This window comes from Bradyrhizobium sp. P3_C3 (assembly GCF_056402655.1).
Genome location: NZ_JBFUGY010000033.1, coordinates 1 through 56,871, shown reverse-complemented (window position 1 = coordinate 56,871; position 56,871 = coordinate 1). Strand labels below are relative to the sequence as shown.

Genomic DNA, 56,871 nt, shown 5'->3' with positions numbered 1-56,871 from the left:
ATGTTGATCCAGATGATCTTGCCGACCGCAATCCAGAAGGTCGGTTCGGCCATCTCGTTGCGAAACTGGGTGAAGAATGCCCCGATCGAAGCGGGATCGAAGACCTGCCAGAGCCAGTTCACAATACGTCCTTTCGCCCCGTCGATATTAACCTATCGGCTGATCAGCCGACGATCTCGTTGCCCGAGAAGAACTGCGCGATTTCGATCGCGGCGGTCTCCGGCGCATCCGAGCCGTGAGCGGAATTCTCGCCGATCGACTTTGCGTAGAGCTTGCGGATGGTGCCGTCGGCGGCCTTGGACGGATCGGTCGCACCCATCGCGTCGCGGTACTTGGCAATGGCGCCCTCGGCTTCCAGCACCTGGACCACCACGGGGCCCGAGGTCATGAACTCGACGAGCTCGCCGAAGAACGGGCGCGCCTTGTGCACGGCATAGAAGGTCTCGGCCTGTTCCTTGGTCATGCGGATGCGCTTCTGCGCGACGATGCGCAGGCCCGCCTTCTCGATCACGGCGTTGACCGCACCGGTCAGGTTACGCGCGGTCGCATCGGGCTTGATGATCGAGAAAGTGCGTTCGATGGCCATAATCTTGTCCTTGAGAAGAAAGCGGTGGTTCGGAGTTGCCGGGCTTATATCGGCGCCTTTGCCGGACGGCAAGCGACCGCCAAAACCGCCCCCGGACGCTTCGCCGCAGGCTGCCCCGCCGGATCTAGTCATGGATTACCGAGATTTCACCCAGATGAACCCAATCTGAAGGCTCCGTTCAGGGCTTGGTTCAGCTTCGCCGGCGTAAGGTCGGGCCTATCGAAACCGAAAGCCCGATCATCAGGCAGACCGTTTCGGCGGCCTTTCCATCGACGCGATAGCCCCGCGCCGGCAGTCTTTAGGAGATCACCATGTTGAGGAAACTTTCGCTTGCCGCTGTCGCCGCGGTTGCGCTGGGTGCCGCGCTGGCGCCGACCTCCGCCTCCGCTCACTGGCATGGCGGCTGGGGCTGGCACGGCGGCGGCGGTGGCTGGCATCACGGCTGGGGTGGACCGCGCTTCTATGCCGGCGGCCCCGTCTCCTACGGTTATGGCGGCTGCTACGTGCGCCGGCTGGTCCCGACCCCCTGGGGACCCCGCTGGCGGCTGATCAACCGCTGCTACTGAGCCCGACAGCACCTTCCTGAGGTACCTAGGCCCCCCAGGTACCTTCCAAGCGAAGCCCCGGCGTTCCCCTGCGCCGGGGCTTTGTATTTGGGCGGCCTTTGCCCGGCTTCATGCAATTTTTACTAGAGGGCCGGGCAATCTCCGCGAGCGGCGAAACCATTTGGGGGGCCAAGGACTTGGTACCGTGTCATCACTTTGAGAACACGGAACCCCACAATGGCTGGCCTTTTTGCCAATGACAGCGAACAGATCGACCGGCGCACCAGCCGCTCGATTTGCGATGCGGTGGGCGAACGGCTTCAGCAGAGCCTGCGCCCCGAACCACGGCTCCCTACGCACCTCGAACAGCTCCTCGACGAGTTGAAGCAGCGCGACCGCGATTCGCACTGACGTGAGGCTCACGCAAAAACGGGTTGCGTTCGACGCGCCTTGCGGTGACAAGGCCGCATGCTTGCTATCACCGACCTCTCCATCCGCCTTGCCGGACGCCTTCTGATTGACCAGAGTTCCGTGCAGATCACGCCCGGCGCGCGCGTCGGCATGGTCGGGCGCAACGGCACCGGCAAGTCGACCCTGTTCAAGGTGATCCGCGGCGAGCTGGCGGCCGAGCACGGCACGGTCACCCTGCCGCCACGCTGGCGCGTCGGCAGCCTCGCGCAGGAGGCCCCGAACGGCCCCGAAAGCCTGATCTCCGTCGTGCTCAAGGCCGACCTCGAACGCGACGCGCTGCTTCACGAAGCGGAGAGCGCGACCGACCCGCACCGGATCGCCGAGATCCAGACCCGCCTCGTCGACATCGACGCCCATTCGGCGCCGAGCCGCGCGGCCGCGATCCTGTCCGGCCTCGGCTTCTCCGCCACCGACCAGCTTCGCCCCTGCGCCGAATTCTCCGGCGGCTGGCGCATGCGCGTCGCGCTCGCCGCCACGCTGTTCGCCGCCCCTGACCTCCTGCTGCTCGACGAGCCCACCAACTATCTCGACCTCGAAGGCACGCTGTGGCTCGAGGATCACCTTGCGCATTATCCGCGCACGGTGATCGTGATCAGCCATGACCGCGACCTGCTGGAAAGCTCGGTCGACCAGATCCTGCATCTGGAGCGCGGCAAGCTCACTCTCTACAAAGGCACCTATTCCTCCTTCGAGGAGCAACGGGCCATGCGCGAGCTGCTCGATGCCAAGGCGGTCAAGCGCCAGGAAGCCGAACGCGCGCGGCTGCAGGCCTTCGTCGACCGCTTCAAGGCGAAAGCCTCGAAAGCCCGCCAGGCGCAATCTCGTGTAAAAATGCTGGAGCGGCTGAAGCCGATCACGGCGCTGGTCACCCAGGACGTGCGCGAAATCAGCTTTCCCGCGCCGGAGAAAATCCTGTCGCCGCCGATCATCGCCGCCGACAACGTCGTGGTCGGCTACGATCCGAACACGCCCGTGCTTAACCGCGTCACCTTGCGCGTCGACAATGACGACCGCATCGCGCTCCTTGGTTCCAACGGCAACGGCAAGTCGACGCTGGTGAAACTGCTCGCGGGCCGCCTCGCACCGTTCTCGGGCAAGGTGACGCGTGCCGACAAGCTCTCGATTGCCTATTTCGCCCAGCACCAGCTCGACGAATTGAACGAGGATGCCTCGACCTACGACCACGTCCGCAAGCTTATGGGTGAAGCGCCCGAGGCCAAGGTGCGCGCACGCGCCGGCGCCATCGGATTCTCCGGCAAGGCGGCCGATACCAAGGTCGGGAAATTGTCTGGCGGCGAGAAGGCGCGCTTGCTGCTGGGGCTGGCGACCTTCTTCGGCCCCAACATGATCATTCTGGACGAGCCGACCAACCATCTCGACATCGACAGCCGCGCTGCGCTTGCGGAGGCGATCAACGAATTCCCCGGCGCCGTCATCATGGTTTCGCACGACCGCTATCTGATTGAGTCCTGCGCCGACCAACTCTGGATCGTCGCCGACCGGACCGTGACCAATTACGACGGCGACCTCGACGAGTACCGCCGCCTGGTGCTGTCGGTGCGCAACGGCGAGCCCGCCCCGCGCGAGCGTAGCGCCGCGAGCGAGAAGCCGCAGCGCCCGAGATCGGACAATCGCGGCTCGCTGAAGAAGCGCATCGCGGAAGCCGAGAGCGAGATCGCCCGCGTCAGCGAGATCATCACCAAGATCGACACCGCGCTCGCCCTGCCCGACATCTTCACCCGGGATCCCAAGCAGGCCGCGCAGCTGTCGAAGGCACGCGCCAACGCCGCCGACGCGCTGGCGCGTGCGGAGGAACAGTGGCTGGAGGCGAGCACGCAGTTCGACGAAGCGGCGGGCTAGACTCAAAATCTGAAAAACAACCCCATGCACAGTAGCGGGGCTGGTGCGGCCGGAGCGTCGGTGAGACCACTCAAGCCGTTGAAACGCCTGGCTTAATCAGCAGACATCAGCGCTCCCGCATGATCTCGTGCCGGTAGCGCTGCAATGGCGATAACAGGTAGCTCAAAATGGTGCGCGAGCCGGTCCTGATCTCCACCGTCACGGCCATTCCCGGTGACAGGCTGACGAGGCGATCGTCCACCTGCATTTGCGTACGATCGAGCGAGATGCGTGCGCTGTAGCTCAGCTCCTGCCCGTTAGGCTCGCTGCTGTCGCGCGGCGTCCCGAGCGCGCGGTCGCTTCCCGGCGGACGGTCGCGGATGATGGCGTCCTGCGAGACGCTCAGCACCCGTCCCTCCAGCAGGCCGTAGCGGGTGAAGTTGAAGGTGTCGATCTTGACGGCGGCATCCTGCCCGGCCTCGACGAAGCCGATGTCGCGGTTGGAGATCATCGCCTCGACCTCGAGCCGCGTATCCGATGGCACGATCACCAGCAGCGATTGCGCGGGCGTGACCACGCCGCCCACGGTGTGGACCGCAAGCTGCTGCACGACGCCGTCGACCGGCGAGGTCAGCTGCTGCAGCCGGGTCCGCTGCTGCGCCTTGATCAGATCGCGCGCGACGCCATTGGCTTTCTGCTCGCTCTTGGCGAGTTCGTCGGACAGGCTCTTGCGATACTCAGCCACGGCCTGGGTGCGGGTCTCCCGGATCGCGGCGACGGCCGCCTCGGCTTCCTTCAGATGGCTGCTCTGGACGCGAAGCTCCTCCTGCTGCTCGATCAGAAGCTGAAGGGTCTCGTAATAGGTCAGCTTCGAGCCGATTTCCTTCTCCATCAGAATCTTGCGGATATCGACGCGCTGCTGGGTGACGGGGAGCAACGCATCCAGCTTGTGGATCGTCGCCGCAATGGTCTGATGCTCGGCCTCCTTCTGCGCCTGCTGGCGCGCAAGCGACGCCAATTTGGCGCGATGCTCGCTGACCTGATTGGCAAGAAGCTGCCGCTGTGTCGCGACCAGCGAGGGATCGGCATCCGCAGGCGGGACGAGATCGGTGGAGGCATCTTCGCCGCTTGCCAATGCGGCGCGGAGACGCGCCATATTGAGCCGTTCGGCCATGAGATCGTCATGCAGGTGATCGCGCTCCGCGGCATTCACGGTCGGATCGAGCTCGATCAGCACGTCGCCCGATTTGACCGCCTGCCCGTCCTGCACGTGGATGGCGCGCACCACCCCGGTCTCGAACGGCTGGACCACCTTGCTTCGCCCGCTCGACACCACCTTCCCGGTTGCGGACGCCACGATGTCGATCGTGCCCCATGCCGACCACGCGAGTGCCGCGCAGACAAGGAGCATCAGGGCGATCGCGATGGCCCGGCCGATCGGTGACGGTGGCGCCTCGGCAATCTCCAGGGCCGCGGGCAGGAAGGCGATCTCTTCAGTGCGCCGCGCCTTCGCTTTCCGGAAGGGAACGACGGTCTGCTCCGGCCGCGGGGCCGGCACCGCGCTAGCCGACCTCATAGATCCCTCCCTGGAGACGATGCAGGGCCGCGTATCGGCCACCGGTCTTGATCAACGCGTCATGCGTGCCGTCCTCGACCAGACGGCCGCGCTCCAGCGTGAAAATGCGATCGGCGCCGCGAACGGTGGACAGCCGATGCGCGATGATCAGGACGGTGCGGCCCCTCGCGATCTCCTTCATGTTCTCATGGATGATCCGCTCGCTTTCATAATCGAGCGCGCTGGTCGCTTCATCGAAGATCAGGATGCGGGGATTGGTCACCAACGCGCGGGCGATCGCGATGCGCTGGCGCTGCCCGCCCGAGAGCGTCGAGCCGCGCTCGCCGACGACAGTGTCGTAGCCTTCGGGAAGCTCCAGAATGAAATCATGCGCGCCCGCAAGTTTTGCTGCGTCCATGATGCGGTCCATCGGCAGGGTCGGATCGGCCAGCGCGATGTTGTCGCGCACCGAGCGGTTGAACAGCATGTTGTCCTGGAGCACCACGCCGATCTGGCGGCGGAGCCAGGCCGGATCGGTCATCACCAGATCCATTCCGTCGATCAGCACGCGGCCGCCTTGCGGAACGTAGAGCCGCTGCACCAGCTTGGCGAACGTGCTCTTGCCCGAGCCCGACGATCCGACGATGCCGACGGTTTGCCCGGCCGGAACATCGAACGAGACGTCATGCAGGATTTCCGGCCCATCGAGCCGGTAGCGGAACGACACGTGCTCGAACCGGATATTGCCCCGGATCGGCGGCAGCCCCGCACGCGCGGCCGAATAAGCCGGCTCAGCCGCGCTGTTGAGGATGTCGCCAAGCCGCGCGATCGAGAGCCGCGCCTGATGAAAATCCTGCCAGACCTGGGCCAGCCGCAGCACGGGCGCCGAAACGCGCCCCGCAAAAATGTTGAAGGCCACGAGCTCGCCGACGGTCAATGCGTCGCCGATCGCGAGGCGCGCGCCGACATAGAGAATGGCGGCGGTCACGACCTTGCTGACGAACTGCACGAGCTGGCTTGCGGTGTTGCCAAGGCTGGTGACACCAAAACTCGCCGAGACATAGCCGGCGAGCTGTTCTTCCCAGCGGCGCTGCATCTGCGGCTCGACCGCCATCGCCTTCAGCGTCTCGATGCCGCTGACACTCTCGACCAGAAAAGCCTGGTTCTCGGCGCCGCGGCGGAATTTCTCGTCCAGCCTGCGCCGAAACAGCGGCGTCGCCACCGCCGAGATCGCGATGTAGAACGGGAACGATGCCAGCACGATGCAGCTCATCAGCGGCGAATAGGCGAACATCACCGCCAGGAATACCGAGGTGAAGAACAGGTCGATGAGCAGCGTCAGCGACGAGCTGGTGATGAAATTGCGGATGTTCTCGAGCTCGCGAACCCGCGCCACGGAATCGCCGACGCGCCGCGCCTGAAACCAGGCCATCGGCAATGCCAGAAGGTGGTGGAACAGCCGCGCCCCCAGCTCCACGTCGATGCGGTTGGTCGTATGCGCAAACAGATAATTGCGCAGGATACCCAGCACCGTGTCGAACAGCGAGACGACGACGAGACCGATGACGAGCACGTCGAGCGTGGACAGCGAGCGATGCACCAGCACCTTGTCGATCACGACCTGGAAGAACAGCGGCGAGACCAGCGCGAAGAGCTGGAGGAAGAACGAGGCGGCCAGCACCTCGCCGAACAGCCGCCGGTATTTGCCGATCGCAGCGATGAACCAGGTGATATCGAAATGGCGCCCGAGGTCGGAGAGCCCGGCGCGCCGGGCCATCAGGATCAGTCCGCCGTCCCAGATCGCGCACAGCTCGTCGCGCTCCATCAGCACCGGGCGCTGGGCCTGCGGCGATTGCACCAGCACCTTGTCGGCGGAGGCTTTCGCGATGACCATGAAGCTGCCGTCGCGCAGTATCGCGATCGCCGGCAGCGGGCTCCCCGAAAGACGACTCCACTGCGTTCGATAGGTTCGTGCCTTGAGGCCGAGAGACTTGGCGCAGCGGATGATCTCCGCTGCGCCAAAGATAGCCGTTCCGGTCCGGTGCCTGAGCTGGTCGCGGTCGGCCGCAACACCTTGCAAATGCAGCAGGGTGAGCAGCGCGTCCAACCCCGTATCGGTCGAGACCGCGTTCGTGGTCATGGGCGTTCTCCGGGCCGGAGTTAAGCGTCAGGCGTGCTGCGGCGGTGCGAGGGTCTGGCTCTGTGCCGCGTGCGGATCGGGCAATGGCATCTCGCCGTGACCGTCACCCGCCGGAACGAGGTTTGCCGCCATGGCCTGGTTGAGCAGCATCGCGGCCGCCATCGCCCCGCCCCCGTTGATGACGACGTTGTTGCCGGGGCCACCGTCGAGGACGTCCTGTCCGCCACCACCGATCAGCACGTCGTCACCCGCACCGCCCGCGAGCGTGTCGTTGCCGGGGCTGCCGATCAGGACGTCATCGCCATTGCCGCCATTGGCGACGAGCTGGATGCCGCCGTGCAGACCGGAGGCCGTGATGACGTCGTCGCCATCGAGGCCGTTGATCACGATCCTGTCGCCCGCGCCGGCATCGGTGATGTTGATGTCCTGGCCGAGCCCCGACACCGTGATGATGCCGTCGTGCTCGGTCACCGTGATGACGTCGCTGCCGCTGGTTCCGTTGATCGTGACCGTATCCGCGGCGCCGTCATTGGCGCCGAGGTCGAGGTTGACCTGATTCACGCCGGTCCCGGAGAGGTCGCCGACCGTGATGTTGTCGGCACCACCGAGGGCGTTGAAGTTGATATGCTCGACGCCGTTGAGGTCCATCGCGATGGCGGCAACATCGCGGGTGAACAGCACCCGGCCGCCATTGGCCGAGATGTTGATGTTCTCGTTGATGTTGGCGCCGTTGAACAGCAGCGTATCGGTGCCCTTGCCGCCTTCGACCATGTCGCTGCCATCGCCGGGATTCCAGACGAAGGTATCATCGCCGGCGCCGAGATTGGCAACGTCGTTGCCACGGCCGCCGTTCACGATGTCATTGCCGGCACTGCCGGTGATGGTGTCGTTGCCGTCACCGCCGTTGATGTTGAGGCTGAACGGCTGCCCCGCCTTGATGGACGAGGCATTGATGACGTCGTTACCGCCTCCGCCGTTGACGGTCAGGACGTCACCGGCATCGGCGTGAGCGATGGTCACCTGCGCCGCAAGGCCGTTGACAACGATCGATCCGCCAGCGGTCGTGACCGAGATGTTGTCATCGCCTGCGGTGCCGTTCACGGTCACACGATCTGCCGCACCGTCACCACTCTGGCCGCCGGGGCCGGCACTGAGGTCGATCGCCACCTGCGTGACGCCGGTGCCGGAGAGATCGTTGACGGTGATGTTGTCGGCGCCGCCGGCGGCAGCGATCTGCACATGCTCGACGCCGTCGAGATCCATCGTGATGGCGCCGACGTCGCGGGTGAGAAGCGCGCGGCCGCCATTCGCCGAGATCGACATGTTCTCGGCGACGTTGGAGCCGTTGAACACCAGCGTATCCGTTCCCGCGCCACCTTCGACGGTGTCGCTACCGTCACCGGGATTCCACGTGAAGAGGTCGTCGCCTGCGCCGAGAAGCGCGACGTCGTTGCCGCGGCCACCGGTGACCTTATCGTTTCCGTCGCCGCCGATCAGGGTGTCGGCGCCCTGACTGCCGATGATGGTATCGTTGCCCGCGCCGCCGTCGATGGTCAGCCCAATCGCCGCAGCAAGTAGCGATGCATCGATGACGTCGTTGCCGCCGAGCGCCTGGATCACCAGCCGGTCGTTGGCAGCTTCCGCATTCGCGATCGTCACGACTTCAGGCAGGCCCGTTACCGTCACGGTCGTCCCGTCGGACGTGACCTCGATGTGCTGGCCAGCGTTGGTGCCGTTGACGGTCACCGTGTCGGCCGCGCCGTCGCCTTGCGTGCCGCCGGGAACGGCTCCGAGATCGACCAGCACCTGCTTGACGCCGGTCCCGGAGAGATCGCCGACGGTGATGTTGTCGGCGCCGCCGCGTGCATCGAATTCGATCTGCTCGATGCTATTGAGGTCCATCGTGATGTTGGCGACGTCGCGGGTGAAGCGCACCCTGCCGCCATTAGCCGAGATGTCGATGGTCTCGTTGATGTTGGCTCCGTTGAACAGCAGCTTGTCGTTGCCCGATCCGCCTTCGACCGTGTCGCTGCCGTCGCCGGGATTCCAGATGAAGGTGTCGTCGCCCGTCCCCAATTGCGCGACGTCGTTGCCGCGTCCGCCATTGACGATGTCGTCGCCGCTGCCGCCGATCAGGAGGTCGTTGCCGTCGCCGCCGGTGATCCTGTCGTTGCCGGCGCCGCCGTCGAGCGTCAGCGAGATCAGGCTGGCGAGTCCATTGCTTGCGGTGATGACGTCGTCGCCGCCGCCGGCGTGCAGCACGAGATTCTCCGTCGTGCCGATGTCGAGCGAAAATGGCGCCGCGCCCGTCCCATCGAATCGCACGCGCGTGCCGTTCGCCGTGATCGTGAACGTCTCCGGGTCATTGCTTCCGTTGACCTGCGCGGTGTCGTTGCCGTCACCGCCCTCGAACAGGTTGGTGCCGCCCCCCGGATTCCAGATCATGAGGTCATTGCCCGCTTCGCCGAACAACTGGTTGTCGCCGCTGCCGCCGTCCAGCGTGTCGTTCCCCGCGCCGCCGAACAGCAGATCGTTACCGCCGCCGCCCTTGATCGTGTCGTCGCCGGCCTGCCCAAACAGCAAATCGGCACCCGAGCCGCCCGTGATCCTGTCATTGCCGTCGCCGCCGAAAATGTGCACCGCGGGCATCGGGCCGTTGGATTCGTTAACGGTGATCGTGTCGTCGCCGCCCTGACCGAAGATGTCGATCTCATTGGTGTTGGCCACAGTGGGATCGCCACCGATCGTCTTCACCTGCCCGTTATTGATGAGAATGCGGCCCGACTTGTCGCGGCTGATCACGACGCCGTTATTGGCGCTGTCGCCGAAAATGGTGAGCTGGCCCGTAACCGGGGAGAAAACAGAGGTAGTAGACATTCAAATATTCCTTCGATCGATCTAGCCCCTCCCCTCGATGCGTAGCAGTGGTGCGGATGTCTTACTTGAAGCACTGCTTTAGACGCGCGTGATTATTCTGGAGATTTCCTCCAGTTTTCCTCCGGGCTGGTTTCGACAGCGGATGCAAACGCTCTCACATCACGAATTGCCGATCACGTATAACGGCAGCGTGACTTTCGAAGGCGCGCGCGAATCCCACCAACGCATTGATGCGCGCGCAGAAGCCACAGCTCGAAGCGACGACGCATTCGTTTTGATGAGATGGCGAATTCGATCGGTGCTCTCGTGCGCCGGACACAGCGCAGCACGATAGTGGTGCGCTGCTGAGCCGGGGCTCATGATCGAGAGAGACTGGATCGAGAGAGACTTGATCGAGAGAGACCTGGTCCCGGCTCCGCGCAGCAGCCCATAGCGCGTCGAAGACGCGCGTGGACGCGCTGATGGCGCTGCAGCGCGTCCGGGACGCGAGAGTTCGGCTTACGCCGACTTCTTCTTCGGCTTCGGCTTGGTCGCCTTCGGCATGACAGGCGCTTCCGGCGTGCCCTCGATCGAGGACAGACGGCCGGACGTGAAGGTGTAGATGCCTGCGCGCGGACCGGTGCTCCAGGTGACCACGGCAACGCGCCGACCGGCGGCGTCACTGGAGAGATTGACGGTCGAGGGCGCCCCGATGCCGCGCACCACATCGCATTCGGTGTGACCGAGCGCGACCGTGCCGCCCATGGGCGCCGGCGCCGTCGTCGAAGCATTGGCGTCAGCCGGCCCGGGGGGCGGCGTCATGCCGGGACAGGCGCCGTCGGCGCTGACCAGATCCTCGGCCGTCACGGGCTTGTCGGGGGTCAACGGCGGCGATTCGATTGAGATGCTCTTGATGAACAGGCGGCTCGGCGTGTTGAACCACTGGGCATCCTTGGACAACAGGTCGGTCCCCGAGCAGCCCGCGAGCAGCGGTGCTACGGCAGCCAACGCAACTATGAGCGAGCTGGGAAGCTTTTGATGTCGCACGATAAACTAAATTCCCCGCATGAAGGACCGGCCCTAAGCGATTGTCCCAACATCACTTTGCGGCACGAAGGTGACAAAAGCCAGCATCGCCCGAAAAGTGCAAATTATCATTAATTGCGAACGACCGCTAATTCCGGCGCTGCCAACGGCCCCGTTCGTCGGCCTGCCAATAGGTGACATCAAATCCCCGCGCCTTGCAATCCGTCCAGGCGCTCCGGGCAAACGCCAGCGCGTCCGGATCGTCGCCGTTGAACAGCAGCACCATGCGCTCATAGCCCTGCGCGTCCTGCGGCAGCGCGGCGTTGTCGACCAGGAAGCGGACATTGGCGCCGTTGGGATTGTCCTCCTCGATCGCCAGCACGATCGGCTGATCGGCGGCATCGTTCACGCGCCATGTCGCGTGCGGCAGGAAGGAATCGTCGCGGTAGGTCCATAAATGCGCGTCGAGCGCATCGGCGCGCTCCGGCGAGGTCGACTGCACCACGACGCGCCAGCCGCGCTCGAGCGACTTCTCGAGAAGCGGCGGCAACACGTTCTCCACCGTCATGTTTTGCAGATGGTAGAAAAGGACTTCGGTCATCTCAGATCATTTGCGCTCGTAGTGGTCGGCGACCAGACGGTCGAGCAAACGGACACCGTAGCCGCTTCCCCAGCTCTGGTTGATGTCGGTCTTCGGCGCCCCCATCGCGGTACCAGCGATGTCGAGATGCGCCCAGGGCGTGCCGTCGACGAAGCGCTGGAGGAACTGCGCCGCAGTGATCGAGCCGCCATGGCGGCCGCCGGTGTTCTTCATGTCGGCGAACTGGGAATCGATCAGCTTGTCGTATTCGGGGCCGAGCGGCATGCGCCAGACCTTCTCCCCGCTCTCGATGCCGGCCGCGAGCAGACGGTCGGCGAGCTCGTCATTGTTGGAGAACATGCCGGCATGCTCGGTGCCGAGCGCGACCATGATCGCGCCGGTCAGCGTCGCCAGATCCACCATGAATTTCGGCTTGGTCTTTTTCGCGACGTACCAGAGCACGTCGGCCAGCACGAGGCGGCCTTCGGCGTCGGTGTTGATGATCTCGATGGTCTGGCCCGACATCGAAGTGACGATGTCACCCGGCCGCTGCGCATTGCCGTCGGGCATGTTCTCGACGAGACCGATGGCGCCGACCACGTTGGCCTTGGCCTTGCGCGCGGCGAGCGCGTGCATCAGGCCGACGACGCAGGCGGCACCGCCCATGTCGCCCTTCATGTCCTCCATGCTGCCGGCCGGCTTGATCGAAATGCCGCCGGTGTCGAAGCAGACGCCCTTGCCGACAAAGGCGACCGGTGCCTCGCCCTTCTTGCCGCCGTCCCAGCGCATGATCACGGTCCGGCTCGGCCGTGACGAACCCTGGCCGACGCCGAGCAGCGCGCCCATGCCGAGCTTGTCCATCGCCCTGACGTCGAGCACCTCGACCTTGACGCCGAGCTTGCGGAGCAGGCCCGCGCGGCGCGCGAACTCCTCGGGAAAAAGCACGTTCGGCGGCTCGTTGACGAGATCGCGCGCGATGATCACGCCGTCGACGACATGGCCGGCCGAGGCAAACGCCTTCTTCGCCGCGGTGGCATCGCCGACCGCAAGCGAGACGTCGGCGCGCAAGCCGCCCTCCTCGCCGTCTTTCTTTTTCGTCTTGTAGCGATCGAACTTGTAGGCGCGCAGCCGCAGGCCCGAGGCGATCGCAACCGCCTGCTCGCTGGTCATGGCGCCATCAGGAAGTTCCGCGATGATGGTCATGGCAGCGGCCGCGGCCGAAAGCTTGCTCGCCGCCACGCCGCCGAATTTGAGGAAGTCGTTCGCCTTCAGGCTCGCCGCCTTGCCGGCGCCGATCACGACCAGGCGGGTGGCCTTCAGCCCCTCCGGTGCCAGGACGTCCAGCGCGGCGCCGCTTTTGCCTTTGAAGCCGGCGGCGGAGGCCGCCCGCTTGACCAGCTCAGTGGCCCCGCCGAGCGCCTTGGCCGTCGCCGGGCCGAGCTTCAGAGTGTCGTCGCAGAACACGATCAGGATGCCACGGGCGGCAGCAGACAACGGGACAAAGCCGACCTTGATGGCATCGGACATGGGTAACTCCTTCAAAACATCGGGCTTTTCGTCGCTGGGCGGACCCGGCCACGGGCCGGAGCTGAACGACGATTCACTGGGCTTTCCCCACTATGGGCCACTGGCGCGGTGGCTGCCAAGCACCCCCGTGGCCGCCGGGCCACAACGAGGGAAATATTAACCATATATTGACGGCGCCACGGGGCAGCCATTTTGTTGATGGATCAAAGGGATGGTAGTGAGAGAGTAAGCCGGTGGTAGAGGTGGTTGGCCGACCTTGGGGATCCCCTGATCGGGGATTGGTTGGGCAGCCGGACTTCCGGCCTGCATTGGGGCGCTGGTGGGGATTCGTGCGGTAGCGCATGGGGTCAATCGATAGGTATATCTTCCGCACGACGCTGGCGTCGTTTGCGCTGGTCCTGGTCAGCCTCACCGGCGTGATCTGGATTACGCAGGCGTTGCGCGGCATCGACCTGATGACGAGCCAGGGTCAGACCATCCTGACCTTCCTCGGCATCACCAGCCTCGTCGTGCCGGCACTGGTCCTGATCATCTCGCCGATCGCGCTGATGATCGCGATCTCGCACACGCTGAACAAGCTCGCGACCGATTCCGAGATCATCGTGATGAATGCCGCCGGCTTCTCGCCGTTCCGGCTGTTCTATCCGTTCTTCTACGCCACCTGTGTCGTGGCGCTGCTGGTCGCCTTCATCGCGGCCTATCTCGCCCCCGACGGCATGCGGCGGATCAAGCAGTGGGACGCCGAGATCACCGCCGACGTGCTCACCAACATCCTCCAGCCCGGCCGCTTCGCCCAGCTCGACAAGAACCTGACGATCCGGATCCGCGAACGCCAGCCCGGCGGCATCCTCGCCGGGATCTTCATCGACGATCGCCGCGATCCCAACGAGCGCGTCTCGATCGTCGCCGAGCATGGCGAGGTCGTGAAGAACGACAACGGCTCGTTCCTGGTGCTCAAGGACGGCAATCTCCAGCGCTTCGAGGCCGGCAAGCGCGATCCCGCGCTGGTGGCGTTCGGCCGCTACGGCTTCGACATGTCGAAATTCTCGGGCCAGGGTCACGACGTCACCCTCGGCATCCGCGAGCGCTATCTCTGGGAGCTGTTCTCGCCGTCCGAGGACGATCCGGTCTACAAGCAGATTCCCGGACAGTTCCGCTCGGCTCTGCACGACAGCCTGCTGGCGCCGATCTATCCCTTCGCCTTTGCCGTGCTGACCTTCGCCTTCCTCGGCGCGCCGCGCACCACGCGCCAGAGCCGCAACTTCTCGATCGGCGGCTCGGTGATCGCCGTGTTCGGCCTGCGCATGGCAGGATTCGCCTGCTCGGTCATGGCGGTAAAGTCGCCTGGCCCGGTGCTGTTCCAATACGCGATGGTCCTGGGCGCCATCGGCGTCGGGCTGTGGTTGATCATCGGCGGCATCGTGGTCGAGCCGCCGCCCCGCCTCATGGAGGCCATCAACAGGTCGAACGCGCGCATCGCGCGGCTGTTCGGACGGCCGGCCGCCGCATGAGCATGCTCACCAACACCCTCGGGCGCTATTTCGCCGGACGCTTCGTCGTCGCGGCGCTCGGCGTGTTCGCGGGCATCTTCCTGCTGCTGGTGCTGGTCGACTACATCGAGATGGTGCGCAAGACCTCAGGGCTCGCATCCGCCTCCGCGATCATGGTGGCCGAGACCTCGCTGTTCCGGGTCCCGCAATTGCTCGAGAAGCTGACGCCGTTCTGCATGCTGATCGGCGCCATGACCTGCTATCTCGCCCTCTCCCGCCGGCTCGAGCTCGTGGTCGCGCGCGCCGCCGGAATCTCCGCGTGGCAATTCATCTCGCCGGCTCTCGGCAGCGCGCTCCTGATCGGGGTGATCGCCACCGTCGCCTACAATCCGATGTCGGCGAACCTGCGCGAGCTGTCCAAGCGCATGGAAGCCGAGCTGTTCGGCTCGGCCCCCGGCGGCGGCATCCAGGACGCCTCCGGCTTCTGGCTCAACCAGGTCACCAATGACGGCCAGGTCATCATCAACGCGGCGCGCAGCGAGCAGCAGGGCGTCCGGCTGACCGGCCTGACCCTGTTCCGATTCGATACGGACTGGCATTTCAAGGAGCGGATCGAGGCGCGCGAGGCGGCGCTGGAGTCCGGTCACTGGCTGTTCAAATCGGTGCGCCGCTTCTCGCTGGATTCGCCGCCGATCGACCAGGCGACGTTGGAGATTCCGACGACGCTGACCGAAGCCCAGATCCGCAACAGCTTTTCCACACCCGAGACTGTGTCCTTTTGGCAACTACCGAGCTACATCCGCTCCTCGGAGAGCTCGGGCTTCGCGACAGCCGGCTATCGACTCCAGTATCACAAGCTCCTGGCACAGCCGTTTTTGCTGGCCGCCATGGTGATGCTGGCGGCTTCCGTGTCGTTGCGTTTCTTCCGGATGGGCGGCGTGCAGAAGATGGTTTTGAGTGGCGTGGGCGCAGGCTTTCTGCTCTACGTTTTGTCGAAAGTGACTGAAGACTTGAGCAAGGCTGAGTTGATGCATCCGATCGCTGCGGCGTGGTTGCCCGCGGTGGTGGGCGGCCTCACCGGCTTTTTGGCCTTGTTGTATCAGGAGGACGGTTAGTGACTGCCGTCCATCGAGGGCTCGTGTCTCGTTTGACGCAGCGTACTCTGGTGCGCGCGAACGGATACGGCTTGTCCATTCGCAGGCTCCTGCTGGCTGTCGCCGCCGTGGCGTCGCTCGGCGGGCTGATGGACGTTGCGGCCGTGACGCCGGCCTCCGCTCAGAGCTTCACCTACAATCCGCTGCCGCCGCGTGCGAAGCCGCCGAAGGTCGCCAACGACAACCAGATGCTGGTTCAGGCGACCGAGGTCGACTACGACTACAACAATTCGCGCGTCTCCGCGGTCGGTAACGTCCAGCTGTTCTACAACGGCACCAGCGTCGAGGCCGACAAGGTCATCTACGACCAGAAGACCAAGCGGCTGCATGCCGAAGGCAACGTCCGCATGACGGATGCCGACGGCAAGATCACCTATGCCGAGATCCTGGATCTCTCCGACGACTACCGCGACGGTTTCGTCGATTCGCTGCGCGTGGACACCGCCGACCAGACCCGCATGGCGGCGAGCCGCGCCGACCGCTCCAGCGGCAACTACACGGTGTTCGAGAACGGCGTCTACACGGCCTGCGCGCCGTGTAAGGACGATCCGAAGAAGCCGCCGCTGTGGCAGGTCAAGGGTGCGCGCATCATCCACGACCAGCAGGAGAAGATGCTGTATTTCGAGACGGCACAGCTCGAATTCTTCGGCGTGCCGATCGCCTACATGCCCTATTTCTCGACGCCCGACCCGACCGTGAAGCGCAAGACCGGCTTCCTGATGCCGGGCTTCACGTCGAACACGCCGTTCGGCTACGGCGTCGAAGTTCCGTTCTACTGGGCGATCGCGCCCGATATGGACATGACCTTCAGCCCGCGCATCACCTCCAGGCAGGGCGTGCTGTTCCAGGCCGAGTACCGCCAGCGCCTGATGGACGGCGCCTACCAGATCCGAGTCTACGGCATCGACCAACTCGACCCCGGCGCACTCGCCGGCCAGCCCGGCGACCGCCAGTTCCGCGGCGCCGTCGACACCAAGGGTCAGTTCGCGCTGAACGACAAGTGGGTCTGGGGCTGGGACGGCGTCGTCATGTCCGACTACTACTTCTTCTCGGACTACCGCTTGTCGCAATACCGCGATCCGCTGGGCTCGTTCCTGTATCTGCCGACCGACGCATTGTCGCAGCTCTATCTGACCGGCGTCGGCAATCGCAGCTTCTTCGATGCGCGCACGATGTACTGGCTGAGCTACTCGGGCAACCAGAGCCAGGTGCCGATCGTCTATCCCGTGATCGACTATTCGAACGTGCTCAACTATCCGGTGTTCGGCGGCGAGTTCAGCTACAAGACCAACTTCACGAACCTGTCGCGTGACACGGCGGTGTTCGATCCGATCACCACGCTCGCCAATACCGCCAGCCTGTGCACGACGACGTCGGCCGATCCGCTCGCGCGCACGCCGTCGCAGTGCCTGCTGCGCGGCGTCCCCGGCACCTACACCCGCCTCACGGCGGAAGCGCAGTGGCGCAAGTCCTACACCGACCCGTTCGGCGAGATCTGGACGCCGTTCGCCAGCCTCCGCGCCGACGCGATCAACGCCTCGATCTCCAACCAGCCGGGCGTGTCGAACTACCTGCCGGTCGGCGACACCCAGGCGTTCCGCCTGATGCCGACCGTCGGCCTCGAATACCGCTATCCCTTCATCAACGTTCAGCCCTGGGGCTCGACCACCATCGAGCCGATCGCGCAGGTCATCATCCGGCCGAACGAGCCCTATGCCGGCAAGTTCCCGAACGAGGACGCCCAGAGCATGGTGTTCGACACCTCGAACCTGTTCAGCGTCGACAAGTTCTCCGGTTACGACCGCGTCGAGGGCGGCGGCCGCGCCAATGTCGGCGTGCAGTCCACCACGCAGTTCGACAAGGGCGGCGCCGTCAAGGTGCTGTTCGGCCAGTCCTACCAGCTGTTCGGCCTGAACTCCTACACGGTCCAGGACACCATCAACACCGGCCTTGATTCCGGCCTTGACAAGCCGCGCTCGGATTACGTGGCGAGCGCCAGCTACTCACCCAACAGCACCTACACGTTCAGCGTCCGCTCCCGCATGGACGAGCAGACCTGGAACGTGCAGCGCTTCGAGGCGGAAGGCCGCGCCAACTTCAATCGCTGGTCGGTCAGCATGATGTACGGCAATTACGCCGAGCAGCCGGAGCTCGGCTATCTGACGCGGCGCGAGGGCATCCTGACCTCGGGCTCGATCAAGGTCGCGGCCAATTGGGTGGTGACCGGCTCGGCGCGCTGGGACCTTGAGGCCAACAAGATCAACCAGTATGTGCTCGGAGCGGGCTATGTCGACGATTGCTTCGTGCTCGGCGTGAACTATGTAACTTCGTATAGTTACTCTGCGGGCACGGCGCCGCCCGTGCTGAACCACGCGTTCATGTTCCAGATCGGCCTGCGCACGCTGGCGACCTCGACGGGGTCCAGCTCGTCCGCCGGCTACCAATGAACCGTCTGAAATGACGGCCGGGCTCTCCCGAGAGCGAGCTCATCCCGGCTGACATGCGAGCGATAATCATGACGACCCAATTGCCTGTTTTTCGCCTCCTCCTCGCCATCGGTGCCGGGCTGATCCTCACCGGCCTGCCCGCGCCGTCGCGCGCGCAGAACATCGTCGTGATGGTCAACGGCGACCCGATCACCGATTTCGACATCGAGCAGCGCTCCAAGCTCGACCAGCTGACGACCCAGAAGACCCCGAGCCGGCAGGAGGTCATCAACGAGCTGATCGACGACAAGGTGAAGCTCAAGGAAGGCAAGAAATACGGCGTCGACCCCGGCATCTCCGACATCAACCAGTCCTACGAGGGCATGGCGCAGCGCATGCGCATCACGCCGGATCAGCTCACCAAGTCGCTCGAGGTCAAGGGCGTCCGCCCCGAGACGCTGAAGGGCCGCATGAAGGCCGAGATGGTCTGGACCAGCCTCGTACGCGGCCGCTTCAAGGAGAAGCTGATGGTCGGCGAGCGCGACGTCGCGCAGGCCGTGCAGGCCCAGACCGGCGACAAGCTCCAGATCGAGGGCACCGAGTACAAGATGCAGCCGATCGTGCTGATCGTGCCGCGCGGCTCGTCCCCGGCGTTCCTGGAGACGCGGCAGAAGGAAGCCGAGACCTATCGCTCGCGTGTCGGAAGCTGCGAGGAAGCCAATTCGCTGTTCCGCTCAACGCCGAACGCCACCATCCGCGACACCGTCACCAAGACCACCGCGGAACTGCCCGAGGCGCTTCGCAAGGTGCTCGACGACACCCAGATCGGCCACCTGACCGCGCCGGAGGTCACCAAGGCGGGCATCGAGATGGTCGTGCTGTGCTCGCGCAAGCCGACCATGATCGACACGCCGAAAAAGCGCGAGGTCCGCGAGAAGATGTATTCGGAGAAATACGAGAAGACCCAGAAGGCCTATCTCGATGATCTCCGGAAAGCGGCGATGATCGAATATCGCAACCGCTGATGGCCAACTTCGCCTTAGAACCTTCCATCAAGCCTTCGAAGCCCCTCGCCCTGACCCTGGGAGAGCCCGCCGGCATCGGCCCCGACATCACGATCGCAGCCTGGCTCAGACGCCGCGAACTGAACCTGCCCGCCTTCTATCTGCTCGGCGACGAGGCCTTCGTCGCCCGCCGCGCCAAGGCCCTCGGCGCCGATATCCGGATTGCCTCGGTAAGAGCCGGCGAGGCCGCAGCCGCGTTCACCGAGGCCCTGCCCGTGGTCGCAACGGGCGAGAGTGCAACAGCCGAGCCCGGCAAGCCCGACGAAGCGAGCGCGCCGGCCGCGCTCGCTTCGATCCGGCAGGCGGTCGCCGACGTCCGTGAAGGCCGCGCCGGCGCCGTCGTCACCAATCCGATCGCCAAGAGCGTGCTCTACCGCTCAGGCTTCCGCCATCCCGGCCACACCGAATACCTCGCCGAGCTCGCCGCAGAGAACGGCCGCGTGCCGCAGCCGGTGATGATGCTGTGGTCGCCGCGGCTCGCCGTGGTGCCCGTGACCATCCACGTCTCCTTGCGCGATGCGCTGGCCCAGCTCACCAGCGAGCTCATTGTCTCGACCGTGCGCATCGTCGCGACCGAGCTGAAATCCCGCTTCGGCATCGAAAGGCCGCGCATCGCGATCTCCGGCCTCAACCCGCATGCCGGAGAGGACGGCTCGCTCGGCCACGAGGAGCAGACCGTGATTGCACCAGCGCTTAAGGCGTTGCGTAGCGACGGCATCGAGGCGAAGGGACCGCTCCCTGCCGACACCATGTTCCACGAGGCCGCACGCAGCACCTATGACTGCGCCGTCTGCATGTACCACGACCAGGCGCTGATCCCGATCAAGACGGTCGCCTTCGACGACGCGGTCAATGTCACCCTCGGCCTGCCCTTCATCCGCACCTCGCCCGATCACGGCACCGCGTTCGACATTGCCGGCACGGCCAAGGCCAATCCAGCAAGCCTGATCGCGGCGCTCAAGCTCGCAAGCCGCATGGCGGCTGCGCAAAGCTGATGAGCGCGATCGACGACCTCCCGCCGCTTCGCGAGGTCATTCGCCAGCACGCACTGTCGGCACGCAAATCGCTGGGGCAGAACTTCCTGCTCGACCTCAATCTCACCGCGCGCATCGCGCGTGCGGCCGCGCCGCTCGAGGACTCCACCATCGTCGAGATCGGTCCCGGCCCGGGCGGGTTGACGCGCGCGTTGCTCGCGCTCGGCGCCAAACGCGTCATCGCCATCGAGCATGACGAGCGCGCGATCCCTGCCTTGCAGGATATTTCCGCGCGCTACCCTGATAGGCTCGAGATCGTGCATGGCGATGCCATGACCTTCGACCCGCGTCCGCTGCTCAATGGCGAAAGAGCAAAGATCGTCGCGAACCTGCCTTACAACATCGCGACCCAGCTGCTGATCGGCTGGCTCACGACCGACCCCTGGCCGCCCTGGTACGACATGATGGTCCTGATGTTCCAGCGCGAGGTCGGCGAGCGCATCGTGGCACGCGAGGACGAGGAGGCCTATGGCCGCCTCGGCGTGCTCGCCAACTGGCGCTGCGAGACGAAGATCCTGTTCGACATTTCGCCCTCCGCCTTCGTGCCGCCGCCGAAGGTCACCTCCTCCGTCGTGCGGCTGGTGCCGCGCGCAGAGCCTCTGCCTTGCGATCGCAAGCTGCTCGAACAGGTCGCAGCCGCCGCTTTCGGGCAGCGCCGAAAAATGCTGCGGCAAAGCCTGAAATCGCTTCAAGCGGATCCCGCTCGCCTTGCCGCCGCCGCAGGTGTCGATGCGACGCGCCGTGCCGAGACCATTCCGATATCAGGCTTTGTTGCCATGGCACGTGAATTGGCGGATATACGAAAGCAAGCTGGATAACAGGAATTTCGGAGGAAGGAATATGGCGTTGATGCGTCGGCAGTCCCTGGTCAAGTTCGATGCGCCCTTGTGCGAGACCATCGTCGACACGCCGAAGCCGAAAGGCCGCGAGGTGCTGGTGCGCATCGAGCGCTGCGGCCTCTGCCATTCCGACCTGCACATCCAGGACGGCTATGCCGATCTCGGCGGCGGCAAGAAGCTCGACACCACGCGCGGCATGACGCTGCCGTTTACGCTCGGCCACGAGATCGCGGGCGTGGTCGACGAAGTCGGCTCGGACGTGCCGGCGAACCTTGTCGGAGCCAAGAAGGCGGTGTTCCCGTGGATCGGCTGCGGCCAGTGCCGCGACTGCGCCAATGGCGACGAGAACCTTTGCGCGAAGCAGCGCTTCCTCGGCGTCTCCATCGACGGCGGCTTCGCCACCCACGTGCTGGTGCCCGACGCAAAGTACCTGCTCGACTACGATCCCCTGCCCGTCAACCAGGCCGCGACCCTGATGTGCTCCGGCGTGACCGCCTACGGCGCGCTCAAGCGCCTGGTCGACCGCCCGCGCCAGCGCAATCTGCTGCTGATCGGCCTCGGCGGCGTCGGCATGATGGGCCTGTCGTTCGCGCAGGCGATGTTCAAGCAGCCGATCACGGTGGCCGATCTCTCGCCGGCCGCACGCGAGACCGCGCTGAAGAACGGCGCAGCCGTCGCCTACGATCCGTCCGAGCCCGACGTGATCAAGCGCATCCTGAAGGAAACCGAGGGCGGCTTCGACGAGGTGGTCGATTTCGCCGGCAATGAGAAGTCGATGGCCTTTGCCGTGGCGGTCGCCGCGCGCGGCGGCAAGGTCGTCGTCTCCGGCCTGATGGGCGGCCAGTTCACCCTGCCGATGGTGCAATGGGTCTACAAGCGCCTGACCGTCGAGGGCTTCATGGTCGGCACGCTCGCGGAAGCCCAGGAGCTGATGGCGCTCGCCCGCGCCGGCAAGATCAAGCCGACGCCGATGCGCGAGGAGCCGATGGGCGACGTCCAGAAATGGATCGACGAGTTGCGCGCCGGCAAGGTCGTCGGCCGCATCGTGCTGAAGAACTGATGCGCAGGAAAATCCAGGCAGGCTTAGCGGCGAGATGAGATCTCGCCGCCGCGTTTTCCTCCGCCGAATTAACCCGGAATTGACGCAAGCCCCCGGTTCCAAATAGGGGAACCGGCACATCGCGAACTAAAGTCCTCGCCAGCTTCGGCGTCGAGCACGTCTATTACAACGGCAACAAGCTCGCCGATTTCGCCGATCCGAATGGCTTGAAGAAGCTCGGTATCGAGAAGGTCCCACCGATGGTCACGCGCGGCGTGCTGCTCGACATGGCCGCCTATTTCAAAACCGACATCGTGAAGGAAGGCACCGCCTTCAACGTCAAGGAGATCGAGGAAGCCGCCAAGCAGCAGAACGTCGAGATCCGCCAGGGCGATGTCGTCATCTTCCACACCGGCTGGCTCAGTCTGATCGGCAAGGACGACAAGCGTTATTCGGCCGGCGAGCCCGGTCTCGGCGTCGAAGGCGCGAAGTACCTGACCGGCAAGGGCGTGGTCGCCATCGGTGCCGACACCTGGGCGCTCGAGGTGCTGCCGTTCGAGTCCAAGAACGTGTTCGAGGTGCACCAGATCCTGCTCGCGATGAATGGGACCTACATTCTCGAGAACATGGACACCGCCGCGCTCGCTCGCGACAAGGGCTACGAATTCCTGTTCGTGCTCGGACAGCCGCGCTGGACCGGCGGCGTGCAGGCGATGATCAACCCGATCGCGATCCGCTGATCGGCGACGTACTCAGCGGGCGAGGATCGGCCTGCCGCCCGGCAGGCGCCCTCGCCCGACCTGTCCGTCATCGCGGCCTCAGATGCCATCGCCGCAATGCAACGAAGGCCCAGATGGCTTCGACGAGACCAAACGGCCAGGCGCCTTGCAGGAAGCCGTAAGCCGAGCCGAGCGCGCAGGACACCGCGAACAGCAGCACGAACCAATGGCTGCGATCCTCCAGGGCATAGCAGACCAGCATCGCCGTCACGGCAAACAGGCCGAATAGTGTCAGTGCATCCATGTTCCGGGTTCACTCCGCAGCGCGACGCGTGATAAGCGCTAGTCCCATGCCGGCTCTTATCCTGCCCCTGATCGATGCTGCAACCCACTGGCCCGAACGCGGCGGGTTGGTCGGCCTTGACCTCGGCACCAAGACCATTGGCGTTGCCGTGTCCAATCCGGACCGGCGGTTAGCGACCGGCGTCGAGACCATCCAGCGCAAGGCGTTCAAGCAGGATGCCGCCCGGCTGCTCGCGATCGCGGCCGAGCGCAAGGCGGTCGGCTTCGTGCTCGGCCTGCCCATCAACATGGACGGCAGCGAGGGCCCGCGGGCGCAATCGACCCGCGCCTTCGCCCGCAACCTTGCCGGGCTGACCACACTCCCCATCGGCCTCTGGGACGAGCGTCTGTCGACCGCCGCCGTCGAGCGCGAACTGATCGGCATGGATGTCAGCCGCGCCAAGCGCGCCGAAGTGATCGACGAGCACGCCGCGATCTTCATCCTGCAAGGCGCGCTCGACCGCCTCGCCAATCTTCGCGCGGCATCGGGCTGATCCATGGCCGTCGTGATCGCGGCGCTGCTGCCGGTCTTCATCCTCATCGTGCTCGGCGTGGTGCTCAGGCGCACCCTGATGCGGCTCGACACGCAATGGCATGGGCTGGAGCGGCTGACTTATTTCGTGCTGTTCCCGATGCTGCTGATCCAGACGCTGGTGAAGGCCGACCTCTCCAGGGTGCCGGTCGCCGGCGTCGGCGGCGCGCTGCTGCTGTCGGTGCTGGCGATGTCGCTGCTCTGCCTCGCGCTCCGCCCAGCGCTCGCGCGGTTCGACATCGACGGTCCCGCCTTCACCTCGATCTTCCAGGGCGCGACGCGCTGGCAGACCTATGTGGCGCTCTCAGTGTCCGCCAACATGTTCGGCGATGTCGGGCTGGCGCTGGCCTCCGTGGCGATGGTCGCGATCATTCCGCTGGTCAACGTGTTCAGCGTCGCCGTGCTCGCGCACTATGCTTCACCCGAGAAGCAGTCCGCCCGCGCCATCGTCATGACGGTGGTCCGCAATCCCCTGATCTGGGCCTGCGTGGTCGGCCTCGTCATCAACGTCATTCATCTGCCGCTGCCAAGAATCTGGCACGAGGTCGCGGATGCCCTCGGCCGTTCCTCGCTCGCCATCGGCCTGCTCGTCACCGGCGCTGGTCTGCAGCTCAAGGGCCTGCTCCGCCCGAGCGTGAGCGCAACCATCGGCGTGGCGTTCAAGCTGGCGCTGATGCCCGTGCTGGCGCTGGCGCTCGCCGCCTGGTTCGGGCTCTCGGGCGACAGCCTGGCGATCGTCGCAATCTGCGCGGCGGTGCCGACCTCGCCCAGCGCCTATGTGCTGGCCCGCCAGATGGGCGGCGATGCGCCGCTGCTGGCGCAGATCATCACGCTGCAGACGATCTTGGCGGCGGTCACGATGCCGATCGCGATCGCGCTGGTGGCTTAGGCCTCGTGCGAGGCCTCAGCTCCCCAGCCACATCGTCAGCACCACCGCAGTCAGATTGTTCAGCGCATGCAGCACGATGGTGAGCCAGAGCGAGTTGGCGCGATAACGCATGTAGCCGAACCACAGGCCGATGGAGAAGACCTCGGCGAGGAAGTACATGTCGTACTGCAGGTGCACGACCGTCCACACCAGTGACGACAGGATGATCGCGCCGGGCACGCGCAGGAAGCTCGCCGACCAGCCGCGAAACAGGAAGCCGCGCGCCAAAACCTCTTCCGACATCGGCGCAGCGACACTGAACGCGAACAGCAGCATCACAGCCGCGCCCTTGTCGCGGCCCGATTTCAACAGATCGGTCATGAAGCCTGGCGTCGCCTCGCGGCCCAGGCTCCGCGACATCGTCTCCCAGGCGACAACGATCAGGACAAGCCCGATGGCGCCGAACAGCATTTGCTTCCAGGACGGCCAACGCAGCGCGAGGTAGTCGACGAACGAGGCCTTCTTGATGCGGATGGCGAGCCACACCGCGGCCAGCGTCGCCGGCAGGCCCATGGTCACCGACAGCGCGAGCGCCGCGGGCTCGCGACCGACGCGCTGTAGCGACATCAGGTCGAGGGGGTCGCCACGGTCCCAGACCAGATAGAGGATGGCACCGACCTGGCCGAGAAACATCGCGACGAAGATGAGCAGGCCCCACACCGCCGTGCCCCAGAATTTCCAGACGCGCGGCGCGGCTAGCGTCACGGTCATCGGCGGGAGATCGGGATTGAGGGAGTCCATTCAAGCGCTTTCGTTGGGACGGCACCGTCATTCCGGGGCCGTTCGCACGACGATCTACTTCGTTCGCGGCGGAATCGGGAAATCATAGGCCGCCCCGCCCGCCCCCGGCAGGGAAAAATGCCACCACTCCTTCGCATAGTTCACAAAGCCTTGCTTCGCCATCGCGGCCAACAGCCGCTTGCGCCAGGCACGCTGGTCCGGATTGATCGACGTTACAGCAGTATGCCCCTTCGCGTCCGTGCAGTCGTAGCCCGTGCCCATGTCGACGCTGCCCTCCGGCAATCGTGCCTCGACCGGCGCCGTGCAATCGGCATAGGTTTTCGACGGGTCGTATCTGGCGGAATTGTCAGCCTTGAGATCGACCAGCGTGAGATCGAGCGCCGCGCCCGTGGAATGCTGCGAGCGGCTCGCGATGTAGCCGAGGCGGAACAGCTCGCTCTTCGGGATCTTCGGATTGTAGCGCCGCTCGGCCGCCGTCTCGTAGCCGTTCTGCGACCACTTCACCATGTCGAGCGAGGCCCGCGCCGGCCGGTAGCAGTCGAACATCTTCAGCGACAGGCTTTGCGCCGCCAATTCCTGCTGGACCGCCTTCAGCCGCAGCCCCACCTCGCGCCTCACCACGCATTCGCCGGCGCCGTAGCCGGCGAGCGGACGGCCGACGAAATTGTTGGACGTGGCGTAGCGGATGTCCTGGATGATGCCGGGATCGATGTCGCGCAGATAGACGAAGCCGCCGGGGAGCGACTGGGCGTGGGCTTCGGCCGTTATCATCGTCAGCGCAATCACAATTCGGATTAACTTCACGTGATCCATCCCCATCGTCATGGCCGGGCTTGTCCCGGCCATCCACGTCCTTTGCCTCAAATGCGGTAGAAGATCGTGGATGCCCGGGACAAGCCCGGGCATGACGGAGATACTGGCGACAGGCCACGCCAGAGCGACGAACTTGACAGATCAGGGGATAACCCCCCGCCCCGGCATTGGCCCTTGCCCCCCCAGCCATCCCCGCCTATAGCTCTCGTTTTAATGACATCGAAATCGACCTTCGTCCTCGGCCACCGGCATTTGCTGGGCATCGAGGGCCTTTCCGCGGCCGACATCACCGGCCTCCTCGACCTGTCCGAAGAATATGTCGAGCTCAACCGCCAGGTTGACAAGAAGCGCACCGTCCTGCGTGGACGGACGCAGGTAAATCTGTTCTTCGAGGCCTCGACCCGGACCCAGTCCTCGTTCGAGCTCGCCGGCAAACGGCTGGGCGCCGACGTCATGAACATGTCGGTCTCCTCCTCGTCCATCAAGAAGGGCGAGACGCTGGTCGACACCGCGATGACGCTGAACGCCATGCATCCGGATATCCTGGTGGTGCGCCATCACGCCTCCGGCGCGGTGGAACTGCTGGCGCGCAAGGTCGACGGTTCCGTGATCAATGCCGGCGACGGCGCGCACGAGCATCCGACGCAGGCGCTGCTCGACGCGCTGACCATTCGCCGCAACAAGGGCCGGATCGAGGGCCTCGTGGTCGCGATCTGCGGCGACGTGCTGCATTCGCGTGTCGCCCGTTCCAACATCATCCTGCTCAACACCATGGGCGCCCGCGTCCGCGTCGTCGGCCCTTCCACGCTGCTGCCGCCCGGCATCGAGCGCATGGGGGTCGAGGTTGCGCGCGACATGCGCGAAGGGCTCAACGGCGCCGATATCGTCATGATGCTGCGGCTCCAGCGCGAGCGCATGAACGGCTCCTTCGTGCCGTCGACCTCCGAATATTTCAACTATTTCGGGCTGGACCAGAAAAAGCTCGCTTACGCCAAGCCGGATGCTCTCGTCATGCATCCCGGCCCGATGAACCGCGGCGTCGAGATCGACACAGCGGTCGCCGACGGCGCGCAATCGCTGATCCGCGAACAGGTCGAGATGGGCGTGGCGGTACGGATGGCCGTGCTCGAAGCGCTCGCCCGCAATTTGCCGAACGCGTGATGCTCATGCTGACTGACCGCCGTCCCATCCTGCTCGCCAACGCCCGCGTCGTCGATCCCAGCAGGGATTTCGACGGCCCCGGCGATGTCCTGATTGCCGACGGCATCATCCGCGAGACCCGTCGCGGGATCGGAGCGGCCGGCGTCCCCGAGGGCACCGACGTCGTCAACTGCGCCGGCAAGATCGTGGCCCCCGGCCTGGTCGACATGCGCGCCTTCGTCGGCGAGCCCGGCTTCAGCCACCGCGAGACCTTTGCCTCCGCGAGCCAGGCGGCCGCGACCGGCGGCATCACCACCATCATCTGCCAGCCCGACACGTCTCCGGTGATCGATAACTCGGCGACCGTCGACTTCGTGATGCGCCGCGCCCGCGACACCGCGATCGTCAACATCCAGCCGATGGCGGCGCTCACCAAGGGCATGCACGGCGAGGAGATGACCGAGTTCGGCCTGCTCAAGGCCGCCGGCGCGATCGCCTTCAGCGACAGCGACAAGAGCGTGATCAACGCGCAGGTGATGCGCCGCGCGCTGACCTACGCGCGCGATTTCGACGCGCTGATCGTGCATTACACCGAGGATCCCGATCTGGTCGGCGAAGGCGTGATGAACGAGGGCGAGTTCGCCTCGCGGCTCGGCCTGATGGGCATCCCGAACGCGGCGGAGGCCGTGATGCTCGAGCGCGACATGCGTCTCGTCGCGCTCACCGGCGGGCGCTATCACGCGGCCTCGCTGACCTGTATCGACTCGCTCGACGTCCTGAAGCGCGCCCGCGACGCCGGCCTCGCCGTGACCGCCTCCGTCTCGATCAATCATCTTGCGCTGAACGAGAACGATATCGGCCCCTACCGGTCGTTCCTGAAGCTGTCGCCGCCGCTGCGGACCGAGGACGACCGCCGCGCGCTGGTCGCCGCGGTCGCCTCCGGCCTCGTCGACGTCATCATGTCCGACCACAATCCGCAGGACGTCGAGGTCAAGCGCCTGCCGTTCGCGGAAGCCGCACCCGGCGCCATTGGGCTCGAGACCATGCTGCCGGCGGGCCTTCGCCTCGTGCACAACGAGGAACTCGACCTGAAGACGCTGATCCGGGCCATGTCGACGCGGCCGGCCGAGATCCTGGGCCTGCCGGGTGGAACCCTGCGCACGGGCAGCCCGGCCGATGTCATCGTGATCGATCCCGATGTGCCCTGGATCGTCGATCCCGCCGACCTCAAATCGCCCTGCAAGAACACGCCGTTCGACGAGGCCCGCTTTACAGGCCGCGTGGTGCGCACCATTGTCGGCGGACGGACGGTGTACGAGCATGTCTGACGGGCAAATTCATGCGTGGCGTCGCGGTTCAGCATGGAGATGCGGCCATGGGGCTTGAAGCCTTCCTGCCGGTGGCCTTTGTCATCGGCTACCTGCTCGGCTCGATTCCGTTCGGGCTGGTCCTGACCAGGCTCGCCGGCACGCAGGATATTCGCTCGATCGGCTCCGGCAGCATCGGCGCCACCAACGTGCTGCGCACGGGACGCAAGAGCCTTGCCGCGGGCACCCTGCTGCTTGACGCGCTCAAGGGCACGGTCGCGGTGGTGATCGCCGGCTACATCGCGGGACCCAATGCCGCCATGGTGGCCGGGCTCGGCGCCTTCCTCGGCCATCTCTTCCCGGTCTGGCTGAAGTTCAAAGGCGGCAAGGGCGTCGCCGTCTATATCGGCATCCTGCTCGGCCTGTTCTGGCCCGGCGCGATCGTGTTCTGCCTGCTTTGGCTCGCCACCGCCTTCACCACCCGCTACTCCTCGCTGTCCGCGCTGGTGGCGGCGTTCATCACCCCGATTTTCCTGTGGTGGTTCGGGCACCTCGCGCTCGCATCGCTGTTCGCCGCGCTGACGCTGCTCTTGTTCTACGCGCATCGCGAGAACATCAAGCGACTGCAATCCGGCAAGGAAAGCCGGATCGGCGAGAAGGCCTAGAGCGTTTTCGAGCGAAGTGGCTACCGGTTCGCGTCAAGAAAACGCGTCAAAACAAAATCCAAGGCCGGAAAAAGTACGGATATCGCCGCACCGCCTCCGCATTATGTGCCAATTCCTGTTCGCAACTCGGAAGCTGCTCGCGGCCGGAGTGGCGAACGAGTTCCACGCCTGTCATCCTGACAGCGGAAATGGCGTTACGCGGTAGCTCAGAATGAGCGAGAAGGTTGTCGGCACGCATGACGGGTCCGGTTCGCACGGTGCTTCCAGCACCGCAGCAAGCCGGCTGCTCTCGATGACCAATATCTGGTCCGATGCGCCATCGCCGCTGCCCGCGCCCGAGCCTGCTCCCGTACCCCCGCCAGTGACCCGGCCTGCGCCCGTCGCGCAAGCCGCCGCGCCAGTCGAGATCGTGACCATTGCAGCGCCGGTCGCGGCCGTGCAGCCGCGCTCCAGCCAATGGCCGCCGCAAAGAGTGTCGCTGGCCCTTCAGGGCGGCGGCACTTTTGCGGCCTTCACCTGGGGCGTGCTGGAGCGGTTGCTGGAACACCCGACCATCCAGATCGACACCATCAGCGGCGCCAGTGCCGGCGCCATCAATGCGCTGCTGCTCGCCTCCGGCCTCGCCGAAGGCGGACGCGAAGGCGCCCATTCGCGGTTGAACCGGTTCTGGGCCCGCCTGATGCACGAGGCCTCGTTCCGCTCCTTGATGCTGGTCGGCGGATTCTCGCCGGCGGGAAGCTCGGTCGCATTCGGTCCGACGTTGCGCTCCGGCCAGTTCGATCCGTTCGATCTCGATCCGCTGCGGCTGGCGCTATCGCGCGACATCGATTTTGCCGCCTTGCGCGACGCGGCCTGCCCAAAACTGCTGATCGCCGCGACGCGAATCCGCGATGGGCAGCAGCAGATCTTCCGCAACGATTGCATTACCGCCGACGTCGCGCTGGCCTCGACCTGCCCGCCTTTGGTTCACTGCGCCGTCGAGATCGACGGCGAGGCCTATTGGGATGGCGGCATTGGCGGCAATCCGCCGCTGGTGGGCCTGGCGCAGGAATCGACAGCCTCCGATCTGCTGCTCGTCCAGGTCACGCCCACGCGCGACAGCTACGTGCCGATCACGCTCGCCGCGATCGACCGCAGGCTCGACCAGATCGCAGCCAACGCCGCCCTCAACGCCGAGATCGCGGCACTCGAATGGGCGCGAGCCACGGCTGCACCTTCGCTGCGGCTCTCCAGGATCGCGGCCGAAGACTCCGTTGAGGGCCTGGCGCAGCGCTCATCCACCGATCTCGGCCGCGGCTTCATTCGCACGCTGCACCGGAGTGGCCGCGAGGCCGCCGAGCGTTGGCTCGGACAAGGCGCTGCAGGCGCCGAGGCCGAACGCGCGCTGCCCGCCGCTGAGCCTGCGCTAGCCTGATTTCGCCAGCGCGTCCTCCAGGAACCATGCCGCCGCAAGCGCGCCCGGATCGTTGCCGAAGCGCGCGATCACCTGCACGCCGATCGGCAGGCCGCCCACTTTCATCACCGGCACGTTGACGCACGGGTTGCCCATCAGCGTCCAGAGCCGGTTGTAACGGGGCGAGCCGGTCGAGGCGAGCTCCTTGGCCGGCGCGGTGCCCGGCGCCGAATAGGTCAGCAGCACGTCAAACCCCTCGAACAGTTCGCCGAGCTCGCGGCGGCCACGGCGGGCGATCCGACGCGCGTCGTCATACTGCTTCGGCGTCAAGCCGACGGTGTCATCGAGGCTGGCACGCAGCATCGGCGCGATCTCGTCGTGATGCTCCGAAAACTCCCAGGCCAGCGCGCGATGCGCCTCGAAATCCTGGATGATCGGGTGGATGCGCCAGGCTTCCTGCACCGACTCCGGCAGATCGATGGTCTTGACACTGGCGCCGGCCTTCTCGGCCGCCTTGATCGCAGCCTGCAAGCCCTCTTCCGCCGCCGGCTCCACGGCCTCGGCAAACTCCTGCCTCACCACGCCGATGCGCGGCGCCTTGGCCGCGGCGATGCCATCGAATTCAGTGCGGCCGGTGATCGCCAGCAGCCCGCGCGCGAGATCTTCCGCGCGCGATCCGAACAGGCCGACAGTATCGAGCGCCCACGAGTAGCACTTCACGCCGATGGTCGGCAGCATCCGGAACGACGGCTTGATCGCGGCAGCCCCGCAATAGGCGGCGGGCCGGATCACCGATCCGCCGGTCTGGGTGCCCAGCGCTAGCGGAATCATGCCGGCGCCGACGGCCGCAGCCGAGCCCGAGGACGAGCCGCCCGGCGTATGGCCGAGATTGTGCGGATTGAGCGTCGGGGTCGGATCGCGCGAGGCGAACGCCGTGGTGGTGGTCTTGCCGATGATGGTGGCGCCTGCCCGCTTCAGCATCATCACGACCGGCGCGTCCGAGCGCGGCTGCCAGCCGCGATAGATCTCCGAGCCCATCTCGGTCGGCATGTTGGCGGTGTCGATGATGTCCTTGATGCCGACGGCGATGCCGCGCAGTGGGCCGGAGGCTTGCGCCTTCGCGGATTTGTCGTGACGGACGAAGGCGTGGACGTCCTTCTCCCTGGCCTCGATCGCCGCGTGCGACTGGGCGATTGCGTCATCGGGCGAAAGCTCGCCCGCTTCGATGCGGCGCTGGAGGTCGGCGAGTGAGATCATGGCAATACCCTTCTTATTGCCATCGCTTTTAGCATCGGGACGAGGTCGCGCAAGCGCACGTGGACGCGGTCGATCCATGCGTGCAGTCGACCGGGACCAGCGGCTCGACCAGAGCATCCGCGTCCGCGGGCGCCGCGCGGATGAGATCAAAAATGGAAACAGTATCTTTCAATTATTTCTATTTTTATCGCGATTCAATCGAGCCAGTGTGAGGTCACAACGCAGGGCCCTGCGGCGCGCACTCTCTTACGAACCACAAACGCCTGGTGCGTCACCGCCGTCGGACCTCAACCAAGCACAGGAGCGATGACCATGGATACGACCCGTTATGCTTCCCTCGTTGGCCGCCTGCTGATCGGCCTCCCGTTTGCAATGAGTGGCTTCAGCAAGCTCACCGCTTATGGTGCGACGACCGCTTACATCGCCGCTGCGGGATTGCCGGTGCCCCCGTTGGCATATGCGATCGCAGTTCCCGTCGAGCTCGGTGGCGGTCTCCTGCTGATCGCGGGCTATCAAGCCCGCTCGGTCGCGCTGGCGCTCGCCATATTCTCGCTAGCCGCGGCAGTCTCGTTCCACAACAACTTTGCAGACCAGAATCAGATGATCCACTTCCTCAAGAACGTGATGATGGCAGGCGGCCTGCTCCAGATCTTTGCCTTCGGTGCCGGTGCGCTTAGCCTTGACGCTCGCGTCTCCCGTGGCGGCGTCGCTGTCGCTCAGGCGGCGCACGCGCGTTGAATCGACGACCTTGCGGAAGACCCGTCGACCACGTCGGGTCTTCCGGCAGCGCCTTTGAAGCCCGATCAAGCGCACGTAACTGTTGCCCACGCCCTCAGGTTGTTCCATGCTGCTCCCACAAGGAGACGCCGTGGACGCCATCAATCCGAGCGTGGAGCTGACTGAAGCCGAGCGGATCGACCGCCTGCGGCTGATCCGCTTCGACAATGTCGGGCCGCGTGGCACTAACGCGGAAACGCCGCAACCTTTGCGTTAGTTCTAAATTGCCCCGACAATCAAGGCGATGAGATTCGAATTGCCGGACTGTTGGACGCTCACGCCGTCTCGGCTTAGGCTGTGCGCCTTCTGACCCAACCTGTTCATTGACGCGGCTGGACCAATGTCGAAAAATGCTTACTCTCTGCCAGAGGATAAGCGATTTAGCGGTGCTATGAAACGACGCGGATTCATCACTTTGGCTGGCGGGGCGTTGGCGTGGGCAACGGCCGCACGCGCTCAGCAAGTGAAGCGCGTCTCGCGGATCGGCCTTTTCCTCCCCCACCGCGAAATTTGGAGGTCGACGCGTTCCTCGTTGCGCTTCGCGGTCTCGGTTGGGTTGAGGGCGAGAACGTCCACGTTGAATATCGCGACGCCGACGGCGACGATAACCGGCTTCCGGCGCTGGCTGCTGAACTGGTCGCCCTCGGCGTCGACGTTCTCGTGACAGCCACATTTCCCGGGGTTCTTGCCGCGCACCGTGCGACGACCACAATTCCAACCGTGATGATCGTGGGTCCCGATCTGGTGACCTTGGGCCTTGCAGCCAGCATGGCTCATCCCGGTGGCAACATTACGGGACAGACCTTTTTCCTTACAGAACTAGCTGCGAAGCGGTTAGAGGTTCTTGCGAGCATAGCTCCCTCGATGACCCGCGCAGGGGTGCTCATGCAGCGAGGCAACCCCCTGAACAACGGCACCATGAGTGCCATGACGAACGCCGCGCGGGCAATGAAGGTTGAGCTGCGACCGATCGAGCTTGACGTCCCCGGCGACCTCGACAACGCGCTATCAATCTTCGGCTCCACCGCCATGGACGGTCTCGTCATCACGGACGCCAATGCGTTTGTCACCAATTCGGCGTTGGTCGCGGCGATTGTCGACAAGTGCCGCGTGCCATCGATTGCCGCACCCATCGTCGCGTCCCGGGGGGGCGCACTGGTAGGGTACGGGGTAGACTTCACCTCCATGTTTCGCCGCGCCACTGTTTTCGTTGACAAGATATTGAAGGGCGCGAACCCGGCCGACATCCCCATCGAGCAGCCGACGCTGTTTAAGACGGTCATCAACTTGAAGACCGCCAAGGCGCTCGGCCTCGAGATACCGCAGTCGCTGCAGGTGCGCGCGGACGAGGTCATCGAATAGCAAAAGCCTTGAGGAATGAGGCAGCGCGTTGCTCCATTCCTCCTCCGCCCATGATTGGGGCGATAGAAACAACCACACGCCACTGTTGCCCACGCCCTCAGGTTGTTCCATGCTGCTCCCACAAGGAGACGCCGTGGACGCCAGCAATCCGAGCGTGGAGCTGACCGAGGCTGAACGGATCGACCGCCTGCGGCTGATCCGCTCCGACAATGTCGGGCCGCGCACCTTCAAATCGCTGGTCGATCATTTCGGCAGCCCGCGCGCCGCACTGGAGCGGCTGCCCGATCTGGCGCGCCGCGGCGGCGCTCAACGATCGGGGCGCATCTGTAGCGTGGACGAGGCGAAGGCCGAGCTCGACGCAAGCCGCAAGTTCGGCATCGCCTGGCTTGCACCCGGCGAGGACGGTTATCCGGCGCGGCTCGCCACGCTCGACGATGCGCCGCCGCTGCTCGCCGTGCGTGGCGACAACGCAACCTTGATGCGGCCGATGATCGCGATCGTCGGTTCGCGCAACGCCTCCGGCGCCGGCTTGAAATTCGCCGGGCAGCTCGCGCGCGAGCTGGGCGAAGCTGGCTTCATCGTCATCTCGGGGCTCGCCCGCGGCGTCGACCAGGCCGCACACCGCGCCAGTGTCGAGAGCGGCACCATCGCCGTGCTCGCCGGCGGACATGATTGCATCTATCCGCCCGAGCATGGCGACCTGCTCGCCTCGATCCTCGATCACGCGGGCGCTGCGATTTCCGAGATGCCGCTCGGCCACGAGCCGCGCGCCCGCGACTTCCCCCGCCGCAACCGGCTGATCTCGGGCGCAGCCCTCGGCGTGGTCGTGGTCGAGGCGGCGCATCGCTCGGGCTCGCTGATCACCGCGCGCATGGCGGCAGAACAGGGCCGCGAGGTGTTCGCGGTGCCCGGCTCGCCGCTCGACCCGCGCGCCGCCGGCACCAACGATCTGATCAAGCAGGGCGCAACGCTCGTCACCGAAGCGTCCGACATCGTCAACGCTGTCGCACCGATCATGGAGCGGCCGCTGATGCATCGGGCGAGCGAGCCCGACAGCGAACCGTTCGAGAGCGATCCGCAATCACACGACCGCGACCAGATCACCGGCCTGCTCGGCCCCGCCCCCATCTCGATCGACGATCTCGTGCGGATGTCCGGCGCATCGCCAGCCATCGTGCGCACAGTGCTGCTGGAGCTCGAGCTTGCCGGCCGCCTCGAACGCCACGGCGGCGGTCTCGTTTCTCTTCTCTAGGTGTCGTTGCGCTCATCGAACCGCGTGCGTGCCGCCGCGATCTGCGCCTGGTGCTCCTTCGCCCATAGCCCAAGCGCCATCACGGGCTGCTGGAGCCCGCGGCCAAGATCGGTCAGCTCATAGTCCACGCGCGGCGGAATGGTCGGGAAGATCGTGCGCGTGACCAGGCCGTCGCGCTCCAGCCCGCGCAGGGTCAAGGTCAGCATCCGCTGCGAGATGCCGTTGATCATCCGCTTCAGCTCATTGAAGCGCTTGGGCCCGTCGCTCAGCATCATGATGACGAACACGCTCCATTTGTCGCCGACGCGCGCCAGGATCGAGGCGACCCCGCGGCAGTCCGCGTGGTCGCGATCCGGCATCTGGGGAGCAGGAAAATCGGTGTGTGCAGGTCTCAAAGATGTGCCCATGGCTCAAAAAAGTGCGTTCTTGCGGGGAATTTGACAGTCACTCATGTAGTGCGGGTTACAAATCTATACCATAGGTGAACCCCAATGAAACTCCTCCATATCGACTCCAGCGTGCTCGGCCCCCACTCCGTCTCACGGCAGGTTTCCGCCGCCATCGTCGACCGTCTCAGGCAGGCGACGCCGTCGCTCGACCTCGTCTACCGCGATTTGACGCAGATTCCGCTCGCCCACCTCTCCGGCTCGCACCTTGCGGCCGCGCAAGGCGCGCCGGCGCCGGCGGAACTCGGTCCCGACCTGGCCGCGAGCGCGGCCGTGCTCAACGAGTTCCTTGATGCCGATATCGTCGTGATCGGCGCGCCCATGTACAATTTTACGATCCCGAGCCAGCTCAAGGCCTGGATCGACCGCGTCCTCGTGGCGGGGAAAACGTTCAAATACGACGCGAACGGCCCGCAGGGTCTTGCCGGCGACAAGCGCGTGATCGTGGCGATCTCGCGCGGCGGCTATTACGGCCCGGGCACGCCGGCCGCCTCGCTCGAGCACCTCGAAACCTATTTGCGCGGCGTGTTCGCGTTCATGGGCATCACGAGCCCCGAATTCATCGTCGCCGACGGCATCCAGGTTGGCCCTGAGCATCGTGAGAAAGCGCTGGCCGGAGCGCTTCAGGCTGCCACCAGCCTGCAGGCGGCGTAACACTTACGCCGACACCAGCCGCTGCCGGACTCCGGCGGCGGCTGAGAGTTCGACAGCGCTAAAACCAGGCGCCCTGAACGCCAAGAATGACGGCGATGAGCGAAATGAAAAGCCCGATGCCTGAGAAAAGTGCCACCCCGATGAACTCGGACGTGTCGGAGTGCTTGGCGGGAATAGCGGAATGTTCGGTGTAAATACGCGGTTCTGAAATCGACGAAGAAATACGAGCTGCTTTTGACATCGCGGGCTCCCTGAAAGTGAGTCTTATGACCCTGCCCGCAAAAGGGTCTTGGCAGCGCAAGCGAAGGTTCAACGCCTCACGGAAGGTTCAGAGGAATACAGCCACCGAGGTGTAGGAACAGGCCGGCGCAACCGATGTCGTCGCGCCGACCGATTCAATTTTCGCAAACGTTGATCAGCCGCGATAGATCGGCGCGCCGCTCGGAGACGCCACCGCGCCGCCGTCGACGAAGATCTCCTGGCCCTGGATGTGCCCGGCATCGTCGGAGGCGAGGAACAGCACCGTCTTCGAGATGTGATCCGGTTCAGCAATGCGGCCGAGCGGCGTGGATAGTCCAAGGCGCTTCTCGAACGCCTTCTCCGCTTCAGGCGTTGCGATCGCGGCGCCCCAGATCGGCGTGCGGGTCGCGCCGGGCGCAACGACGTTGACGCGGATGCCGCGCGGCGACAGTTCCGAGGCCATGATCCGCGCCAGCGCGCGCACGCCGGCCTTGGCGGCCCCGTAAGCGGAGTAGCCGGGAACGCCGAGCACGGAGATCACCGAACCGTTGAGGATGATCGAGGCGTTGTCGTTGATATAGGGCAGCGCCGACTGCACCGTGAAGAACACGCCGGTGAGGTTGGTGCTGATCACCTTCTCAAAGACATCCAGCGTCGTCGAGCCCAGCGGCGTGCTGCCGGGGATGCCGGCATTCGCGAACACGATATCGAGCTTGCCGAATTTTTCGGTGCCCTTCTTGATCGCCGCTTCAGTCGCGGCGACGTCGGTCGCGTCCGCAACCAGCGCGAGCCCGTTCGGCCCGAGTTCCTTTGCTGCGGCCTCCAGCGTCTCCTTGTTGCGCCCGGTGATGATCACCTTCGCGCCCTCGGCCACGAACAGCTTTGCCGTTGCCAATCCAATTCCGCTGTTGCCGCCGGTGATGAGTGCCGTCTTGCCGCTCAGTCTCATGCTCGCCTCTCCAATAGTTTCATTATGAAACCATATTGCAATCTAGGCGGATGGTTTTATGATGCAACCACACAAGCGCGTGATTGGCGCCGACATCGTGCGAATGTGAGGGGACCTCAGACGATGGTGAAACGAACGAGTTTTGAGGGTGACGGCTGCCCGGTCGCGCGGTCGCTGGAGGCGATCGGCGACTGGTGGACGCTGCTGATCATCCGCGAAGCGATGCTCGGTGTGCGCCGCTTCGGCGAGTTTCAGGGCAAGCTCGGCATGGCCAAGAACATCTTGTCGGCGCGCCTGCGCTCAATGCTCGAACACGGCATCCTGGCGACCGCCCCCGCCTCCGATGGCAGCGCCTACCAGGAGTATGTGCTGACGCCGAAGGGACTTGGCCTTTTCCCGATCCTGGTCGCGCTCCGGCAATGGAGCGAGGAGTTCGACGACACGCCTGAGGAGATCGACACCGTCATGGTCGATCGCGTCAAAGGCCGCCCGGTGAAGAAGCTCGAGCTGCACGCCGAGGATGGACGGTTGCTCAGCCTGGCCGACATCACGCTGAAGCCCCGACCGGCACCGCGGCGGCGGTCGGCCTGATCGCGGCACGCTGCCACCACACCGTCATTGCGAGCGCAGCGAGGCAATCCAGAGTTTCACCACGGAGGGATTCTGGATTGCTTCGCTGCGCTCGCAATGACGGGATTGATGCGGCGCGCCTCCATATATCGCCGTCACCCTGAGGTGGCCGCTTCTTCAGCGGCCCTCGAAGGGCGACGGCCCGGCTGCGGCATCTCGGCCGCTCATCCTTCGAGGCTCGCTACGCGAGCACCTCAGGATGACGGATTGGATGGTGAGCGCCGCTACGACAGCTTGCGCTTGCTCCGCAGCCGCAGGTGCTCGTCGGCCTCCAGCTTGGTCATGCCCAGGAGATAATGCAGCACGTCGAGCTTGTGGCGCTCGGCGAGCTTGCGCAACGCCCCGACCTGCTCGGCGATGAAGGCGACGGCCTCATCGACGCCGCCCTCCCCTGGTTCCTCACCGCGCGAGCCCCCCGGCGCGCCTGATGCGGCGCGCGCCCGTTTCTTTCCTGGCTTAGTCACCAGACCCCACCCGAATCCATGCCCCGGGAGGACTCTACGCCGACATTGACCGCAACTCCAAGGTGGTATTTTGCAACTTTCTCGATATGAAACTTTTCCCATTTGGGGTGCTTTCAACACCCCTCGATTTGACAGCGAGGGCCTCACCACCCATGTTCGGGTCGAAACGGCCGATCCGAATCTCATCGAAAGCGGCTCGTAATTTCCCCGTAAGCTACTGGAACTACATGAATATCGTCATTGTGGAGTCGCCGGCGAAAGCCAAGACGATCAACAAGTATCTGGGCTCGTCCTACGAGGTTCTGGCCTCGTTCGGCCATGTCCGCGACCTCCCGGCGAAGAACGGTTCCGTCGATCCGGACGCAAATTTCAAGATGATCTGGGAGGTCGACCCCAAGGCGGCCGGCCGGCTCAACGATATCGCCAAGTCCCTGAAGAACGCCGACCGCCTGATTCTGGCGACCGACCCTGATCGCGAGGGCGAGGCCATCTCCTGGCACGTTCTGGAGGTGCTGAAGGAAAAGCGCGCGCTGAAGGACCAGAAGATCGAGCGCGTGGTGTTCAACGCCATCACCAAGCAGGCGGTCACGGATGCGATGAAGAATCCGCGCCAGATCGACGGCGCGCTGGTCGACGCCTACATGGCGCGCCGCGCGCTGGACTATCTGGTCGGCTTCACCCTCTCCCCCGTGCTCTGGCGCAAGCTGCCGGGCGCCCGTTCGGCGGGCCGCGTGCAGTCGGTGGCGCTGCGGCTGGTCTGCGACCGCGAACTGGAGATCGAGAAGTTCGTCGCGCGCGAATACTGGTCGTTGATCGCGACCCTGCTGACGCCGCGCGGCGACGCCTTCGAGGCGCGCCTGGTCGGCGCCGACGGCAAGAAGATCCAGCGTCTCGACATCGGCACCGGTGCGGAAGCCGAAGACTTCAAGAAGGCGCTGGAAGCGGCCGCCTACGCCGTGACCGCGGTCGATGCCAAGCCGGCCCGGCGCAATCCGCAGGCGCCCTTCACCACCTCGACGCTGCAGCAGGAAGCCAGCCGCAAATACGGTTTTGCGCCGGCGCACACGATGCGCATCGCCCAGCGCCTTTATGAAGGCATCGACATCGGCGGCGAGACCACCGGACTCATTACTTATATGCGTACCGACGGCGTGCAGATCGATCCGTCCGCGATCACCCAGGCGCGCAAGGTGATCGGCGAGGACTACGGCAACGCCTATGTGCCGGAGGCCCCGCGCCAGTATCAGGCCAAGGCCAAGAACGCCCAGGAAGCGCACGAAGCGATCCGTCCGACCGACATGTCGCGCCGCCCCGACAGCATGAGCCGCAAGCTCGATGCCGACCAGGCGCGACTCTACGAGCTGATCTGGAAGCGCACCATCGCGAGCCAGATGGAATCGGCCGAGCTCGAGCGCACCACCGTCGACATCACCGCGAAGGCAGGCTCCCGCACGCTGGAGCTGCGGGCGACGGGCCAGGTCGTCAAGTTCGACGGCTTCCTCGCGCTCTACCAGGAAGGCCGCGACGACGAGGAAGACGAGGACTCCCGCCGCCTGCCCGCGATGAGCCCGAACGACGCGCTCAAGCGACAGTCGCTCGCCGTCACCCAGCATTTCACCGAGCCGCCGCCGCGCTTCTCGGAGGCCTCGCTGGTCAAGCGCATGGAAGAGCTCGGCATCGGCCGTCCCTCGACCTATGCCTCGATCCTCCAGGTCCTGAAGGACCGCGGCTACGTCAAGCTCGAGAAGAAGCGCCTGCACGGCGAGGACAAGGGCCGCGTCGTGGTCGCCTTCCTCGAAAGCTTCTTCAGCCGCTACGTCGAATACGACTTCACCGCCAATCTGGAGGAGCAGCTCGACCGCATCTCCAACAACGAGATCTCCTGGCAGCAGGTGCTGAAGGACTTCTGGACCGGCTTCATCGGCGCCGTCGACGAGATCAAGGATCTGCGCGTCGCCCAGGTGCTCGACGTGCTCGACGACATGCTGGGCCAGCACATCTATCCGCCCCGCGCCGATGGCGGCGATATCAGGCAGTGCCCGAGTTGCGGCAACGGCCGGCTGAATCTCAAGGCCGGCAAGTTCGGCGCCTTCGTCGGCTGCTCGAACTATCCGGAATGCCGCTACACCCGCCAGCTCGCCGCCGACAGCGAGACCACCGCCGACCGTTCGCTCGGCCAGGACCCCGACACCGGTCGCGATGTCTGGGTCAAGGCCGGCCGCTTTGGGCCCTACATCCAGCTCGGCGAGCAGAAGGATTATGAGGAAGGCGAGAAGCCGAAGCGCGCGGGCATCCCGAAGGGCACCTCGCCGGGCGACGTCGAGCTCGAGCTTGCGCTGAAGCTGTTGTCGCTGCCGCGCGAGATCGGCAAGCATCCGGAGACCGGTCAGCCGATCACGGCAGGTCTCGGCCGCTTCGGGCCGTTCGTGAAGCACGAGAAGACCTACGCCAGCCTGGAGAGCGGCGACGAGGTCTTCGACATCGGCCTCAACCGCGCGGTGACGCTGATCGCGGAGAAGGTCGCCAAGGGCCCGAGCCGCCGCTTCGGCGCCGACCCCGGCAAGGCGATCGGCGATCATCCGACGCTGGGCACCGTCACGGTGAAGAGCGGCCGTTACGGCGCCTATGTCACGGCAGGCGGCGTCAACGCGACGATCCCGGCCGAGTTCGAAAAGGACACCGTCACGCTGCCGCAGGCGATCGCGCTGATCGACGAGCGCGCGGCCAAGGGCGGCGGCAAGAAGCCGAAGAAGGCGGCGAAGCCGCCCAAGGCCAAGAAGGCTGCGGCGAAGGCCGCCGACGGCGATGACGCCGCGCCGAAGCCGAAGAAACCGGCCGCGAAGAAGGCGGCCAAACCAAAATCCGAATCCACCAGCAAGGCGCGCGCCGCCGTGTCGTCGACCGCAAAAACGTCGCCGACCAAGGCCGCCGCCCCCAAGGCTCCGGCCAAGAAGAGTGCCGGCAAGACCTAGATCAAGAATTAGAGGTTAAGTGAAACGCAAGAATGACCATGGCTTTCCCGACCGGAGCGCCATCGTCGCCTTCATCAAGGCAAATCCCGGAAAGGTCGGGACCCGCGAAATTGCGCGCGAGTTCGGCCTGAAGAACGCCGATCGCATCGAGCTCAAGCGCATGCTGCGCGAGCTCGCCGACGACGGCACCATCAAGAAAAAACGCCACAAGGTTTCCGAGCCGGACGCGCTCCCGTCGACGCTGGTCGCCGACATCACCGGCCGCGACAGTGACGGCGAGCTGATCGCCTCCCCCACCGAATGGGACGAGGTCGAAAGCGGCGAACCGCCAAAAATCCTCATCGTCATGCCGCGCCGGCCAAAGCCCGGCACCGCGGCCGGTGTCGGCGATCGCGCGCTGCTGCGCGTCGAGCGCTCGGACGAGAACGAAGGTCCGGCCTATCGCGGCCACATCATCAAGGTCTTCGACAAGACGAAGAGCCGCATCCTCGGCGTGTTCCGCGAGCTTCCCGAAGGCGGCGGACGGCTGGTCCCGGTCGACAAGAAGTCCGCCGACCGCGAGCTGAACATCGCCGCAGCCGACGCGCACGGCGCCCGGGACGGCGACCTCGTCAGCGTCGACATCATCCGCTCGCGCAGCTTTGGGCTGGCATCAGGCCGGGTCAAGGAGAAGCTCGGCTCGGTCAAGTCGGAGAAGGCAATCAGCCTGATCGCGATCTACGCGCACGACATCCCCCTGCAGTTCCGGCCCGCGGCAGAGCGTGAAGCCGAAGCGGCAGAGCCGGCCAATCTGAAGGGACGTGAAGACTGGCGCGACGTGCCGCTCGTCACCATCGACCCGCCGGATGCGAAGGATCACGACGACGCGGTGCATGCGCAGCCCGATCCTGATCCGAACAACAGAGGCGGCTTCATCGTCGATGTCGCCATTGCCGATGTGAGCTTCTACGTGCGGCCGGGCACCGCGCTCGACCGCGACGCGCTCGATCGCGGCAACTCGGTGTATTTCCCGGACCGCGTTGTGCCGATGCTGCCCGAGCGCATCTCCAACAATCTCTGCTCGCTGGTGCCGGGCGAGCCGCGCGGCGCGCTCGCGGTGCGGATGGTGCTCGGCCCCGACGGGCGCAAGCGCTCGCACAGCTTCCACCGCATCCTGATGCGCTCGGCGGCGAAGCTGAACTATGCGCAGGCGCAGGCCGCGATCGACGGCCGGCCCGACGACACCACCGGACCCCTGCTCGATCCGATCCTGAGGCCGCTCTATGCCGCCTATGCCTGCGCCAAGCGCGCCCGCGACGAACGCGATCCGCTCAATCTCGATCTGCCCGAGCGCAAGATCCTCTTGAAGAGCGACGGCACGGTCGATCGCGTCGTCGTGCCTGAACGTCTCGATGCGCACAAGCTGATCGAGGAGTTCATGATCCTCGCCAACGTCGCGGCGGCCGAGATGCTGGAGAAGAAGTCGCTCCCGCTGATCTACCGCGTGCATGACGAGCCGACGCTGGAGAAGGTCCACGCACTCGCGGAGTTTCTGGAGACGCTGGACGTTCCCTTCGCGAAAGGCGGCGCGCTGCGCCCGGCTTTGTTCAACCGCGTGCTGGCGCAGCTCGAAGGCCACGACCACTTCCCGCTGGTGAGCGAGGTCGTGCTGCGCGCGCAGGCACAGGCCGAATACTCCTCCGAGAATTACGGTCATTTCGGCCTGAATTTGCGCCGCTACGCGCATTTCACCTCGCCGATCCGCCGCTATGCCGACCTCGTCGTGCACCGCGCGCTGGTCCGCGCGCTCGGCCTCGGCGAAGGCGCACTGCCCGACAGCGAGACGCCGGAAAGCCTCGGTGAGGTCGCAGCCCATATCTCGGTGACCGAGCGGCGCGCGATGAAGGCGGAGCGCGAGACCGTCGACCGGCTGATCGCCCATCACCTCGCCGACCGCATCGGCGCAAGCTTCCAGGGCCGCGTCTCCGGCGTCACGCGCGCCGGCCTGTTCGTCAAGCTCGCCGAGACCGGCGCCGACGGCCTGATCCCGATCCGATCCCTCGGCACGGAATATTTCAACTATGACGAGAGCCGACACGCGCTCGTCGGCACGCGCAGCGGCACCATGCATCAGCTGGGTGACGTCGTTGACGTCCGTCTGATAGAAGCAGCTCCCATCGCAGGCGCGCTGCGCTTCGAGCTGCTGTCGTCGACCGGCGAGACCGCGCCGCGCGGCCGCAGGCCATCCGGTCCGCAACGCCGCCCCTCGTTCAAGGCGCATCCTGGACGCAGTCCGGATAAAAAACGCAAGCCGCCGAAGCAAAAGTCCGGCAAACCCAAGAAGGGCAAGGGCAAGAACAAAGGAAAAGGCGGGGGTCAGAAGGGCAAGGCATGGTGACGACGAGCACGGCCCCAAAGATCTGGACGCGCGAGACCGGCCTCGTCGAGAAGCGCGACGTCTGGACGGCCATGAAGCGCGGCTTTCGCAGCCGCTGCCCGCGCTGCGGCGAGGGCAAGTTGTTCCGTGCCTTTCTCAAAACCGCGGACAATTGCGCGGTCTGCGGCCTCGATTTCACGCCGCATCGCGCCGACGATCTGCCGGCCTATCTCGTGATCGTCATCGTCGGCCACATCGTGGTGCCCACGATCCTCTGGATCGAGACCAACTACACCACGCCGGTCTGGCTCAGCTTCGCGGCCTATCTGCCCTTCACCTTCGTCGCCTCGCTCGCGCTGCTCCAGCCGGTCAAGGGAGCTGTGGTCGGCTTGCAATGGGCTCTGCGCATGCACGGCTTTGACGACAACCCTCCGGATGGTATTCCGCCGGTCTAAGCAAATAATCAAAAAGCGGTTTGGGTGAGGACATGACGGATACGTCGCAGGGAGCCGAGAAGGCCAAGATCCACGAGGGCAAGGAAGCCGACCACCATCCCTATTTCCGCCCCCGCGATGCGGCGACGCTGATCCTGGTCGATCGCAGCGGCAGCATTCCAAAAGTCCTGGTCGGCAAGCGCCACGACAAGGTGGTGTTCATGCCCGGAAAGTTCGTCTTCCCCGGCGGTCGTGTCGACAAGGACGATTACCGCGTGCCGTGTGCAGCACCCATCACCGCCGAGCTGGAAGCCAATCTCGCCAAGGGCAGCCCGAAGACTCCGGCCTCGCGCGCAAAGTCGCTGGCGATTGCCGCAATCCGCGAGGCCTGCGAAGAGACCGGCCTCTGCCTCGGACGCAAGGCCGAGGGGAAAGCGAAACTCGAAGGCGCCTGGAAGCCGTTCGCGGATGCGGGCCTGCTGCCCGATCCCTCCAGCCTGTTCCTGATCGCACGCGCGATCACCCCGCCCGGCCGCGTCAAGCGGTTCGATACCCGCTTCTTCACCGCGGATGCCTCCGCGATCACCCACCGCGTCGAGGGAGTGATCCATGCGGATGCCGAGCTGGTCGAGCTGGTCTGGGTCGAGCTCGGCTCAAAGCCGCTCGCCGATCTGCATCCGATGACACGCAACGTGCTCAACGAGCTCGACACCCGCCTTGCCACCGGCCCGCTCCGCCACGATGCGCCGGTGCCGTTCTTCCATTTCTACGGCGGCAAGATGCAGAAGGATATCTTGGGCTGATCCAGCCGCCGAACTCTCCAGGCTCGTTCACGCGATCAGCAAACTCAGCGCGGCACCTCTGAAGGCGCGGTCTTCGCTGCCACCTTGTCCGTGACCGATCGCCCATTGCTGCGGCCACGCCAGCTGATCCAGCCCTCGCGCCGTCGCAGAGGTGAAAGACGACCAGCGCGTGGAATCGTGACGGCGGTACAAGAGACCGCCCGGACCCATGTCCGGGTAGATCGCGACGTGAATATCGAAACCCTCGCCCGCCGGAAGATCAGGTCCAAACCAATAGGTTGGGCTTCGCCCCGGCTCACGAGCAACGATCGCTGTCAGGGTTTGCCTCGGTCCCCGAAGCCCAAGCCAGAACGGCGCGATCGAACCCGGCGCGAAAGCCGTGAAAATCGTCTGGACCGCTGCGACATCGGTCGCAGCACTTTGCCCCACAAGCCTCAGCTCGATCCGCCGCCCGCTCTCCACGCATCCGCTGAACGGCGCTTCGGCTTCCCCGAGCGGCAGCTCCCTCCACAGGGCGGGATCAGGATCCGACAGCGGCCATTCCATCCTCTCCCTGACAACGCCGTCGGTATCGAGCACCTGATAACGCAGGCCTTCCTCGTCAAGCGCGGCTTGAACGCAATGCAGATACTCGACGCCTTCCGGCATCCTGTGAGCCGTTCCCGCGCCCGCAGTGCAGATCTGCAGGACACCGCGATGCGCCTGCACGTCGAAGGCGAGGATGTGGCTGCACAGATAGGCAAGCACGTTTTCGTTCACCAGGATGTCCCAGAACGGGCGAGCATATTCGTGGCCGATCTCGCGCTGATACGTCCCCGTAAAGCCGTTGATCGGAAACACCGGATGATGGCCAAGGACGAGCTTGTGTCGGGCATCGCCATGCTCTCTGAGCGTTGTTTCGAGCCACGCGAGCTCGACATGGCCCTCACCTCCAAGGCCGCTCCAGAGCGTGTTGACGAACACCATCAGGAGGTCGCCGCGCCGCACGAAGTAGGAGAGACCCGCCTGTCCCGGCGGCCCATTCTTCGGCAGCGCGAGCACGGCGCGAAACGCCGCCTCGCTCATCAAATCATAGGTCGTGTGATTGCCGGTTGTGTGCCACATCGGAATGGCCGCACGGTCGAGCCATGCCATTTCCGTATCCAGCCAATAGCGCCACTGCGCGCGGAGCGCGTCCGGATCCGGCGTTAGTCCAATGATTTCATCGCCCGGAAAGAGAATGAATTCAGGCTGCGGTCTCAGGCGTCGAACGACCGCGTTGACCGAGGCGAAGGTCTTTTCATGCAATCCGCCCGGCACGCCCGAACAGGAGTCGCCATACAACAGGAATTGATGGCCCTTGCCGCGCGGTAGAATCGCGGGAATGGAATTATTCGCTGAGGTCATGGCCTTCCATTGCGGTGTTCGGCCGCGAGGATGGCAATTTCCGCAACGGGTAGCAACAGGCCGTGGCTGGACCTAATCAGGAATCATCAGGCTCGGTGCCGACATAGTCGCGCGCCGGCAATTTCAGGACGCGGCAGATCTCGCTTGCGAGCTTGTCCGCCTCCTCGCGCCTGGTGAAGCTCTGAAGCGTGATCGGCTCGGTGCCCCTGTTGCCGCAGAGATTGACGTCGTAGGTCGTCAGATCCGCATCATAGTCATCGGTGATGCTGACGAAGTGATAGTCGGCGAGATCGCGGTGCTTGCGAATATTGAGCGGGCCGAACTGCCTGGTGATGACGATCTGGCGCAGCGTCTCGTTGAGCACGACGAAAGTGCGGTACGTCAGCAGGATCATTCCGGGGATGCCGACGAGCAGTCCCAACCCCGTGAACACCAGTACCGGCACGAGATCATCGGCGAGCCGGCCGAAGCCGGAAAAATCCTGGCGCAGGCCGAGGCCGACATTCCACAAGAGATAACCGCTCGCGGCCAGCAGCGGCAGCGACAGCAGGCGGCCGACCCAGGGCATGGGCCGGTCGATGCGAACGGTGCCGCCGTCCACGGTCATTGCGCCTGCCATTGAAGGTCTCCTCACGGGTCCTGGCTTGGTCGGGGCGAGCGCGGGATTGGTTCGATGGCTTCCCCTTGTCATTCCGGGGCGCCGCGGAGCGGCGAGCCCGGAATGACGGAAACATGCTGAGCGTGTCGCGAAAAACGAAAAAATCTTCCCGCCTCCCCCAATGGCGGAGTTCCCGCGCGCACCTATGTCTTCCCTAACGACACCCAGAACGGATACGGGGCGATGGCACAACGGCAACTCAAGCTTGGCGCGTTCATGCGCCCGATCAGCATCCACACCGGCGCCTGGCGCTATCCCGGGGCTTGGCCGGACGCAAATTTCAACTTCGGCCATATCAAGACGCTGATCCAGAAGCTCGAGGCCGGCAAGTTCGACGCCTTCTTCATGGCCGATCACCTCGCCGTGCTGAACATGCCCGTCAATGCACTCAAGCGCAGCCACACCGTGACCTCGTTCGAGCCGTTCACGCTGCTGTCGGCGCTGTCCGCCGTCACCGAGCGCATCGGCCTGATCGCGACGGGCTCGACGACGTTTGACGAGCCCTACCACGTGGCGCGCCGCTTCGCCTCGCTCGACCATCTCAGCGGCGGGCGCGCGGGCTGGAACATCGTCACCACCTCGAATCCGGACGCGGCGCTGAATTTCGGCCTCGACGACCACATGGAGCATGCCGAGCGCTACAAGCGCGCCCGCGAGTTCTACGACGTCGTCACCGGCCTCTGGGATTCCTTCGCCGACGACGCCTTCGTGCGCGACGTCGAAAGCGGCGTGTTCGTCGATCCCGCGAAGATGCACGTGCTCGACCACAACGGCAAATATCTGAAGGTGCGCGGCCCCCTCAACATCGCGCGGCCCGTGCAGGGCTGGCCGGTGATCGTGCAGGCCGGCGCATCGGAGGACGGCAGGCAGCTTGCGGCAGAGACGGCGGAAGCCGTGTTCACCGGCGGCGGCCCCCTCACCGACGGCCAAAAACTCTATGCCGACATCAAGGGCCGCATGGAGAAGATCGGCCGCGATCCCGAACATCTCAAGATTCTTCCCGGCGCCTTCGTCGTGGTCGGCGACAGCGTCGATGAGGCCAAGGAGAAGCGCGCGCTGCTCGACAGCCGCGTGCATTACGACAGCGCCATCGCCTCGCTCTCGGTCATCCTCGGCACGGACGCCTCGGGCTTCGATCCGGACGGGCAACTGCCGGAGATTCCGGAGACCAACGCCAGCAAGAGCGGCCGCCAGCGCATGGTCGACCTCGCCAGGCGCGACAAGCTCACGGTGCGCCAGCTCGCCCAGCGCGTCGGCGGCTATGGCGGGCTGTCCTTCGTCGGCACCGCCAAGACCATCGCCGACCAGATGGAGGAATGGCTGGTCGGGCGCGGCTCCGACGGCTTCAACATCATGTTCCCGTTCCTGCCCGCCGGCCTCGACGATTTCGTCGACAAGGTGGTGCCGGAGCTGCAGCGTCGCGGGATTTTCCGCAAAGAGTATGAAGGGGCCACTTTGAGGGAGAATCTGGGCCTGCCGCGGCCGAAAAACCGGTTCTTCGAGGCGTAATGGGACCGTTTTGGGTGGTTTTCCGCCCTAGAGCCCCGTTCGGGGCTCTAGGTTGTTGTTTTTGACGCGTTTTCTTGACGCGAACCGGTGCCCACTTCGCTCGAAAACGCTTCGAAACCTTGACATCAGGCGGTTTCTGGCTAGGTTGCCGGCCAACGCGGGCCGTTTGGCCGGCTCCAGATTCCCTTCATTCCTGAGGTTCTGAACATGGCCAAAGCGGTCACCATCAAGGTCAAGCTCGTGTCCTCGGCTGACACCGGCTTCTACTACGTCGCCAAGAAGAATTCGCGCACCATGACCGACAAGCTGGTCAAGAAGAAGTACGATCCGGTCGCGCGCAAGCACGTCGAATTCCGCGAAGCCAAGATCAAGTAAGAAGATCAAGTAAGATCGCGGAATAAGCTACGGACTTTTGACGGGGCCTCACGGCCCCGTTTTTATTTTGCGGCTCACGTCTCGGACGGCCGGCTCAGTCGTTGCGTAAAGCGGTGTCGGACCGAACACGCGTCACTTCGGCTGCATCGATCGGGGCAGCGGCACCACCCCAGCTATTTCTGACAAAGCTGAGCACCGCCGCGACCTGGCGATCATCGAGCTGCCAGCCGTAGGACGGCATGCCGGGTGCCGTCGGCTCGGCCTTGGTGCCGACGCTTCGCGCACCACGGAGCACCATTCGGATTGCCGTTGTGGGATCATTTGATTGCACCATCGTAGACTCTGCGAGGGCGGGAAACAGGTGTGGAACGCCCTTGCCTTCGATCCCGTGGCAGGCGGAACATTGGTCTCGGTAGATCGCGCCTCCGGCCGCCATCACGTTCGCACCCACCGGGGCAAGCCTCGCCTCATCCTTGTTGCCCGGCAATGATTTCAGATACGTCGCAATAGCCTTCGTATCCTCATCCTTCATCCTGGACGTCGACAGCTCGACGGCCTCCGCCATCGGCCCTGTCGCAGCGGTAGCGCGATTGTGCCCCGTCTTGAGGTAGAGCGCGACATCGTCTGCCGTCCAACTGCCCAGTCCTGTCCGCCGGTTGTTGGTGATGTCAGGCGCCGACCAGCCCTGGAGATTTGCTCCCTGCAGATATTGATCGGTTCGATCGCCTCCGAGCAGCGTCTTCGGCGTATGGCAGGCTCCGCAATGCGCCGGCCCGTCGACGATGAACTTGCCGCGATTCCATTCGGCGGATTTGGTCGGTTCCGGCTTGTATTCACCTGCCGTGAAGTAGAGCGCGTTCCACACGATCATCGTTGAGCGGATATTGAATGGAAACGGAAGCGTATCCGCGTTGCGCGAATTTCGGACCGGCTCCAGCGAAGTCAGATAGGCCCGGATTGCCATCACATCGTCACGCGACATCCGAGTGTACGCATTGTAAGGCATGGCCGGATAGAGATGCGCGCCGGTTCGTCCGATACCCTTTCTCACCGCGGCATCGAATTGATCGTCGCTCCAGGCTCCAATGCCCGTTTCCAGATCGGGCGTGACATTGGGCGATATGATGTTGCCGAACGGCGTTTCGATCGGCCGCCCACCCGAAAACGGCTTGCCGCCGGGAACGGTATGGCAGCCGGCACAGTCCGACAGGATCGACAGATAGCGCCCGCGTTCGATCTGGGTGAACTCTTGCATGTTTGCGGAGCCGGCATGCGCGCGGCCAGCCAGCGACGCCGAAGCGAGCACTGCGCAAACGAGCGTGCATACGCGCGGAATCCTACGCATCGACCAGCCTTCCGGGATTCTTGAGGTACTGGTTCCGGATCGCGGCCGCCGACCAATAAGCGAGCGCGCCGACCGTGAGCGTCGGGTTGTAGCCGGCGTTCTGCGGAAAGGCGCTTGCCCCCATCACGAACAGATTCGGGACATCCCAGCTCTGCAGGTATTTGTTGAGGACGCTTGTCTTGGGATCGGCCCCCATGATCGCACCGCCGTTGAGATGCGTCGTCTGGTAGGTCGTTATGTCGTATGGCGCGGTCCGATACTGCACGGCGAGCTTTTCAGCGCCCATCGCCTTGATGATCTCGGCGAACTTGTCGGTGAGAAACTTATTCTGCTTGATCTCGTTCTCCTTGAGATCCATCGTGATCCGCATCAGCGGACGCCCGAACCGGTCCTTATAGGCGGGGTCGAGATCCAGGTAGATGTCGCGGTAGGCGTAGAAGCTGCCATGCACACCAGTGCCGGGCTTGACCGTGCTGAGATAATTGTCCTTCACCGCCTTCTTCCAGTCGGCGCCCCATGCCGGCGTTCCCGGCGGCACCAGGGTGCTTTCGATCGGACGAGCACCTGTCTGCACCTGGCCGACATAGCCGCCGCCGACGAAACCATGCGGCCCGTGATCGAAATTGTCGCCGTTGAACTCGTCGATACACATCCCGATCGAACCCGATGCGATGAACGGGTTGAAGTTGAACTTCTTGTTGTCGAAGAAGCCATTGACCGACGAGATCGTCTGGTGGGTGTAGTTGCGGCCGACGACCCCAGTGTTGGTGACGGGGTCGTAGGGCTGCCCGATTTGCGAATGCAGAAGAAGCTGCACGTTGAACATCGTGTAAGCCGACAGGATCACGAGGTCGGCCTGCTGCTCCCATTCTTCGCCGCTCGAGTCCACGAATGTCACGCCGGTAGCGCGCTTGCCTGAACGATCGACATTGATCCTAACAACCTCTGAATTGTCGCGGAGGCTGAAGTTCGATTTTCGAATGAGATGCGGCAGGATGGTTGTTTGCGGGCTGGCCTTGGAATAATTGCCGCAGCCAAACCACTCGCAGAAGCCACAATAGGTGCAGGGGCCAAGGCGCATGCCCAGCGGGTTCGTATAGGCTTGCGAGAGATTGCCCGAAGGCTGCGGGAACGGCTTGTAGCCGAGCTCGCGCGCGGCTTTCCCGAACAGCGTATGGCTGAACGGCTGGGCCTGCGCCGGGGTCGGATAAGGACGGGACCGCGGCCCTTCGAACGGATTGCCGCCGTCCATGATCTTGCCGCTCAGATTTCCGGCCGTCCCCGACGTACCGCACAGATATTCAAAGCGATCGTAATGCGGCTCGAGCTCGTCATAGGTCACGCCCCAATCCTGGATCGTCATATCCAGGGGCAGGAACGCCGCGCCATAGCGTTCGGTCAGATGTGTCTTCAGCACGAAATCCGACGGGAGAAACCGCCACATTTCGGCATTCCAGTGCACGCCCCCGCCGCCGACGCCGTTCGGCGGCATGAACGCGCCCCAGCTCCGGATCGGCAGCGCCGTCTGGTCCATCTTGTTGCGGAACGTGAACGTCAGCTGGTCCGGACGCAGGAACAGCTCGTGCCGGATGCGATAACGAAGTTCGTCCTGCATGTAGCCCGGCGGAAAATCCGTCGGCGCGTCGCGCCATGGACCGCGCTCGAAAGCGATGACCTCGAGCCCCTCGTCGGTCAGCTCATTAGCCATGATCGCGCCGGTCCAGCCGAAACCGACGATGACGACGTCTTTCCTGGGAAGCCTTCGGGACATGCTACGACCTCGTCCATTGCGCGTTGCCGGTCATGCCAACCGGCGGCAGCGGAAAGCGCTCGTTGTGGCGGTTCACCCAATCGAGATAGTTGTAGCGCGCGCCCGGATAGCCGATCATCTTCCACGCGACCATGTCGCGGTTCCCGCCATAGATCGGGTCCGCGAAAAATCCCATCTGGGCGTCCTTGACGAGTTGCGTGAAGAACGCCTTGCCGTCGACGCCGTCGAGCTTGAGCTCGCCCTTGTCGACCGCCTTCAGAAGCGCGATCCTGTCGTCGCCGAAGAGCTCGGCGAAGGGCTTTCCACCACTGTGCTGCTTGCACGCACGATCGAATGCAGCGAGACCGTCCCGATAATCCTGTGCCGGACCGTTCGCCGACTGATGGCCCTGATTCTTCAGGCCGGCCTGAAACGGTGGGCGCACATACAATCCCTCCTGCCGGCCGTAAGGCCCAGCCAGCTGCCGGTCGATGAACACGGCGCAGCCGGCATCCTTGCCGCCCGGCGTCTCCGGATCCGGCGGGATGATGCAATCAACGAGTGCCTCCATGGCTCTGCCTTCTTCGCCGTTGAAGAACTCCCACGGCCCAAGCTTGATTGGCGGCGGCGGATTTCCCGCATTTGGAGCCCAGGGCAACCTCCCTGCGATTGTGGCGGCTTTGACGGTCGTCGCGCTGAACAGCAGCAGGGCCGTCCCAGCAAGAAATTCCCTGCGTCGCAGGCCGATCATTGTGGGCGTCCCCTGTTTCATTTTTTCTTCCTCGTCGGTCCACCGCGCTGGAACTTCGATGAGCTTTCGGAGGAGTGAAACGCCTCCACGTCGCTCACGACCTGCATCTATCGGTCATGATCGACAACAATTGCCCGTGAACACCTCACCGACTCTCAACGCGCGGCTTCTCGTTGTACGATCGCAAATTGATCGCGTATTTCACGAAGCCGGCGCGTTTCCAAAAAAACACGGAGCCGATTGCTGCGAGCAGGCAGCGGAATCTCGCGGCAAGTCTCCTGTGTCCCGGACGCGCTGCAGTGCGCAACGTTGCTGCGCTGCGTCCGGGGCACGAGACCGAAGTTGACGCGCTGCTCTTTCTCCACGCCGTCGTTGCGGGGAGTTCTTGCGACGGAGCAATCCAGAGCCGTTCCGCCGAGGGCCACGCTTTGTGTGGATGGCGAGTTTATAGGCAGATGCCACCTCAACCCTCGGTTGCCCAATCCGAAATGTATGTTACCGTGCATTTACCGGGGCGGTATCTCCGTCCCGAATTTGGGAAGGACATGCTCATGAAATTCTCGTCAAGCTTTGTCGTGCCCTCAGCCGTCGCTGTCTTATCAACTGCCTTGCTGTGCGCCCCGGCAGCGTCGCAAATCCCGACTGGCTCCGCCGCCACGATTCCCCCTGTCACGGTCGACGCGCCGAAACAGGTGGCAAAGCCGCGCGTGTCGGAGCGGGGAGCAAACACAACGGCGCCGCGTCGGACTGCGTCAACCGCTCGAACGTCAACCGCGAGCACGCCTTCGTATGCGCCGGGCTCGGTGATGGGGAGGCTTGCCAGCCTGGAGAAAGTCGCCAGGAGCTGCAACGGTGGCTGTGCATCAAGCTTCCCAAGCGGCAAAGATCCCTGGGTCGGATGCAGCGAGTCGGGCGGCGGTACGGACTATGGACCTTTCTCGCCAACGTGCCGAGACACCATCACCCATAAATCCTACCTGGATTGCGTTGAAACCAAGGTGTTCCTGGGCGAAAACCGAAACAAGGCCCACTGGTTTTGCAGCAGCCTGGCCGCCGGCAACAGGTTTAAGGTCGCCGAACTCAAGCGATCAGGACGTCGCTAGTCCATACCGCCCGCTGGCTTTCTGTTTCAGTTGAACCTGGACCCGATGTCGGCCAGCGCTGGCCGCTGCTAGCCCCAGCGTCGCCCGCCGGTCGCGCGCAAGCGCACCGTCGAGGTGACGCTGCGCTGTGTCCGGGGCACGAGAGCAAAGACAGGCGCGCTGCTGGCGGCGGTGGCCCATTCTTTTGCGTTCCACAAGCAAACGATTCTTTCTGCATTTGAACGACGAGACCGCGTCAGGTCGCGGGTATGCGATCAAGCGCGCTTGTTCAGCGCAGATGTCGATCCAACTCCTCTCGCACCGGCAGCACGATTGCACCGGGCAATGATGGAGATGGATCATGACTGGACTTAAAATTCTCGCTGCCGTGGCTTTGTTGTCGGGCCTGACCGCAAGCGCCGCCTACGCGCAATCCGGCTTTGCGAGCAGCCATCCTGATACGTACGAGGCTGAGAACCCCAATCGCAACCTGAACGGCACGCTGACGCCGGCCGGTCGGCTGGGCCTCGAGTTGCCGGATGGCGCAGCTCCTGCGCAAGGCGCGGACAGCGCCATGGCTCGCGCAGACGGCACTGCTTCACGTTCCTGCGCGGAGCGTTATCGATCCTACGATCCGGCAACGGGCACCTACCTCGGGTGGGACGGCAACCGCCATATCTGCAGGTAATGCAAAGCCGCAAGTCACCGGATCACGTGGACGTCCGAACGGATGGCCAGATGACCCGGTTGGATTCGAGGCGCCGTCGAGATGGCGTCTCGAACTTTCCATGACACCTTACGCGTCACGGCCAACGCGTGATTCTCCTCGGGTCTTCATGCTCATCGTTCTGCCGGAGGAGACACCTCGGGTGCCGACGCTCGTGACAGCGCGCCCCGAAGCGCCGCGTTGCCTCCAAGGCACGAGCGCAGAAGCAGATGTGTGCTCCTGACTTGTCGCGTCCGCTATGCGCATGGAAGACGACGTTGATACCTGGTTGCCCATGTCAATGATGGGCCACGAACGGACATCCGGCACGCTTCCCAATCCCTCGAAAACGCGGTCATATGGCGTCCGGGTACACTTGGCGTTTTGGCGCGAGGGTATCCGCTTGCACGGGGAGAACGCGCGTGAAGGAACTCGCTGGAAAGACTGTGTTCGTGACCGGTGCAGCGTCAGGCATTGGACTGGGGATCGCGACCGCCTTCGCCCAAGCGGGGGCGAAGGTCATGCTTTGCGACATTGAAGAAGCGGCTCTGTCCGCAGCGCTCGAGCAACTGAGGCTCACCAACGTCGATGTCGACGGCGTGAAAGCGGACGTTTCACTCAAAGCCGAACTCGCGGCGGCCGCCGAAGCCACGACTGCTCGCTATGGCAAGGTGCATATCCTCGTCAACAACGCGGGCGTCGGCGGCGGTGGGCCTTATGGCGCCTGGACCGAGGCGTCGTGGAACTGGACCTTGGGCGTCAACCTGATGGCGACCATTTGGGGGATCGAGATTTTCGGGCCGTTGATCGAGCAGCATGGCGAGGGTGGACACATCGTCTCCACAGCCTCGATCGCTGGCCTCATTTCAGGAGAGAGCAACGCATACAACGTCTCCAAGTATGGCGTTGTCGCGCTGTCCGAGGGCCTGCGGCGTGAACTCGCGCCCCGAGGGATTGGCGTATCGGTGCTGTGTCCAGGGATCATCCGCACTCAAATCATGGACTCGAGACGCAATCTCCCCAAACGCTTCGAGGGGGCGCTTCCTCCCTTGCCGACTTCGGGCCCACGTGCCGAGTGGATCAATATGCTCCGGGAACGCATCTCTCAGGGCATAGAACCCAACTATGTCGGCGAACTCGTCCGCGAAGGCGTCGAAAAGGACTTGCCATATATCTTCACCGACCTCGAATTTGAGCCGATGATCGAAGCGCGCTTCGCCGCAATCAAGCAAGGCTTTGACCACATCCGCGGGCGCACCCCGAAACGTTGAGCGCGCAGCCCTTCCACCAGCCTTAGCGGCTAACACGAATATTCGGATAGGGCTGAAACCGGCTTCAAAGCCGTTGCGCAGTGGACCGCCAATGTCTCAGTTGGATCAAAATGCGAAGAACTCAGAGTGAGCAAAGTCAGTCCGCTCTACCTCACCAGGCGGACCTCAATGAAAGGTGTCGCCACTTCGCTGATGGGCCAGAAGCGGACGACGAGACCGAGCGTCTTGGCATCCCCAAGGCCAACGATAAGCTCGAACTTCTCCGGTGACTGCGTCCATCTGGGCTTGCCTTACGAACCCACTGACTACACGCTACCCAAATGAGCAGATTCCACGCCCGAGGTAAGGTCGTGATCGGCGCCACGGCACTCCGTGCGCTTGTGCTGACTGCAGCTTTTTTCGCGGCGTTGTCGCCGGCCACCTGCCTTGGTGAAAACAGCAACCGCTTGCCGGCCAAGGCTACAAAGGAGCTACCACCCGAGTTGCTCTCGCTGCTCCGACAAAAGAAGATGCCAAAATACTCGCCTATCCTTGTGCGCGTCTTCAAGCAAGAGGCGGAGCTCGAAGTCTGGAAACAGGACACCACCGGCCTCTTCAAAATCCTCAAGGTGTACCCGATCTGTCGGTGGTCGGGGGATCTCGGGCCGAAACTGAAGGAGGGTGACCGTCAGGCTCCAGAGGGGTTCTATAC

At 64.5% G+C, this 56,871-nt stretch carries 50 protein-coding genes and 3 pseudogenes (1 of these 53 only partly in view); 32 read left to right on the top strand and 21 right to left on the bottom strand.

Translation table 11 applies throughout. The features are described from left to right. Positions 1-122, bottom strand: partial view of a TerC family protein gene (locus AC1DW2_RS30985; protein ID WP_477007857.1) — the beginning only. 739 nt of this gene lie to the left of the window's left edge; only the first 122 of its 861 coding nucleotides appear in the window; the start codon lies at positions 120-122; its stop codon lies beyond the left edge, outside the window. Positions 123-163: 41 nt separating this feature from the next. Then, positions 164-586, bottom strand: coding sequence for a nucleoside-diphosphate kinase (ndk, locus tag AC1DW2_RS30980; RefSeq protein ID WP_027535388.1), 423 nt, complete (start codon positions 584-586; stop codon positions 164-166). Between the two features lie 311 nt (positions 587-897). Here ndk and AC1DW2_RS30975 point away from each other — a divergent pair, with 311 nt between their 5' ends. From AC1DW2_RS30975 to AC1DW2_RS30965, 3 genes are all read left to right on the top strand, one after another. After that, on the top strand, positions 898-1,152 hold the full coding sequence (locus AC1DW2_RS30975) for a hypothetical protein (protein ID WP_014495771.1): 255 nt from the start codon (positions 898-900) through the stop codon (positions 1,150-1,152). 216 nt (positions 1,153-1,368) lie between these two features. Beyond that, positions 1,369-1,542 carry a hypothetical protein gene (locus AC1DW2_RS30970; protein WP_166096073.1) on the top strand — a complete coding sequence of 58 codons (174 nt, stop codon included), beginning with the start codon at positions 1,369-1,371 and terminating at the stop codon, positions 1,540-1,542. 57 nt (positions 1,543-1,599) lie between these two features. Then, entirely contained in the window at positions 1,600-3,462 is a 1,863-nt protein-coding gene (locus tag AC1DW2_RS30965; RefSeq protein WP_477007856.1) for an ABC-F family ATP-binding cassette domain-containing protein, read from the top strand. Positions 3,463-3,568: 106 nt separating this feature from the next. On the opposite strand, the gene AC1DW2_RS30960 is transcribed toward AC1DW2_RS30965, so the two are convergent. From AC1DW2_RS30960 to AC1DW2_RS30935, 6 genes are all read right to left on the bottom strand, one after another. Next, complete coding sequence (locus AC1DW2_RS30960) at positions 3,569-5,017, bottom strand: HlyD family type I secretion periplasmic adaptor subunit (RefSeq protein ID WP_477007855.1); 1,449 nt, start codon at positions 5,015-5,017, stop codon at positions 3,569-3,571. Beyond that, positions 5,004-7,136: a type I secretion system permease/ATPase gene (locus tag AC1DW2_RS30955; protein WP_477007854.1), complete on the bottom strand. Its 2,133-nt coding sequence runs from the start codon at positions 7,134-7,136 to the stop codon at positions 5,004-5,006. Before AC1DW2_RS30955 ends, AC1DW2_RS30960 begins: the two co-directional genes overlap by 14 nt. A 27-nt stretch (positions 7,137-7,163) precedes the next feature. Continuing rightward, positions 7,164-10,013 carry a beta strand repeat-containing protein gene (locus tag AC1DW2_RS30950; protein ID WP_477007853.1) on the bottom strand — a complete coding sequence of 950 codons (2,850 nt, stop codon included), beginning with the start codon at positions 10,011-10,013 and terminating at the stop codon, positions 7,164-7,166. A 498-nt stretch (positions 10,014-10,511) separates the two neighbouring features. Further along, the gene (locus AC1DW2_RS30945; RefSeq protein ID WP_028147753.1) at positions 10,512-11,000 is read right to left on the bottom strand and encodes a hypothetical protein; all 489 of its coding nucleotides are present in this window, start codon (positions 10,998-11,000) and stop codon (positions 10,512-10,514) included. A 166-nt stretch (positions 11,001-11,166) separates the two neighbouring features. After that, entirely contained in the window at positions 11,167-11,619 is a 453-nt protein-coding gene (locus tag AC1DW2_RS30940; RefSeq protein ID WP_014495779.1) for a DNA polymerase III subunit chi, read from the bottom strand. Positions 11,620-11,625: 6 nt separating this feature from the next. After that, on the bottom strand, positions 11,626-13,125 hold the full coding sequence (locus tag AC1DW2_RS30935; protein ID WP_477007852.1) for a leucyl aminopeptidase: 1,500 nt from the start codon (positions 13,123-13,125) through the stop codon (positions 11,626-11,628). A 341-nt stretch (positions 13,126-13,466) separates the two neighbouring features. Between AC1DW2_RS30935 and lptF the strand changes: the two genes are divergently transcribed. The 8 genes and pseudogenes from lptF to AC1DW2_RS30895 all read left to right on the top strand — a co-directional run. Beyond that, positions 13,467-14,636, top strand: a complete 1,170-nt coding sequence (gene lptF / locus AC1DW2_RS30930) for an LPS export ABC transporter permease LptF (RefSeq protein ID WP_063983679.1) — start codon at positions 13,467-13,469, stop codon at positions 14,634-14,636. Then, positions 14,633-15,730 carry an LPS export ABC transporter permease LptG gene (lptG, locus tag AC1DW2_RS30925; RefSeq protein WP_063983680.1) on the top strand — a complete coding sequence of 366 codons (1,098 nt, stop codon included), beginning with the start codon at positions 14,633-14,635 and terminating at the stop codon, positions 15,728-15,730. Before lptF ends, lptG begins: the two co-directional genes overlap by 4 nt. After that, positions 15,730-18,216 carry an LPS-assembly protein LptD gene (locus tag AC1DW2_RS30920; protein ID WP_477007851.1) on the top strand — a complete coding sequence of 829 codons (2,487 nt, stop codon included), beginning with the start codon at positions 15,730-15,732 and terminating at the stop codon, positions 18,214-18,216. The genes lptG and AC1DW2_RS30920 overlap by 1 nt, the downstream gene beginning before the upstream one ends. A gap of 68 nt (positions 18,217-18,284) precedes the next feature. Next, entirely contained in the window at positions 18,285-19,220 is a 936-nt protein-coding gene (locus AC1DW2_RS30915; protein WP_439034779.1) for a peptidylprolyl isomerase family protein, read from the top strand. Next, positions 19,220-20,254 (top strand): 4-hydroxythreonine-4-phosphate dehydrogenase PdxA, encoded by a 1,035-nt coding sequence (pdxA, locus tag AC1DW2_RS30910; protein WP_477007850.1) that lies wholly within the window; start codon positions 19,220-19,222, stop codon positions 20,252-20,254. Before AC1DW2_RS30915 ends, pdxA begins: the two co-directional genes overlap by 1 nt. Then, the gene (rsmA, locus tag AC1DW2_RS30905; RefSeq protein WP_085402860.1) at positions 20,254-21,111 is read left to right on the top strand and encodes a 16S rRNA (adenine(1518)-N(6)/adenine(1519)-N(6))-dimethyltransferase RsmA; all 858 of its coding nucleotides are present in this window, start codon (positions 20,254-20,256) and stop codon (positions 21,109-21,111) included. The genes pdxA and rsmA overlap by 1 nt, the downstream gene beginning before the upstream one ends. A gap of 22 nt (positions 21,112-21,133) precedes the next feature. Next, positions 21,134-22,192 (top strand): alcohol dehydrogenase, encoded by a 1,059-nt coding sequence (locus AC1DW2_RS30900; RefSeq protein WP_135215287.1) that lies wholly within the window; start codon positions 21,134-21,136, stop codon positions 22,190-22,192. Between the two features lie 134 nt (positions 22,193-22,326). Beyond that, positions 22,327-22,911, top strand: a pseudogene (locus AC1DW2_RS30895) (cyclase family protein); the annotation flags it as partial. A gap of 67 nt (positions 22,912-22,978) precedes the next feature. Here AC1DW2_RS30895 and AC1DW2_RS30890 read toward each other — a convergent pair. Continuing rightward, on the bottom strand, positions 22,979-23,194 hold the full coding sequence (locus AC1DW2_RS30890) for a hypothetical protein (protein WP_028155062.1): 216 nt from the start codon (positions 23,192-23,194) through the stop codon (positions 22,979-22,981). A gap of 46 nt (positions 23,195-23,240) precedes the next feature. Here AC1DW2_RS30890 and ruvX point away from each other — a divergent pair, with 46 nt between their 5' ends. Both ruvX and AC1DW2_RS30880 read left to right on the top strand, forming a co-directional pair. Continuing rightward, a complete protein-coding gene (gene ruvX / locus AC1DW2_RS30885) occupies positions 23,241-23,726 on the top strand; it encodes a Holliday junction resolvase RuvX (protein ID WP_028150651.1) in 486 nt (161 codons plus the stop codon). A gap of 3 nt (positions 23,727-23,729) precedes the next feature. After that, on the top strand, positions 23,730-24,653 hold the full coding sequence (locus tag AC1DW2_RS30880) for an AEC family transporter (RefSeq protein ID WP_354096588.1): 924 nt from the start codon (positions 23,730-23,732) through the stop codon (positions 24,651-24,653). Between the two features lie 15 nt (positions 24,654-24,668). Here the strand turns inward: AC1DW2_RS30880 and AC1DW2_RS30875 are convergent, their stop codons facing one another. Continuing rightward, positions 24,669-25,433, bottom strand: coding sequence for a CPBP family intramembrane glutamic endopeptidase (locus tag AC1DW2_RS30875; protein WP_354096587.1), 765 nt, complete (start codon positions 25,431-25,433; stop codon positions 24,669-24,671). 54 nt (positions 25,434-25,487) lie between these two features. Then, positions 25,488-26,246, bottom strand: a complete 759-nt coding sequence (locus AC1DW2_RS30870) for a M15 family metallopeptidase (protein ID WP_354096604.1) — start codon at positions 26,244-26,246, stop codon at positions 25,488-25,490. Between the two features lie 213 nt (positions 26,247-26,459). Here AC1DW2_RS30870 and AC1DW2_RS30865 point away from each other — a divergent pair, with 213 nt between their 5' ends. From AC1DW2_RS30865 to AC1DW2_RS30850, 4 genes are all read left to right on the top strand, one after another. Further along, the gene (locus AC1DW2_RS30865; protein WP_014494716.1) at positions 26,460-27,407 is read left to right on the top strand and encodes an aspartate carbamoyltransferase catalytic subunit; all 948 of its coding nucleotides are present in this window, start codon (positions 26,460-26,462) and stop codon (positions 27,405-27,407) included. A 5-nt stretch (positions 27,408-27,412) separates the two neighbouring features. After that, the gene (locus tag AC1DW2_RS30860) at positions 27,413-28,714 is read left to right on the top strand and encodes a dihydroorotase (protein WP_354096603.1); all 1,302 of its coding nucleotides are present in this window, start codon (positions 27,413-27,415) and stop codon (positions 28,712-28,714) included. Between the two features lie 47 nt (positions 28,715-28,761). After that, positions 28,762-29,358, top strand: coding sequence for a glycerol-3-phosphate 1-O-acyltransferase PlsY (gene plsY / locus AC1DW2_RS30855; protein WP_166342106.1), 597 nt, complete (start codon positions 28,762-28,764; stop codon positions 29,356-29,358). A 211-nt stretch (positions 29,359-29,569) separates the two neighbouring features. Then, complete coding sequence (locus AC1DW2_RS30850; protein WP_354096586.1) at positions 29,570-30,772, top strand: patatin-like phospholipase family protein; 1,203 nt, start codon at positions 29,570-29,572, stop codon at positions 30,770-30,772. Here the strand turns inward: AC1DW2_RS30850 and AC1DW2_RS30845 are convergent. Beyond that, positions 30,764-32,008: an amidase gene (locus AC1DW2_RS30845; protein WP_354079153.1), complete on the bottom strand. Its 1,245-nt coding sequence runs from the start codon at positions 32,006-32,008 to the stop codon at positions 30,764-30,766. The two genes, AC1DW2_RS30850 and AC1DW2_RS30845, sit on opposite strands and share 9 nt — an antisense overlap. Before the next feature lie 312 nt (positions 32,009-32,320). Here AC1DW2_RS30845 and AC1DW2_RS30840 point away from each other — a divergent pair, with 312 nt between their 5' ends. The 4 genes and pseudogenes from AC1DW2_RS30840 to dprA all read left to right on the top strand — a co-directional run bounded on the left by AC1DW2_RS30840 (position 32,321) and on the right by dprA (position 35,399). Continuing rightward, the gene (locus AC1DW2_RS30840; RefSeq protein ID WP_441268010.1) at positions 32,321-32,746 is read left to right on the top strand and encodes a DoxX family protein; all 426 of its coding nucleotides are present in this window, start codon (positions 32,321-32,323) and stop codon (positions 32,744-32,746) included. Between the two features lie 106 nt (positions 32,747-32,852). Beyond that, positions 32,853-32,966: pseudogene (locus tag AC1DW2_RS30835) on the top strand (DNA-processing protein DprA); the annotation flags it as partial. Positions 32,967-33,220: 254 nt separating this feature from the next. Beyond that, positions 33,221-34,147: an ABC transporter substrate-binding protein gene (locus AC1DW2_RS30830; RefSeq protein ID WP_477007849.1), complete on the top strand. Its 927-nt coding sequence runs from the start codon at positions 33,221-33,223 to the stop codon at positions 34,145-34,147. 109 nt (positions 34,148-34,256) lie between these two features. Beyond that, entirely contained in the window at positions 34,257-35,399 is a 1,143-nt protein-coding gene (gene dprA / locus AC1DW2_RS30825; RefSeq protein WP_477007848.1) for a DNA-processing protein DprA, read from the top strand. Here the strand turns inward: dprA and AC1DW2_RS30820 are convergent. Further along, positions 35,396-35,806 carry a winged helix-turn-helix transcriptional regulator gene (locus AC1DW2_RS30820; protein ID WP_028152772.1) on the bottom strand — a complete coding sequence of 137 codons (411 nt, stop codon included), beginning with the start codon at positions 35,804-35,806 and terminating at the stop codon, positions 35,396-35,398. The genes dprA and AC1DW2_RS30820 overlap by 4 nt on opposite strands. Before the next feature lie 84 nt (positions 35,807-35,890). Here AC1DW2_RS30820 and AC1DW2_RS30815 point away from each other — a divergent pair, with 84 nt between their 5' ends. Continuing rightward, positions 35,891-36,499, top strand: coding sequence for an FMN-dependent NADH-azoreductase (locus tag AC1DW2_RS30815; protein WP_354079145.1), 609 nt, complete (start codon positions 35,891-35,893; stop codon positions 36,497-36,499). A gap of 58 nt (positions 36,500-36,557) precedes the next feature. Here the strand turns inward: AC1DW2_RS30815 and AC1DW2_RS30810 are convergent, their stop codons facing one another. Continuing rightward, a complete protein-coding gene (locus AC1DW2_RS30810; RefSeq protein ID WP_354079143.1) occupies positions 36,558-36,740 on the bottom strand; it encodes a hypothetical protein in 183 nt (60 codons plus the stop codon). Positions 36,741-36,914: 174 nt separating this feature from the next. Then, the gene (locus AC1DW2_RS30805) at positions 36,915-37,688 is read right to left on the bottom strand and encodes an SDR family NAD(P)-dependent oxidoreductase (RefSeq protein ID WP_354079141.1); all 774 of its coding nucleotides are present in this window, start codon (positions 37,686-37,688) and stop codon (positions 36,915-36,917) included. A gap of 123 nt (positions 37,689-37,811) precedes the next feature. Here AC1DW2_RS30805 and AC1DW2_RS30800 point away from each other — a divergent pair, with 123 nt between their 5' ends. Beyond that, a complete protein-coding gene (locus AC1DW2_RS30800) occupies positions 37,812-38,279 on the top strand; it encodes a winged helix-turn-helix transcriptional regulator (protein ID WP_071913095.1) in 468 nt (155 codons plus the stop codon). Between the two features lie 263 nt (positions 38,280-38,542). Here AC1DW2_RS30800 and AC1DW2_RS30795 read toward each other — a convergent pair whose 3' ends face one another. Next, positions 38,543-38,782 carry a hypothetical protein gene (locus tag AC1DW2_RS30795; RefSeq protein ID WP_014494703.1) on the bottom strand — a complete coding sequence of 80 codons (240 nt, stop codon included), beginning with the start codon at positions 38,780-38,782 and terminating at the stop codon, positions 38,543-38,545. A gap of 227 nt (positions 38,783-39,009) precedes the next feature. Here AC1DW2_RS30795 and topA point away from each other — a divergent pair, with 227 nt between their 5' ends. From topA to AC1DW2_RS30775, 4 genes are read left to right on the top strand one after another with little or no spacing between them, the layout of a single operon-like run. Then, positions 39,010-41,754: a type I DNA topoisomerase gene (topA, locus tag AC1DW2_RS30790; RefSeq protein WP_354096584.1), complete on the top strand. Its 2,745-nt coding sequence runs from the start codon at positions 39,010-39,012 to the stop codon at positions 41,752-41,754. Between the two features lie 19 nt (positions 41,755-41,773). Continuing rightward, entirely contained in the window at positions 41,774-44,131 is a 2,358-nt protein-coding gene (gene rnr, locus AC1DW2_RS30785; RefSeq protein WP_354096583.1) for a ribonuclease R, read from the top strand. Further along, positions 44,125-44,565: a DUF983 domain-containing protein gene (locus AC1DW2_RS30780; protein WP_014494700.1), complete on the top strand. Its 441-nt coding sequence runs from the start codon at positions 44,125-44,127 to the stop codon at positions 44,563-44,565. Before rnr ends, AC1DW2_RS30780 begins: the two co-directional genes overlap by 7 nt. 32 nt (positions 44,566-44,597) lie before the next feature. Continuing rightward, positions 44,598-45,347, top strand: coding sequence for an NUDIX hydrolase (locus AC1DW2_RS30775; protein WP_354096582.1), 750 nt, complete (start codon positions 44,598-44,600; stop codon positions 45,345-45,347). A 27-nt stretch (positions 45,348-45,374) separates the two neighbouring features. Here the strand turns inward: AC1DW2_RS30775 and AC1DW2_RS30770 are convergent, their stop codons facing one another. Next, positions 45,375-46,733, bottom strand: a complete 1,359-nt coding sequence (locus AC1DW2_RS30770) for a metallophosphoesterase family protein (RefSeq protein WP_354096581.1) — start codon at positions 46,731-46,733, stop codon at positions 45,375-45,377. Between the two features lie 76 nt (positions 46,734-46,809). Continuing rightward, positions 46,810-47,352, bottom strand: a complete 543-nt coding sequence (locus AC1DW2_RS30765; RefSeq protein ID WP_354096580.1) for a hypothetical protein — start codon at positions 47,350-47,352, stop codon at positions 46,810-46,812. A 222-nt stretch (positions 47,353-47,574) separates the two neighbouring features. Here AC1DW2_RS30765 and AC1DW2_RS30760 point away from each other — a divergent pair, with 222 nt between their 5' ends. Continuing rightward, a complete protein-coding gene (locus tag AC1DW2_RS30760; RefSeq protein ID WP_354096579.1) occupies positions 47,575-48,900 on the top strand; it encodes an LLM class flavin-dependent oxidoreductase in 1,326 nt (441 codons plus the stop codon). Positions 48,901-49,107: 207 nt separating this feature from the next. Next, the gene (gene rpmG / locus AC1DW2_RS30755; RefSeq protein ID WP_007603295.1) at positions 49,108-49,275 is read left to right on the top strand and encodes a 50S ribosomal protein L33; all 168 of its coding nucleotides are present in this window, start codon (positions 49,108-49,110) and stop codon (positions 49,273-49,275) included. Positions 49,276-49,369: 94 nt separating this feature from the next. Here the strand turns inward: rpmG and AC1DW2_RS30750 are convergent, their stop codons facing one another. The 3 genes from AC1DW2_RS30750 to AC1DW2_RS30740 form a co-directional block, all read right to left on the bottom strand. Next, positions 49,370-50,530, bottom strand: a complete 1,161-nt coding sequence (locus tag AC1DW2_RS30750) for a c-type cytochrome (RefSeq protein ID WP_354096578.1) — start codon at positions 50,528-50,530, stop codon at positions 49,370-49,372. Positions 50,531-50,612: 82 nt separating this feature from the next. Further along, the gene (locus AC1DW2_RS30745; protein WP_354096577.1) at positions 50,613-52,391 is read right to left on the bottom strand and encodes a GMC family oxidoreductase; all 1,779 of its coding nucleotides are present in this window, start codon (positions 52,389-52,391) and stop codon (positions 50,613-50,615) included. A gap of 1 nt (position 52,392) precedes the next feature. Next, positions 52,393-53,121, bottom strand: coding sequence for a gluconate 2-dehydrogenase subunit 3 family protein (locus AC1DW2_RS30740; RefSeq protein ID WP_354096602.1), 729 nt, complete (start codon positions 53,119-53,121; stop codon positions 52,393-52,395). Between the two features lie 1,443 nt (positions 53,122-54,564). Between AC1DW2_RS30740 and AC1DW2_RS30735 the strand changes: the two genes are divergently transcribed. From AC1DW2_RS30735 to AC1DW2_RS30725, 3 genes and pseudogenes are all read left to right on the top strand, one after another. Further along, entirely contained in the window at positions 54,565-54,891 is a 327-nt protein-coding gene (locus AC1DW2_RS30735; RefSeq protein WP_014494689.1) for a BA14K family protein, read from the top strand. A 440-nt stretch (positions 54,892-55,331) separates the two neighbouring features. Beyond that, positions 55,332-56,180 (top strand): SDR family NAD(P)-dependent oxidoreductase, encoded by an 849-nt coding sequence (locus AC1DW2_RS30730; RefSeq protein WP_135215738.1) that lies wholly within the window; start codon positions 55,332-55,334, stop codon positions 56,178-56,180. A gap of 350 nt (positions 56,181-56,530) precedes the next feature. Then, a pseudogene (locus AC1DW2_RS30725) lies at positions 56,531-56,871 on the top strand (L,D-transpeptidase family protein); the annotation flags it as partial.

Bases quoted from the DNA above. Each gene is read 5' to 3' on its own strand.
- rpmG (WP_007603295.1), top strand. From the start codon at position 49,108: ATGGCCAAAGCGGTCACCATCAAGGTCAAGCTCGTGTCCTCGGCTGAC.
- AC1DW2_RS30820 (WP_028152772.1), bottom strand. From the start codon at position 35,806: ATGGGCACATCTTTGAGACCTGCACACACCGATTTTCCTGCTCCCCAG.
- AC1DW2_RS30780 (WP_014494700.1), top strand. From the start codon at position 44,125: ATGGTGACGACGAGCACGGCCCCAAAGATCTGGACGCGCGAGACCGGC.
- AC1DW2_RS30965 (WP_477007856.1), top strand. From the start codon at position 1,600: ATGCTTGCTATCACCGACCTCTCCATCCGCCTTGCCGGACGCCTTCTG.
- AC1DW2_RS30870 (WP_354096604.1), bottom strand. From the start codon at position 26,246: ATGGATCACGTGAAGTTAATCCGAATTGTGATTGCGCTGACGATGATA.
- AC1DW2_RS30805 (WP_354079141.1), bottom strand. From the start codon at position 37,688: ATGAGACTGAGCGGCAAGACGGCACTCATCACCGGCGGCAACAGCGGA.
- AC1DW2_RS30845 (WP_354079153.1), bottom strand. From the start codon at position 32,008: ATGATCTCACTCGCCGACCTCCAGCGCCGCATCGAAGCGGGCGAGCTT.
- AC1DW2_RS30900 (WP_135215287.1), top strand. From the start codon at position 21,134: ATGGCGTTGATGCGTCGGCAGTCCCTGGTCAAGTTCGATGCGCCCTTG.
- AC1DW2_RS30880 (WP_354096588.1), top strand. From the start codon at position 23,730: ATGGCCGTCGTGATCGCGGCGCTGCTGCCGGTCTTCATCCTCATCGTG.
- AC1DW2_RS30765 (WP_354096580.1), bottom strand. From the start codon at position 47,352: ATGGCAGGCGCAATGACCGTGGACGGCGGCACCGTTCGCATCGACCGG.
- AC1DW2_RS30915 (WP_439034779.1), top strand. From the start codon at position 18,285: ATGACGACCCAATTGCCTGTTTTTCGCCTCCTCCTCGCCATCGGTGCC.
- AC1DW2_RS30810 (WP_354079143.1), bottom strand. From the start codon at position 36,740: ATGTCAAAAGCAGCTCGTATTTCTTCGTCGATTTCAGAACCGCGTATT.
- AC1DW2_RS30840 (WP_441268010.1), top strand. From the start codon at position 32,321: ATGGATACGACCCGTTATGCTTCCCTCGTTGGCCGCCTGCTGATCGGC.
- AC1DW2_RS30935 (WP_477007852.1), bottom strand. From the start codon at position 13,125: ATGTCCGATGCCATCAAGGTCGGCTTTGTCCCGTTGTCTGCTGCCGCC.
- lptG (WP_063983680.1), top strand. From the start codon at position 14,633: ATGAGCATGCTCACCAACACCCTCGGGCGCTATTTCGCCGGACGCTTC.
- AC1DW2_RS30815 (WP_354079145.1), top strand. From the start codon at position 35,891: ATGAAACTCCTCCATATCGACTCCAGCGTGCTCGGCCCCCACTCCGTC.
- AC1DW2_RS30865 (WP_014494716.1), top strand. From the start codon at position 26,460: ATGACATCGAAATCGACCTTCGTCCTCGGCCACCGGCATTTGCTGGGC.
- AC1DW2_RS30960 (WP_477007855.1), bottom strand. From the start codon at position 5,017: ATGAGGTCGGCTAGCGCGGTGCCGGCCCCGCGGCCGGAGCAGACCGTC.
- AC1DW2_RS30940 (WP_014495779.1), bottom strand. From the start codon at position 11,619: ATGACCGAAGTCCTTTTCTACCATCTGCAAAACATGACGGTGGAGAAC.
- AC1DW2_RS30875 (WP_354096587.1), bottom strand. From the start codon at position 25,433: ATGGACTCCCTCAATCCCGATCTCCCGCCGATGACCGTGACGCTAGCC.
- AC1DW2_RS30745 (WP_354096577.1), bottom strand. From the start codon at position 52,391: ATGTCCCGAAGGCTTCCCAGGAAAGACGTCGTCATCGTCGGTTTCGGC.
- ndk (WP_027535388.1), bottom strand. From the start codon at position 586: ATGGCCATCGAACGCACTTTCTCGATCATCAAGCCCGATGCGACCGCG.
- AC1DW2_RS30950 (WP_477007853.1), bottom strand. From the start codon at position 10,013: ATGTCTACTACCTCTGTTTTCTCCCCGGTTACGGGCCAGCTCACCATT.
- AC1DW2_RS30955 (WP_477007854.1), bottom strand. From the start codon at position 7,136: ATGACCACGAACGCGGTCTCGACCGATACGGGGTTGGACGCGCTGCTC.
- AC1DW2_RS30735 (WP_014494689.1), top strand. From the start codon at position 54,565: ATGACTGGACTTAAAATTCTCGCTGCCGTGGCTTTGTTGTCGGGCCTG.
- rsmA (WP_085402860.1), top strand. From the start codon at position 20,254: ATGAGCGCGATCGACGACCTCCCGCCGCTTCGCGAGGTCATTCGCCAG.
- topA (WP_354096584.1), top strand. From the start codon at position 39,010: ATGAATATCGTCATTGTGGAGTCGCCGGCGAAAGCCAAGACGATCAAC.
- AC1DW2_RS30750 (WP_354096578.1), bottom strand. From the start codon at position 50,530: ATGCAAGAGTTCACCCAGATCGAACGCGGGCGCTATCTGTCGATCCTG.
- dprA (WP_477007848.1), top strand. From the start codon at position 34,257: ATGCTGCTCCCACAAGGAGACGCCGTGGACGCCAGCAATCCGAGCGTG.
- AC1DW2_RS30970 (WP_166096073.1), top strand. From the start codon at position 1,369: ATGGCTGGCCTTTTTGCCAATGACAGCGAACAGATCGACCGGCGCACC.
- AC1DW2_RS30740 (WP_354096602.1), bottom strand. From the start codon at position 53,121: ATGATCGGCCTGCGACGCAGGGAATTTCTTGCTGGGACGGCCCTGCTG.
- AC1DW2_RS30760 (WP_354096579.1), top strand. From the start codon at position 47,575: ATGGCACAACGGCAACTCAAGCTTGGCGCGTTCATGCGCCCGATCAGC.
- lptF (WP_063983679.1), top strand. From the start codon at position 13,467: ATGGGGTCAATCGATAGGTATATCTTCCGCACGACGCTGGCGTCGTTT.
- AC1DW2_RS30775 (WP_354096582.1), top strand. From the start codon at position 44,598: ATGACGGATACGTCGCAGGGAGCCGAGAAGGCCAAGATCCACGAGGGC.
- AC1DW2_RS30975 (WP_014495771.1), top strand. From the start codon at position 898: ATGTTGAGGAAACTTTCGCTTGCCGCTGTCGCCGCGGTTGCGCTGGGT.
- AC1DW2_RS30890 (WP_028155062.1), bottom strand. From the start codon at position 23,194: ATGGATGCACTGACACTATTCGGCCTGTTTGCCGTGACGGCGATGCTG.
- AC1DW2_RS30800 (WP_071913095.1), top strand. From the start codon at position 37,812: ATGGTGAAACGAACGAGTTTTGAGGGTGACGGCTGCCCGGTCGCGCGG.
- plsY (WP_166342106.1), top strand. From the start codon at position 28,762: ATGGGGCTTGAAGCCTTCCTGCCGGTGGCCTTTGTCATCGGCTACCTG.
- pdxA (WP_477007850.1), top strand. From the start codon at position 19,220: ATGGCCAACTTCGCCTTAGAACCTTCCATCAAGCCTTCGAAGCCCCTC.
- ruvX (WP_028150651.1), top strand. From the start codon at position 23,241: ATGCCGGCTCTTATCCTGCCCCTGATCGATGCTGCAACCCACTGGCCC.
- AC1DW2_RS30850 (WP_354096586.1), top strand. From the start codon at position 29,570: ATGAGCGAGAAGGTTGTCGGCACGCATGACGGGTCCGGTTCGCACGGT.
- AC1DW2_RS30860 (WP_354096603.1), top strand. From the start codon at position 27,413: ATGCTGACTGACCGCCGTCCCATCCTGCTCGCCAACGCCCGCGTCGTC.
- AC1DW2_RS30770 (WP_354096581.1), bottom strand. From the start codon at position 46,733: ATGACCTCAGCGAATAATTCCATTCCCGCGATTCTACCGCGCGGCAAG.